The sequence below is a fragment of the Faecalibacterium longum genome, from assembly GCF_040094125.1.
Lineage (GTDB): Bacteria > Bacillota > Clostridia > Oscillospirales > Ruminococcaceae > Faecalibacterium > Faecalibacterium longum.
On the sequence record NZ_JBBNIH010000105.1, the window covers coordinates 1 to 52,507 of the forward strand.

At 58.4% G+C, this 52,507-nt stretch carries 70 protein-coding genes, 1 tRNA gene and 1 pseudogene (1 of these 72 cut by a window edge); 16 read left to right on the plus strand and 56 right to left on the minus strand.

Annotated elements, in window-relative coordinates; genetic code table 11:
• Positions 1–201 precede the first annotated feature (201 nt).
• The gene (locus AAAU26_RS03675) at positions 202–1,590 is read left to right on the plus strand and encodes an alanine/glycine:cation symporter family protein (RefSeq protein WP_227618820.1); all 1,389 of its coding nucleotides are present in this window, start codon (positions 202–204) and stop codon (positions 1,588–1,590) included.
• Between the two features lie 40 nt (positions 1,591–1,630).
• Here the strand turns inward: AAAU26_RS03675 and AAAU26_RS03680 are convergent, their stop codons facing one another.
• The 7 genes from AAAU26_RS03680 to AAAU26_RS03710 all read right to left on the minus strand — a co-directional run bounded on the left by AAAU26_RS03680 (position 1,631) and on the right by AAAU26_RS03710 (position 10,332).
• Positions 1,631–2,845, minus strand: a complete 1,215-nt coding sequence (locus AAAU26_RS03680; protein WP_227618819.1) for a carboxynorspermidine decarboxylase — start codon at positions 2,843–2,845, stop codon at positions 1,631–1,633.
• The gene (locus tag AAAU26_RS03685; RefSeq protein ID WP_227618818.1) at positions 2,845–4,104 is read right to left on the minus strand and encodes a saccharopine dehydrogenase family protein; all 1,260 of its coding nucleotides are present in this window, start codon (positions 4,102–4,104) and stop codon (positions 2,845–2,847) included. The genes AAAU26_RS03680 and AAAU26_RS03685 overlap by 1 nt, the downstream gene beginning before the upstream one ends.
• Before the next feature lie 33 nt (positions 4,105–4,137).
• The gene (speB, locus tag AAAU26_RS03690; protein ID WP_227618817.1) at positions 4,138–5,016 is read right to left on the minus strand and encodes an agmatinase; all 879 of its coding nucleotides are present in this window, start codon (positions 5,014–5,016) and stop codon (positions 4,138–4,140) included.
• Complete coding sequence (gene speE, locus AAAU26_RS03695) at positions 5,013–5,873, minus strand: polyamine aminopropyltransferase (protein WP_149794273.1); 861 nt, start codon at positions 5,871–5,873, stop codon at positions 5,013–5,015. The genes speB and speE overlap by 4 nt, the downstream gene beginning before the upstream one ends.
• Before the next feature lie 10 nt (positions 5,874–5,883).
• Positions 5,884–7,353 (minus strand): aminotransferase class I/II-fold pyridoxal phosphate-dependent enzyme, encoded by a 1,470-nt coding sequence (locus AAAU26_RS03700; protein ID WP_158396919.1) that lies wholly within the window; start codon positions 7,351–7,353, stop codon positions 5,884–5,886.
• A gap of 610 nt (positions 7,354–7,963) precedes the next feature.
• Positions 7,964–9,052 (minus strand): sugar kinase, encoded by a 1,089-nt coding sequence (locus tag AAAU26_RS03705; protein WP_158396921.1) that lies wholly within the window; start codon positions 9,050–9,052, stop codon positions 7,964–7,966.
• Between the two features lie 359 nt (positions 9,053–9,411).
• Positions 9,412–10,332, minus strand: coding sequence for a radical SAM protein (locus tag AAAU26_RS03710; protein ID WP_227618816.1), 921 nt, complete (start codon positions 10,330–10,332; stop codon positions 9,412–9,414).
• A 133-nt stretch (positions 10,333–10,465) separates the two neighbouring features.
• On the opposite strand from AAAU26_RS03710, the gene AAAU26_RS03715 reads away from it, so the two are divergent.
• From AAAU26_RS03715 to glpK, 4 genes are all read left to right on the plus strand, one after another.
• Positions 10,466–12,472 carry a fructose-1,6-bisphosphatase gene (locus tag AAAU26_RS03715; protein ID WP_227618815.1) on the plus strand — a complete coding sequence of 669 codons (2,007 nt, stop codon included), beginning with the start codon at positions 10,466–10,468 and terminating at the stop codon, positions 12,470–12,472.
• A gap of 252 nt (positions 12,473–12,724) precedes the next feature.
• Complete coding sequence (murA, locus tag AAAU26_RS03720; RefSeq protein ID WP_149794277.1) at positions 12,725–14,008, plus strand: UDP-N-acetylglucosamine 1-carboxyvinyltransferase; 1,284 nt, start codon at positions 12,725–12,727, stop codon at positions 14,006–14,008.
• A gap of 132 nt (positions 14,009–14,140) precedes the next feature.
• Complete coding sequence (locus AAAU26_RS03725) at positions 14,141–14,932, plus strand: MBL fold metallo-hydrolase (protein WP_158403609.1); 792 nt, start codon at positions 14,141–14,143, stop codon at positions 14,930–14,932.
• A 38-nt stretch (positions 14,933–14,970) separates the two neighbouring features.
• A complete protein-coding gene (gene glpK, locus AAAU26_RS03730) occupies positions 14,971–16,470 on the plus strand; it encodes a glycerol kinase GlpK (RefSeq protein WP_227618814.1) in 1,500 nt (499 codons plus the stop codon).
• A 293-nt stretch (positions 16,471–16,763) separates the two neighbouring features.
• On the opposite strand, the gene AAAU26_RS03735 is transcribed toward glpK, so the two are convergent.
• Entirely contained in the window at positions 16,764–17,003 is a 240-nt protein-coding gene (locus tag AAAU26_RS03735; RefSeq protein ID WP_227618813.1) for a helix-turn-helix domain-containing protein, read from the minus strand.
• Positions 17,004–17,178: 175 nt separating this feature from the next.
• On the opposite strand from AAAU26_RS03735, the gene AAAU26_RS03740 reads away from it, so the two are divergent.
• From AAAU26_RS03740 to AAAU26_RS03760, 5 genes are all read left to right on the plus strand, one after another.
• Positions 17,179–17,355, plus strand: coding sequence for a hypothetical protein (locus tag AAAU26_RS03740; RefSeq protein ID WP_227618812.1), 177 nt, complete (start codon positions 17,179–17,181; stop codon positions 17,353–17,355).
• A gap of 13 nt (positions 17,356–17,368) precedes the next feature.
• Positions 17,369–17,584 carry a hypothetical protein gene (locus AAAU26_RS03745; RefSeq protein WP_227618811.1) on the plus strand — a complete coding sequence of 72 codons (216 nt, stop codon included), beginning with the start codon at positions 17,369–17,371 and terminating at the stop codon, positions 17,582–17,584.
• A gap of 108 nt (positions 17,585–17,692) precedes the next feature.
• Entirely contained in the window at positions 17,693–17,929 is a 237-nt protein-coding gene (locus tag AAAU26_RS03750; protein WP_227618810.1) for a hypothetical protein, read from the plus strand.
• 15 nt (positions 17,930–17,944) lie between these two features.
• A complete protein-coding gene (locus AAAU26_RS03755) occupies positions 17,945–18,151 on the plus strand; it encodes a hypothetical protein (RefSeq protein WP_227618809.1) in 207 nt (68 codons plus the stop codon).
• Positions 18,148–18,348: a hypothetical protein gene (locus tag AAAU26_RS03760; RefSeq protein WP_227618808.1), complete on the plus strand. Its 201-nt coding sequence runs from the start codon at positions 18,148–18,150 to the stop codon at positions 18,346–18,348. Before AAAU26_RS03755 ends, AAAU26_RS03760 begins: the two co-directional genes overlap by 4 nt.
• A 228-nt stretch (positions 18,349–18,576) precedes the next feature.
• Here the strand turns inward: AAAU26_RS03760 and AAAU26_RS03765 are convergent, their stop codons facing one another.
• The 39 genes and pseudogenes from AAAU26_RS03765 to AAAU26_RS03950 all read right to left on the minus strand — a co-directional run bounded on the left by AAAU26_RS03765 (position 18,577) and on the right by AAAU26_RS03950 (position 43,802).
• A complete protein-coding gene (locus tag AAAU26_RS03765; protein WP_265104213.1) occupies positions 18,577–19,254 on the minus strand; it encodes a peptidoglycan DD-metalloendopeptidase family protein in 678 nt (225 codons plus the stop codon).
• Between the two features lie 3 nt (positions 19,255–19,257).
• A complete protein-coding gene (locus AAAU26_RS03770; RefSeq protein ID WP_227618807.1) occupies positions 19,258–19,575 on the minus strand; it encodes a hypothetical protein in 318 nt (105 codons plus the stop codon).
• Between the two features lie 15 nt (positions 19,576–19,590).
• Positions 19,591–19,869 carry a branched-chain amino acid ABC transporter permease gene (locus tag AAAU26_RS03775; protein ID WP_227618806.1) on the minus strand — a complete coding sequence of 93 codons (279 nt, stop codon included), beginning with the start codon at positions 19,867–19,869 and terminating at the stop codon, positions 19,591–19,593.
• Positions 19,859–20,050 carry a hypothetical protein gene (locus AAAU26_RS03780; RefSeq protein WP_227618805.1) on the minus strand — a complete coding sequence of 64 codons (192 nt, stop codon included), beginning with the start codon at positions 20,048–20,050 and terminating at the stop codon, positions 19,859–19,861. The genes AAAU26_RS03775 and AAAU26_RS03780 overlap by 11 nt, the downstream gene beginning before the upstream one ends.
• Before the next feature lie 17 nt (positions 20,051–20,067).
• Positions 20,068–20,217, minus strand: coding sequence for an XkdX family protein (locus tag AAAU26_RS03785; protein ID WP_227618804.1), 150 nt, complete (start codon positions 20,215–20,217; stop codon positions 20,068–20,070).
• Between the two features lie 2 nt (positions 20,218–20,219).
• Positions 20,220–20,549 carry a hypothetical protein gene (locus tag AAAU26_RS03790; RefSeq protein ID WP_227618803.1) on the minus strand — a complete coding sequence of 110 codons (330 nt, stop codon included), beginning with the start codon at positions 20,547–20,549 and terminating at the stop codon, positions 20,220–20,222.
• Complete coding sequence (locus tag AAAU26_RS03795; protein WP_227618802.1) at positions 20,480–21,718, minus strand: RNA-dependent RNA polymerase family protein; 1,239 nt, start codon at positions 21,716–21,718, stop codon at positions 20,480–20,482. The genes AAAU26_RS03790 and AAAU26_RS03795 overlap by 70 nt, the downstream gene beginning before the upstream one ends.
• 249 nt (positions 21,719–21,967) lie before the next feature.
• A complete protein-coding gene (locus AAAU26_RS03800) occupies positions 21,968–22,555 on the minus strand; it encodes a hypothetical protein (protein WP_227618801.1) in 588 nt (195 codons plus the stop codon).
• Positions 22,556–22,600: 45 nt separating this feature from the next.
• Positions 22,601–23,455: a hypothetical protein gene (locus AAAU26_RS03805; RefSeq protein ID WP_227618800.1), complete on the minus strand. Its 855-nt coding sequence runs from the start codon at positions 23,453–23,455 to the stop codon at positions 22,601–22,603.
• A 15-nt stretch (positions 23,456–23,470) separates the two neighbouring features.
• Complete coding sequence (locus tag AAAU26_RS03810; RefSeq protein WP_227618799.1) at positions 23,471–24,112, minus strand: phage tail-collar fiber domain-containing protein; 642 nt, start codon at positions 24,110–24,112, stop codon at positions 23,471–23,473.
• A gap of 17 nt (positions 24,113–24,129) precedes the next feature.
• The gene (locus tag AAAU26_RS03815) at positions 24,130–24,699 is read right to left on the minus strand and encodes a phage tail protein I (protein WP_227618798.1); all 570 of its coding nucleotides are present in this window, start codon (positions 24,697–24,699) and stop codon (positions 24,130–24,132) included.
• The gene (locus tag AAAU26_RS03820) at positions 24,692–25,846 is read right to left on the minus strand and encodes a baseplate J/gp47 family protein (RefSeq protein WP_227618797.1); all 1,155 of its coding nucleotides are present in this window, start codon (positions 25,844–25,846) and stop codon (positions 24,692–24,694) included. The genes AAAU26_RS03815 and AAAU26_RS03820 overlap by 8 nt, the downstream gene beginning before the upstream one ends.
• Entirely contained in the window at positions 25,839–26,126 is a 288-nt protein-coding gene (locus tag AAAU26_RS03825) for a hypothetical protein (protein ID WP_227618796.1), read from the minus strand. Before AAAU26_RS03825 ends, AAAU26_RS03820 begins: the two co-directional genes overlap by 8 nt.
• On the minus strand, positions 26,126–26,536 hold the full coding sequence (locus AAAU26_RS03830; protein ID WP_227618795.1) for a phage tail protein: 411 nt from the start codon (positions 26,534–26,536) through the stop codon (positions 26,126–26,128). Before AAAU26_RS03830 ends, AAAU26_RS03825 begins: the two co-directional genes overlap by 1 nt.
• 15 nt (positions 26,537–26,551) lie before the next feature.
• A complete protein-coding gene (locus AAAU26_RS03835; protein ID WP_227618794.1) occupies positions 26,552–27,070 on the minus strand; it encodes a phage baseplate protein in 519 nt (172 codons plus the stop codon).
• Between the two features lie 10 nt (positions 27,071–27,080).
• Positions 27,081–28,064, minus strand: coding sequence for a phage late control D family protein (locus tag AAAU26_RS03840; protein WP_227618793.1), 984 nt, complete (start codon positions 28,062–28,064; stop codon positions 27,081–27,083).
• Entirely contained in the window at positions 28,061–28,270 is a 210-nt protein-coding gene (locus tag AAAU26_RS03845) for a tail protein X (RefSeq protein ID WP_227618792.1), read from the minus strand. The genes AAAU26_RS03840 and AAAU26_RS03845 overlap by 4 nt, the downstream gene beginning before the upstream one ends.
• Before the next feature lie 12 nt (positions 28,271–28,282).
• On the minus strand, positions 28,283–30,541 hold the full coding sequence (locus AAAU26_RS03850; protein WP_227618791.1) for a phage tail tape measure protein: 2,259 nt from the start codon (positions 30,539–30,541) through the stop codon (positions 28,283–28,285).
• Positions 30,528–30,653: a hypothetical protein gene (locus AAAU26_RS03855; RefSeq protein ID WP_265104212.1), complete on the minus strand. Its 126-nt coding sequence runs from the start codon at positions 30,651–30,653 to the stop codon at positions 30,528–30,530. The genes AAAU26_RS03850 and AAAU26_RS03855 overlap by 14 nt, the downstream gene beginning before the upstream one ends.
• A gap of 32 nt (positions 30,654–30,685) precedes the next feature.
• Positions 30,686–31,054, minus strand: coding sequence for a phage tail assembly protein (locus AAAU26_RS03860; protein WP_227618790.1), 369 nt, complete (start codon positions 31,052–31,054; stop codon positions 30,686–30,688).
• The gene (locus tag AAAU26_RS03865; RefSeq protein ID WP_227618789.1) at positions 31,054–31,566 is read right to left on the minus strand and encodes a phage major tail tube protein; all 513 of its coding nucleotides are present in this window, start codon (positions 31,564–31,566) and stop codon (positions 31,054–31,056) included. Before AAAU26_RS03865 ends, AAAU26_RS03860 begins: the two co-directional genes overlap by 1 nt.
• A gap of 19 nt (positions 31,567–31,585) precedes the next feature.
• Positions 31,586–33,040 carry a phage tail sheath family protein gene (locus AAAU26_RS03870; RefSeq protein WP_227618788.1) on the minus strand — a complete coding sequence of 485 codons (1,455 nt, stop codon included), beginning with the start codon at positions 33,038–33,040 and terminating at the stop codon, positions 31,586–31,588.
• Entirely contained in the window at positions 33,041–33,304 is a 264-nt protein-coding gene (locus AAAU26_RS03875; RefSeq protein ID WP_227618787.1) for a hypothetical protein, read from the minus strand.
• A complete protein-coding gene (locus AAAU26_RS03880) occupies positions 33,304–33,789 on the minus strand; it encodes a hypothetical protein (protein WP_227618786.1) in 486 nt (161 codons plus the stop codon). The genes AAAU26_RS03875 and AAAU26_RS03880 overlap by 1 nt, the downstream gene beginning before the upstream one ends.
• 14 nt (positions 33,790–33,803) lie before the next feature.
• Positions 33,804–34,445, minus strand: a complete 642-nt coding sequence (locus AAAU26_RS03885) for a hypothetical protein (RefSeq protein WP_227618785.1) — start codon at positions 34,443–34,445, stop codon at positions 33,804–33,806.
• Positions 34,442–34,771 (minus strand): hypothetical protein, encoded by a 330-nt coding sequence (locus AAAU26_RS03890; RefSeq protein ID WP_227618784.1) that lies wholly within the window; start codon positions 34,769–34,771, stop codon positions 34,442–34,444. The genes AAAU26_RS03885 and AAAU26_RS03890 overlap by 4 nt, the downstream gene beginning before the upstream one ends.
• A 2-nt stretch (positions 34,772–34,773) precedes the next feature.
• The gene (locus tag AAAU26_RS03895; protein WP_227618783.1) at positions 34,774–35,118 is read right to left on the minus strand and encodes a Rho termination factor N-terminal domain-containing protein; all 345 of its coding nucleotides are present in this window, start codon (positions 35,116–35,118) and stop codon (positions 34,774–34,776) included.
• Between the two features lie 17 nt (positions 35,119–35,135).
• On the minus strand, positions 35,136–35,465 hold the full coding sequence (locus AAAU26_RS03900; RefSeq protein WP_227618782.1) for a DUF2190 family protein: 330 nt from the start codon (positions 35,463–35,465) through the stop codon (positions 35,136–35,138).
• Between the two features lie 19 nt (positions 35,466–35,484).
• Positions 35,485–36,990 (minus strand): phage major capsid protein, encoded by a 1,506-nt coding sequence (locus tag AAAU26_RS03905; RefSeq protein ID WP_227618781.1) that lies wholly within the window; start codon positions 36,988–36,990, stop codon positions 35,485–35,487.
• 17 nt (positions 36,991–37,007) lie between these two features.
• On the minus strand, positions 37,008–37,601 hold the full coding sequence (locus AAAU26_RS03910) for an HK97 family phage prohead protease (RefSeq protein ID WP_227618780.1): 594 nt from the start codon (positions 37,599–37,601) through the stop codon (positions 37,008–37,010).
• Positions 37,594–39,090 carry a phage portal protein gene (locus AAAU26_RS03915; RefSeq protein WP_227618779.1) on the minus strand — a complete coding sequence of 499 codons (1,497 nt, stop codon included), beginning with the start codon at positions 39,088–39,090 and terminating at the stop codon, positions 37,594–37,596. Before AAAU26_RS03915 ends, AAAU26_RS03910 begins: the two co-directional genes overlap by 8 nt.
• Positions 39,091–39,095: 5 nt before the next feature.
• Positions 39,096–39,332 carry a DUF6148 family protein gene (locus AAAU26_RS03920; protein ID WP_227618778.1) on the minus strand — a complete coding sequence of 79 codons (237 nt, stop codon included), beginning with the start codon at positions 39,330–39,332 and terminating at the stop codon, positions 39,096–39,098.
• A 15-nt stretch (positions 39,333–39,347) separates the two neighbouring features.
• On the minus strand, positions 39,348–41,219 hold the full coding sequence (locus tag AAAU26_RS03925; protein WP_227618777.1) for a terminase gpA endonuclease subunit: 1,872 nt from the start codon (positions 41,217–41,219) through the stop codon (positions 39,348–39,350).
• Complete coding sequence (locus AAAU26_RS03930) at positions 41,216–41,749, minus strand: hypothetical protein (protein WP_227618776.1); 534 nt, start codon at positions 41,747–41,749, stop codon at positions 41,216–41,218. Before AAAU26_RS03930 ends, AAAU26_RS03925 begins: the two co-directional genes overlap by 4 nt.
• 8 nt (positions 41,750–41,757) lie before the next feature.
• Positions 41,758–42,507, minus strand: a complete 750-nt coding sequence (locus AAAU26_RS03935) for a Mom family adenine methylcarbamoylation protein (protein ID WP_227618775.1) — start codon at positions 42,505–42,507, stop codon at positions 41,758–41,760.
• Entirely contained in the window at positions 42,474–43,109 is a 636-nt protein-coding gene (locus AAAU26_RS03940; protein WP_320443572.1) for a ParB N-terminal domain-containing protein, read from the minus strand. The genes AAAU26_RS03935 and AAAU26_RS03940 overlap by 34 nt, the downstream gene beginning before the upstream one ends.
• Entirely contained in the window at positions 43,064–43,456 is a 393-nt protein-coding gene (locus AAAU26_RS14600; protein ID WP_489705580.1) for a hypothetical protein, read from the minus strand. The genes AAAU26_RS03940 and AAAU26_RS14600 overlap by 46 nt, the downstream gene beginning before the upstream one ends.
• A pseudogene (locus AAAU26_RS14605) lies at positions 43,454–43,714 on the minus strand (ParB N-terminal domain-containing protein); the annotation flags it as partial. The gene AAAU26_RS14600 and the pseudogene AAAU26_RS14605, both read right to left, overlap by 3 nt.
• A 13-nt stretch (positions 43,715–43,727) precedes the next feature.
• A tRNA-Gly gene (locus tag AAAU26_RS03950) sits at positions 43,728–43,802 on the minus strand.
• An 870-nt stretch (positions 43,803–44,672) separates the two neighbouring features.
• Between AAAU26_RS03950 and AAAU26_RS03955 the strand changes: the two genes are divergently transcribed.
• The 6 genes from AAAU26_RS03955 to AAAU26_RS03980 all read left to right on the plus strand — a co-directional run bounded on the left by AAAU26_RS03955 (position 44,673) and on the right by AAAU26_RS03980 (position 46,589).
• Positions 44,673–44,825, plus strand: a complete 153-nt coding sequence (locus tag AAAU26_RS03955) for a hypothetical protein (protein ID WP_227618773.1) — start codon at positions 44,673–44,675, stop codon at positions 44,823–44,825.
• A gap of 14 nt (positions 44,826–44,839) precedes the next feature.
• Positions 44,840–45,076 (plus strand): hypothetical protein, encoded by a 237-nt coding sequence (locus AAAU26_RS03960; RefSeq protein WP_227618772.1) that lies wholly within the window; start codon positions 44,840–44,842, stop codon positions 45,074–45,076.
• Between the two features lie 142 nt (positions 45,077–45,218).
• Positions 45,219–45,383 carry a hypothetical protein gene (locus AAAU26_RS03965; RefSeq protein WP_227618771.1) on the plus strand — a complete coding sequence of 55 codons (165 nt, stop codon included), beginning with the start codon at positions 45,219–45,221 and terminating at the stop codon, positions 45,381–45,383.
• A 13-nt stretch (positions 45,384–45,396) separates the two neighbouring features.
• Positions 45,397–45,849: a hypothetical protein gene (locus tag AAAU26_RS03970; protein ID WP_227618770.1), complete on the plus strand. Its 453-nt coding sequence runs from the start codon at positions 45,397–45,399 to the stop codon at positions 45,847–45,849.
• A 96-nt stretch (positions 45,850–45,945) separates the two neighbouring features.
• The gene (locus AAAU26_RS03975; protein ID WP_227618769.1) at positions 45,946–46,218 is read left to right on the plus strand and encodes a hypothetical protein; all 273 of its coding nucleotides are present in this window, start codon (positions 45,946–45,948) and stop codon (positions 46,216–46,218) included.
• The gene (locus AAAU26_RS03980) at positions 46,218–46,589 is read left to right on the plus strand and encodes a hypothetical protein (RefSeq protein WP_227618768.1); all 372 of its coding nucleotides are present in this window, start codon (positions 46,218–46,220) and stop codon (positions 46,587–46,589) included. Before AAAU26_RS03975 ends, AAAU26_RS03980 begins: the two co-directional genes overlap by 1 nt.
• Before the next feature lie 43 nt (positions 46,590–46,632).
• Here AAAU26_RS03980 and AAAU26_RS03985 read toward each other — a convergent pair whose 3' ends face one another.
• The 9 genes from AAAU26_RS03985 to AAAU26_RS04025 form a co-directional block, all read right to left on the minus strand.
• A complete protein-coding gene (locus AAAU26_RS03985; protein ID WP_227618767.1) occupies positions 46,633–46,884 on the minus strand; it encodes a hypothetical protein in 252 nt (83 codons plus the stop codon).
• Positions 46,881–47,084, minus strand: coding sequence for a hypothetical protein (locus AAAU26_RS03990; RefSeq protein WP_227618766.1), 204 nt, complete (start codon positions 47,082–47,084; stop codon positions 46,881–46,883). Before AAAU26_RS03990 ends, AAAU26_RS03985 begins: the two co-directional genes overlap by 4 nt.
• Positions 47,081–47,392, minus strand: coding sequence for a hypothetical protein (locus tag AAAU26_RS03995; protein ID WP_227618765.1), 312 nt, complete (start codon positions 47,390–47,392; stop codon positions 47,081–47,083). The genes AAAU26_RS03990 and AAAU26_RS03995 overlap by 4 nt, the downstream gene beginning before the upstream one ends.
• Positions 47,393–47,405: 13 nt before the next feature.
• The gene (locus AAAU26_RS04000; protein ID WP_227618764.1) at positions 47,406–47,954 is read right to left on the minus strand and encodes a 3D domain-containing protein; all 549 of its coding nucleotides are present in this window, start codon (positions 47,952–47,954) and stop codon (positions 47,406–47,408) included.
• A 239-nt stretch (positions 47,955–48,193) separates the two neighbouring features.
• A complete protein-coding gene (locus AAAU26_RS04005; RefSeq protein ID WP_227618763.1) occupies positions 48,194–48,619 on the minus strand; it encodes a hypothetical protein in 426 nt (141 codons plus the stop codon).
• Entirely contained in the window at positions 48,609–48,923 is a 315-nt protein-coding gene (locus AAAU26_RS04010; protein WP_227618762.1) for a hypothetical protein, read from the minus strand. The genes AAAU26_RS04005 and AAAU26_RS04010 overlap by 11 nt, the downstream gene beginning before the upstream one ends.
• 3 nt (positions 48,924–48,926) lie before the next feature.
• Positions 48,927–49,355 (minus strand): VRR-NUC domain-containing protein, encoded by a 429-nt coding sequence (locus tag AAAU26_RS04015; RefSeq protein WP_227618761.1) that lies wholly within the window; start codon positions 49,353–49,355, stop codon positions 48,927–48,929.
• Positions 49,356–49,401: 46 nt separating this feature from the next.
• Positions 49,402–50,133, minus strand: coding sequence for a hypothetical protein (locus tag AAAU26_RS04020; protein WP_227618760.1), 732 nt, complete (start codon positions 50,131–50,133; stop codon positions 49,402–49,404).
• A 401-nt stretch (positions 50,134–50,534) separates the two neighbouring features.
• Positions 50,535–52,507: the 3' portion of a DUF927 domain-containing protein gene (locus AAAU26_RS04025; RefSeq protein WP_227618759.1), read on the minus strand. The gene runs 601 nt beyond the window's last position; the window shows 1,973 of its 2,574 coding nt (coding positions 602–2,574); its start codon lies off the right edge, out of view; its stop codon occupies positions 50,535–50,537.

Sequence of the window (52,507 nt, forward strand, 5' to 3'; positions counted from 1 at the left end):
CTTCGCTGCCGCTCGCATCCTGCTGGCCGCGGCCCCAACAGCTCCTCCCTGTTTCCGCCACTGGCGGCGGTCGTCGCTGTTGCTTTTTTCTCCTGAACTTCACTTTCCTGATTTACAAAACAGGCCGAATCGTCTATAATAAAGGACGGCGGCCTGTTTTTGTGCAAAAACGGCCAAATCCAAGCACTGGGAGGAAATGCTGTGCTCATTCAACTCATCGAGGGCGTCTACCGTCTGTTGTGGGGCGACCTGCTCACCCTGCATCTGGGAAACGTGACCCTCAGTCTTTCGTTTATGGTCATCCTGCTGCTGACGGCGGGGGTGTTCTTCACCCTGCGCACAAGGCTTCTGCCGGTGCGGCTGTTCCGGGATATGCTGGCGGCGGTCTGCGAGAAGAACGACAAGGGCAGCGGCCTCTCGTCCTTCCAGACGCTGGTGGTGTCCACGGCCACCCGGGTGGGCATGGGCAATCTGGTGGGCGTTGTGGCGGCGGTGTCTGTGGGCGGTGCAGGCGCGGTGTTCTGGATGTGGGTGACGGCTCTGCTGGGCGCATCCACCTCCTTTGTGGAGTCCACGCTGGCCCAGAAATACAAGCAGCCCGACCACCTTTACGGCGGCTGGCGGGGCGGCCCGGCCTACTATCTCCACACCCTCGCGGAGCGCAAACGGGGCAGGAAGCTCCGCTGCTCGGTGGCGGCCTGCCTGTTTGCCGTGTCGGGCCTCATCTGCTGGTGCGGCATCAGCCAGGTGGTCAGCAACTCGGTGAGCGAGGCGTTCCAGAATGCGTTCTCCATCCCGCCGCTGGTCACGACGCTGGTGCTGACGGCGCTTGCGGCGGTCATCGTCCTGCGGAAGGAGGCCACCGTCAAGAGCCTCGACGTCATCGTCCCTATCATGGCGGGCTGCTACTTCGTCATGACCCTCTGGATCATCCTCACCCATCTGCCCCAGCTGCCCGGTGTCTTCGTCTGCATTTTCTCGGAGGCGCTGGGCCTGCGTCAGGCTGTGGGCGGCGGCTTTGGCGCTGTGGTGATGAACGGCATCAAGCGGGGCCTTTTCTCCAACGAGGCCGGTTCCGGTTCGGCCCCCTGCGCCGCTGCTGCCGCCGAGTGCGACGACCCCGTGAAGATGGGCCTCGTGCAGGCGCTGGGCGTCCTCATCGACACCATCGTCATCTGCAGCTGCACGGCCTTCGTGATGCTGCTGGCTCCCGAGAGCGTGACGAGCGGCCTGCAGGGCATGAACCTTTTGCAGGCGGCGATGCAGTACCATCTGGGCAGCTTCGGCGTCGTCTTCATTGCAGTGACGCTGGCGCTGTTCAGCTTTTCTACTTTTATCGGCATCCTCTACTACGCCCGCTGCAACGTGGCCTATCTCTTCGGCGACAGCTGGTTCTGGCAGACGGCCTACAAGGTGCTGGCGCTGGTGATGCTGGTCGTCGGCGGGATGCAGGCCTACACCGTGGTGTGGGACCTCGGCGACGTGGGCATCGGCCTGATGACCATATTCAATATGCTGGCCCTCTACCCGCTGTCGGGCGAGGCGCTGACCGCCCTGCGGGAGTACGAAGCCAAAAAGAAACTCAAGTAAACAAAAAAGCCATCGGCCCAGACAGCCGATGGCTTTCGTTTTATGCGCGGTGACCCAGCCGCATCTTAAAGTCGTTGTAGCCGAAGCGGACCAGCTCCCGGCAGGTGCCGTCCTCAGCCAGTGCCCAGATGGGCGGCAGGGGCATCCCGTTGAAGGTGTTGTTCTTGCAGGTGGTGTAGATGGCCATGTCGCCGAAGATGAGCCGGTCTCCCTCGGCAAGCGGGGCGTCGAAGCTGTAATCTCCCACGACATCGCCCGCGAGGCAGGTCGGCCCGCCGAGGCGGATGGTGCAGGGCTTTTCGCCCGGCTCGCCCGCATCCAGCAGGGGAGGACGGTAGGGCATCTCGATGACGTCCGGGGTGTGGCAGGCCGCAGACATATCGAGGATGGCGAGGCTGGTGTCACCGTTCTGCAGAGTGTCCAGCACTGTGGTGACGAGATAGCCCGCGTTCAGCGCCCACGCCTCGCCCGGCTCCAGATAGACCTGTACGCCGTACTTCTCCTGCATCCGGGCGATGCAGGCTTCCAGCGTGGCAAGGTCATAGCCCGGGCGGGTGATGTGGTGTCCGCCGCCGAAATTGAGCCATTTCAGCCCCGTCAGCAGGTCGCCGAACTTCTCTTCCACGGCGTCCAGCGTCACGGCCAGCGCGTCGGCGTCCTGCTCACAGAGGGTATGGAAGTGCAGGCCGTCCAGCAGGGCGGCGAGGCCCGGCTGTTTTGCCAGAGCCGCGTCCCACTGGGCGCGGGTGGTGCCGAGACGGCTGCCCGGGGCGCAGGGGTCATAGATGGCATGGCCTTCCTGCGTGGAACGCTCCGGGTTGATGCGCAGACCGACGCTCTTGCCCGCTGCCTTGGCCGCAGGGCCGAACTTTGCCAGCTGGGCCGGGGAGTTGAACACGATGTGGTCGGCGTAATCCAGAAGCTCGTTGAACTCGTCCACCCGGTAGGCGGCGCAGAAGACGTGGTTCTCCTTCTCGGGCAGCTCTTCCTTGCCCAGACGGCTCTCGTAGAGGCCGCTGGCCTCAGTGCCTGCGAGGTAGGGTGCGAGAAGCGGGTAGAGGTCGAAGTTGGAGAAAGCTTTCTGCGCTAATAAAATCTTGCAGCCTGTCCGCTGCTGGACCCCCAGCAGAATTTCGCCGTTGCGGCGCAGCTGGGCTTCGTCCAGCAGATAGCAGGGGGTGGGCAGGGAAGCGAGTGCGCCCTCCGAGAGGTTTGCCAGCCCCGCGAAGGGCGGGCGTGTATCGACCAGCCGCATCAGTCCACCAGAGCCGGGCTGTGGCTCTCAGAGCGGGGCAGGCCGTACTTGTCCAGTGCGTCCAGATACGGGTCCGGGTCGAACTCTTCCACGGTGTGGACGCCCTTGGTGGTCCACTTGCCGGTCAGCAGCATCAGTGCGCCGCACATGGCCGGAACGCCGGTGGTATAGCTGATGGCCTGAGAGCCGACTTCCTTGTAGCACTCCTGGTGGTCGCAGACATTGTAAATGTAATAGGTCTTTTCCTTGCCGTCCTTTTTGCCCGTGAAGATGCAGCCGATGTTGGTCTTGCCCTTGGTGCGGGGGCCGAGGCTGGCGGGATCAGGCAGGAGGGCTTTCAGGAACTGGATGGGGACGATCTCCTGCCCGTTGAAGTTGATGGGGGTGGTGGAGAGCATCCCCACGTCCTCGAGGCAGCGCATGTGGTCGAGATAGCTCTGGCCGAAGGTCATGAAGAAGCGGATGCGCTTTGCCTCCGGGATGTTCTTTGCCAGAGACTCGATCTCCTCGTGGTGGAGCAGGTACATATCCTTCTGGCCCACCTTGTCGAAATCGTACTCCCGCTTGATGCTCATGGCCGGGATCTCGACCCAATGGCCGTTCTCCCAGTAGCTGCCGGGGGCGGAGACTTCGCGGAGGTTGATTTCGGGGTTGAAGTTGGTGGCGAAAGCATAGCCGTGGTCGCCGCCGTTGCAGTCGAGGATGTCGATGGTGTCGACGGTGTCGAACTCGTGCTTCTTGGCGTAGGCGCAGTAAGCCTGGGTCACGCCCGGGTCGAAGCCGCTGCCCAGCAGGGCGGTGAGGCCGGCTTCCTCAAACTTTTTGGCGTAGGCCCACTGCCAGCTGTAGTCGAAGTAGGCGGAGAAGCCTGCCTCCTTGCAGCGCTTTTCATAGATGGCACGCCACGCGGGGTCGTCGGTGTTCTCCGGCTCGTAGTTGGCGGTGTCCATGTAGTTGACGCCGCAGGCGAGGCAGGCGTCCATGATGGTCAGGTCCTGATAGGGCAGGGCGATGTTCATCACGAGGTCGGGCTGATAGCTCTTGATGAGGGCGATGACCTCGTCCACATGGTCGGCATCCACCTGTGCGGTGGTGATGTTGGTGGTGGTCTTGGGGGCAAGCTCTGCGGCCAGCTTGTCGCACTTGGACTTGGTGCGGCTGGCGATGCAGATGTCGGTGAACACTTCGGGGACCTGGCAGCACTTGTGGATGGCGACGGAGGCCACGCCGCCGCAGCCGATGATCAGAACTTTGCTCATGATGGTTTCTCCTTTATATCAAATTATTTTTTGTTAGACCTGAAACCCGGGCCAGCCCTTGTCGAGGGCGATCAGCAGCTCCCGCAGCACCTTGCAGGCCGTGGCCGTAGAGACGCCGGAGATGTCCAGCATGGGGGCCAGCTCATTGAGGTCGGCGCCCACGATGTTGGCTTTGGACACGGTGCGGATGGCGTCCAGCAGCTGCAAAAAGCTCACGCCGCCGGCCTCGGGGGTACCGGTGCCGGGGAAGCAGGAGGGGTCGAGGCAGTCGAGGTCGATGGTGAGGTAGACCGGCTCTTTGGTGGCGCAGAGCTGTTCGGTGAGCTCGGCAAGGCCGGTGAAGTCGAACTTGTGCATCTCGGTATGCTGGGCCGCAAACTCGAACTCGGCCCGCTCGCCGCTGCGGATGCAGAACTGGTGGATGTGGCCGTCGCCCACGATCTCGTGGCAGCGGCGCAGCACACAGGCGTGGCTCAGCTTCGCACCGAGGTAGTCGTCCCGCAGGTCGGCGTGGGCGTCGAAGTGGATGATGTGGAGGCCGGGGTGTTTCTCCGCCACGGCCCGCACCGCACCCAGCGTCACCAGATGCTCACCGCCCAGCAGGAGCGGAAGCTTGCCGTCGTGCAGGATCTCTGCCGCCCGGGCCTCGATGTCGGCAAGGGCGGCTTCGCTGGAGCCGAAGCAGAGCTCGAGGTCGCCGCTGTCGAAGATGTCGAAGTCGGTCAAATCAGCGTTCTGGTAGGGGCTGTAAGTCTCGAGGCCAAAGCTCTCGTGCCGGATGGCCGACGGGCCGAACCGTGCGCCGGGGCGGTAGCTGGTGGTGGAGTCGAAAGGTGCGCCGTAAAGCACGATGTCGGCGGCGCGGTAGCTGCTGTCGCAGCCGATAAAGGTTTCAACATTGGGTGAGATCATTTGGGTTCCTCCACTTCGCGCAGCATCTCCTCGAGGAATGCCGGCAGATAGAAAGCTCCGACGTGGAGCCGGGTGGTATAGTAGCGGGTGCGCAGATTGAGCGCCTTCCATGCGTCGGCGTCCAGATCGTCGATGGGGTGGTACTTCTTGCTGGCAAAGCCGAAGAGCCAGTAGCCGGCGGCGAAGGTCGGAATGTGTGCCTGATAGACCCGGCTGACGGGGAAGGTGGACGCGATGCGCTTGTGGCTGCGCTGCATGGCGCTGGCGTCCTCGGTGTAGAAGGGGCTGCCCTGCTGGTTGACCATGATGCCGTCCTCTTTCAGGGCGTTGAAGCAGCTGCCGTAGAACTCCCGGGTGAACAGGCCCTCGGAGGGGCCGAAGGGGTCGGAGGAGTCCACAATGATGAGGTCATATTCCTCCTCGCAGCGGCGGATGTATTTCAGAGCGTTCTCGAAGTAGATGTGGACCCGGCGGTCGTCCATCCGGCAGGCGTTGCCGGGCAGATAGGCGCGGCAGGCCTCCACGACCTGGGGGTCCATCTCCACGAGGTCGATGCGCTCGACCCGGTCGTAGCGGGTCAGCTCCCGCACCACGCCGCCGTCGCCTGCACCGATGACGAGGATGTCTTTTGCCTCCTTGTGGACGGCCATGGGAACGTGGACGATCATCTCGTCGTAGATGAACTCGTCCCGCTCGGTGAGCATCACGTTGCCGTCCAGCGTCAGCACCCGGCCAAATTCAGGCGTCTCAAAAATGTCGATGCGCTGATAGTCGCTCTGCTTGGAGTAGAGCTGCTTGTTCACCCGGATGCTGTGCTTGACGTCCGGGGTGTGAAATTCCGAAAACCAAAACTCCATCTGCTTCTCCTTATGCCAGAACATTCAGGTGCAGGATGTCCGGGTCTTCCGGGCCGGTCATGCTGCAGCCTTTGGCCTTGGCGTACTCGATATAGTTCAGTATCTCTTTGGTGATGCGCTCGCCGGGGGCGAGGATGGGGATGCCCGGCGGGTAGCACATGACGAACTCGCTGCACACCATGCCCTCGGTCTCCCGGAGGGGCAGGCTCTTTTTGGGGGCGTAGAACGCTTCCTGCGGGCTGGCGGCAACGACGGGGTCGATGTATTCCTGGCTCAGCAGGCCGGTGCCGTCGGTGTGGTAGCGGCGCTTGATCTCGGCCAGTGCGCTCACCAGACGCTCGATCTCCTGCGGGCGGTCGCCGATGGAGAGGTAGGCAAGGATGTTGCCGATGTCGCCGAACTCGATCTGGATGTCATACTCATCCCGCAGGATGTCGTAGACCTCGATGCCGGCGAGGCCGATGTCCAGCGTGTGGACGCTGAGCTTTGTGGTGTCGAAGTCGAAGACCGAGTTGCCGTTGCACAGCTCCTTGCCGAAGGCGTAGTAGCCGCCCACGGCGTTGATCTCTTCGCGGGCATACTCGGCCATGTCAGCCACCTGATGGAACACCTGCCGGCCCCGCAGCGCGAGGTTCCGCCGGGAGATGTCGAGGCTGGACATGAGCAGGTAGCTGCCGGAGGTAGTCTGGGTCAGGTTGATGATCTGGCGCACATAGCCGGGGTGGACGTTGGGGCCGATGAGCAGCAGGCTCGACTGCGTTAAGCTGCCGCCGCTCTTATGCATGGAGACGGACGCCATGTCCGCGCCTGCCGCCATGGCGGAGACGGGCAGACTGCCGCCGCCGAAGTAGAAGTGGGTGCCATGGGCCTCGTCGGCGAGGCAGAGCATCCCGGCGTCGTGGGCCATCTTGACGATGGCACGCAGATCAGAGCAGATGCCGTAGTAGGTGGGGTTGTTCACCAGCACGGCTACGGCGTTGGGGTGCTCCTTGATGGCTTTTGCCACCTGCTCCCGCTTCATGCCCAGCGAGATGCCGAGGCGCTTGTCCACTTCGGGATTGACATAGACCGGCACTGCGCCGCAGAGCACCAGTGCGTTCAGCACACTGCGGTGAACATTGCGGGGGAGAATGATCTCGTCGCCCCGCTTGCAGACGGTCAGCACCATGCTCTGCACCGAGCTGGTGGTGCCGCCCACCATCAGAAAAGCGTGTGCTGCGCCGAAGGCGTCGGCGGCCAGCTCCTCGGCCTCCCGGATGACCGATACCGGGTGGCAGAGATTGTCCAGCGGTTTCATGCTGTTGACGTCCACGCCCACGCACTGCTGGCCCAGAAAGGCCGTCAACTCCGGGTTGCCCCGGCCGCGCTTGTGGCCCGGCACATCGAAGGGGACCACCCGCATCTGTCGGAACTGCTCCAGAGCCTCGTAGATCGGTGCGCGGCGCTGGTCCAGCCGGAACCGTGTACGGTTCTCACTCATGTTTTTTCCTCCGTCCCTGACTCCTGCTGCAAACCATGCGGGCAAACAAAAAAGCACAAGCCCTGCACAGAAATGCAGGCTTGCGCTTTGAAAAAACCGTTTGAATGCGCGGACAAAGCCTCCGGGGCAAAGACGCCAGAGCCGTATCGCAGCATGATTCATCAGGATTCAAAAGGACGGGATGACGAGAGTCTATATAGCAATTACACTTTTACTACTCTTATTGACCGTTTCACAAGTCTGCGCACGCTCCGCGCAATTTCATGGTTGTAAAGGAACCAACTTATAAAATTTGAACTATGACGTTCAATCAATAATGGCAGCTTGCGCCGCCGGTCGGCAGTGGACCCGGCTGTCCGTATGGCCTTAGCCCCGATGGGCGGTCCAAGGTAAATTGCTTTGAAAAGACTTCGACACGCTTCGTCTCTCAAAATCGTGTGTGATTTTATCATGCAAAAAGCGGTTTGTCAATGATCTGACAGGAAAAAGCTCAAAAAATCTTTCAAGAGTCATACTTATCGTCATCCGGCAGGAAGTGCCGGCGCGGCATAACATAAAAAGAACGGCCTCGGTACACAGTCTGGACGTACCGAAGCCGTTTTGGTTTGCTTTAGCGCTTGATGTCGTAGTTCATGTTCATCAGGTTGCGGATGGAGCTGACATCGTCGGTGATGTTGGCATCGCCGTGGATGGTGTGCTTGATGGCGCTGCTTGCCACCGCAAAGTTTATCATGTCCATGGCCTTGTAGTTGTGGAGCATGGCGTAGATGAGGCCGCTGGCGAAGGCGTCGCCGCCGCCCACGCGGTCGAGGATGTTGAAGGTGAACAGCTTGCTCTCGAAGGTGTGGCCGTCATACCACATAAAAGCTTTCAGGCTGTTCTCGCTGCCGCTGTGGGCATAGCGGACGTGGCGGGCGATGCACTTCAGGCTGGGGTAGCGCTCGATGAAGTGCTGGAAAATTTCGTCCTGCTGCTCATAGCTGGGCTGCAGAGGCACGCCGTCCTTCCAGTCGCCCTTGGAGTGGTCGTTCTCGTCCTTCCACAGGTGGTAGGGCTCGATGCCCAGCAGCACGTCCACATAGGGCAGGCACTCGGTGCAGAAGTCGCGGGCCTCGTCCCAGGTCCAGAGGGTGGAGCGGAAGTTGCCGTCGAAGCTGACGGTCAGGCCCTTCTTCTTGGCCTCCTTGAGCATATCGATGATGAGGCCGCGGCAGTTGGGAGCCAGAGCCGGGGTAATGCCGCTCAGGTGCAGCCAGTCGAAGCCCTCCAGCAGCTCGTCCAGATCGACCTGAGAGAAATCGTACTCGGTGATGGCGCTGTGCTTGCGGTCATAGATGACCTTGGAGGGGCGGATGCCGTAGCCGGTCTCGAGGTAGTATGTACCCAGACGATTGGAGGGCGTCTCATCCGGCTCGGTGAGGATCATGGGGGTGCAGTGGACGTCGTTGGAGCGCAGCCAGCGCACGGCGCTTTTGCCGAGGCTGTTGTTCGGCACGACGCTGAAGAAGGTGCTGTCCACGCCGAGGTTTGCCAGTGCGAGGGCGATGTTGGCCTCGCTGCCGCCGTAGCTGGCCTCAAAGTTGGTGGCCATGCGGAGTTTTTCGTAGTTCGGCGGGGTCAGGCGCAGCATGATCTCGCCGCAGGTGATGAATTTCGGTCCGGTCGTCTCGTGGCCCAGAATGGGGTTGAAATGTTCCATAACGGTCCTCCTGTTGCTCTTCTCGGGCATTTGAGCCGCCGCCTCTCATATACCATTCTTGAGACGGGGCGTTTGGTGCTCAGCAGGGCAGCCAGACCCCACATGACGCACATCGTTGTATCCATTATAGTACTTTCGGAGAGGATTTGCAAGGAAAAGAAAAACACTGTGAGAGAAAATTTGGCAGGATTTTTGTGGATTGTGACGGAAAGCGTATCGGCAGGCCGTCCGGTAGTTTCCCCGCAAATGGGACCCGAAACCCACGGTTTCGCCCCAACGCTTCGCGCTGGGGCCCCACTTCTCTGGACATTTGCTTGGAAAACTCCCCTCCACCTGCCTCTGATAGGTTTACCGGCTGGTTAAATGCCCGTCAAATCAAAGCTGGGTGTATACTCCTCCCGGGCGCTGCTCTTCTGCTGCATATAGCCGGCGGTCAGCCCCAGATCCATGGCATAATTGACCACCCGGCGGTACTCGTAGGTGGTGATGCGCCGCCCGATGCCGTGCTCTGCGGCCTTGTAAAAGGGGGTGTACTGGCTCATGACACTGGGGATGAAGCAGCCGGGGTCGGCCTCGTTCCATGCGGCCATCCGGTCGAGGACGGCAAAACTGTCGTCGATGTGGCCGGGCAGGGCCAGATGCCGCAGGATGACTCCTTTCTGTAAGATGCCCTCGCTGTCGAACACCGGATGGCCCGCCTGCGCCATCATGGCCTCGATGGCGGGCCTGGCCTGGGCGAAGTAGTCCGGCGCAGAGGAAAGCTCGGCGGAGAGGGAAGAGGAGACGTACTTCAAATCGGGCAGCCAGATGTCGATATAGCCGCGCCACGCCTCCACGCTCTCCACCGTCTCATAGCCGCCGGTGTTGCAGACGATGGGCAGACGCAGCCCCTCAGCCCGGGCAATGTCCAGCGCCGCGATGATCCAGGGCCGCCACTGGCCGGGGGTGACGAGGTTGATGTTGTGGGCGCCCTGCTTCTGCAGATCGAGGAAAATTTCGGCCAGATGCTCTATCGTGATCTCTTTGCCCAGTCCCTCGGCGCTGATGGGGTAATTCTGGCAGAAACAACACTTGAGGGTGCAGCCCGAGAAAAACACGGTGCCGCTGCCCCGGGTGCCGCTGATGCAGGGCTCTTCCCAGAAGTGCAGGGCCGCACGGGCGGCTTTCAGGGTGCCGCCCGCCCCGCAGAAGCCCGTCTGCCCGGCGGCACGGTCTGCGCCGCAGCGGCGGGGGCAGAGGGTACAGGAGACAGGCGGCGTTGTGGAAATGTTTTTAGACATATTGTCCAACTCCTATGAGAAAGAATCATATTAAATTATCCGAGGCTATTATATCATTTTTGCCCCCGTAAGTGGTATACTAAGATTGAATATTGCATGTCATGCAAGAATACTACATGATCTGGAGGACACCATGCGTACAGAGACCGAAGAGATCCGGGACAACCTGAAATATCTGAGCCTTCTGGCCCGGGACTATCCCTCGCAGGCAGCGGCCGCCAGCGAGATCATCAGCACACAGGCACTGCTCAAGCTGCCCAAAGGCACCGAGCACTTCATGAGCGACCTGCACGGTGAGAACGAGGCGTTCGTACATATCCTGAACTCCGCTTCCGGCGTCATCCGCGAAAAGGTAGACATTGTGCTGGGGGATACCGTGCCGGAGGGGACGCGGGCCGAGCTGGCGACTCTGATCTATTATCCGAACGAGAAGCTGCCCCAGCTCAAGGAGCGCTGCGCCGACGAGGAAGCGCTGGAACAGTGGTACAGTGAGACGCTGCTGCGGCTCATCGACATCTGCCGCCTCGTCTCTTCCAAGCACACCCGGGAGCATGTCCGGGCCTGCCTGCCGTCCAGCTGCGGTTACATTCTGGATGAGCTGCTCCACGCCCACTTCGAGGACCACGACAAAGACCTCTACTACGGCCAGATCGTCGGCAGCATCATCGAGAATGGCCGCGCCGATAAGTTCATCGTCCGTCTCTGTGAGCTCATCAAGCGTCTGGCCGTGGACAAGCTCCACATCGTGGGCGACCTGTTCGACCGCGGCCCCCGCCCCGACGTCATCCTTGACCTGCTGATGCGCCACCACGATGTGGACATCCAGTGGGGCAACCACGACGTGGTCTGGATGGGCGCGGCGGCCGGCAGTCCCATCTGCATCTGCACGGTGCTGAAGACCACCCTCGCTTACCACAACCACGGCATGGTGGAGGACTGCTACGGCATCAACCTCCGCCACCTGCAGCGGATGGCCGAGCAGTTCTATGGCGACGACGACTTGACCATCTGGATGCCTCACACCGACACTGCCCGCGGCCCCTACACCCCCGGTATGCTCCATCGCTGCGCCGTCATGCATAAGGCCATCACTATCCTGATGCTCAAGCTCGAGTGTCAGGTCATCGACCGCAACCCGGATTTCAAGATGCAGGACCGCGACTTCCTGCGTCGCATCAACTGGGAGAAGGGGACCGTCATGGTGGGCGGCAGGGAGTACCCCATGCGGGATACGTCTTTCCCGACGATAGACCCCGCCGACCCCACCGCGCTGAACAGCGACGAGAAGGTGGTGCTGCAAAAGCTGGTGCAGTCCTTCCGCCAGAGTGAGAAATTACAGCAGCACGTCGAGTTTCTGTACGCCAAGGGCAGCGTCTACCACATCGAGAACGGCAACCTGCTCTACCACGGCGCTGTGCCGATGACTAAGAAAGGCACCTTCGCTGTGGAGCGGTTCGAGGGCCACGCCTACTCGGGCCGCGCCCTCATGGACTACTGTGACGAGCGCGCCCGCCGGGGCTACTTCGCCCCCGAGGGCAGCGCCGCCCGCCAGAGCGGACAGGATTTCCTGTGGTATCTGTGGTGCGGCAAGCTGTCGCCCCTGTATGGCCGCAGCGCCATGACCACCTTCGAGCGGCTGTATGTCGAAGACGCTTCCACTCACACCGAGGTAAAGGACCCCTATTATACATGGTATAATGAGGAAGCCGTCTGCCGCCGCATCCTCGCCGAGTTCGGCCTGCCCGGCACCAGCCACATCGTCAACGGCCATGTCCCCGTGCAGGAGAAGAAGGGCGAGAGCCCCATCAAGGGCGGTGGACGCCTCGTGGTCATCGACGGCGGTTTCTGCCGCGCCTACCACGAAAAGACCGGCATCGCGGGCTACACGCTGGTCTATTCCAGCCGCACCATGTCCCTGCGCACCCACCAGCCTTTCGAGAGCGCCGAAAAGGCTGTGAACGAGAATCTGGACATCCTCTCCCAGAAGAACATCCTCGAGACGGAGAACCACCGCATCCTCGTGGAGGAGACCGACGAGGGCGAGATCCTGCGGGAGAAGGTCCACGACCTCAAACAGCTGGTCCGGGCCTATCAGCTGGGCTGGATCAAGGAGACCCGCTGCGACGACAGTGTGTGGTAAGCAGTGGCAAATGTAAAATTTTCCTGAAAATAAGAGACAAAATCCGAGAATAATAGAAAAGAAACTGGGCAAAACAGAAAATAATCGACGAGCGTGCATTGGGGCTTTGCTTTTTGCTGGAAGTTGTGTATAATAAAGTAGCTGTAATTATGCCAACTGGTTGTGAGCTTTGTACAGCGAGAAGGAATAACGTACCTTGAACTGACCTTTTGGGCCTGCGGGGAGCGGGACTGTGACAAGGAGATCATAAAATTGGAAAAGTTTGTTATTACGGGCGGTAAGCCCCTGCACGGCGAAGTCATCATCTCCGGCGCGAAGAATGCGGCTGTGGGCATCCTGCCTGCTACCATTCTGGCAGCGGACGTCTGCGTCATCGAGAACCTGCCGGACATCAGCGATGTGGCGGTGAGCCTCAAGATCCTCAGCGTGCTGGGCGCTAAGGTCCGGATGCTGAACAAGAACACCTACGAGATCGACACCACCCATTTGACCGGCACCAACGTCCCCGACGACCTGTCCCGCCAGATGCGCGCCAGCTACTATTTCCTCGGCGCACTGCTGTCCCGCTTCGGCAAGGCCGAGGTGGCCATGCCCGGCGGCTGCAACCTCGGCCCCCGCCCCATCGACCAGCACCTGAAGGTGTTCAGCGCTCTGGGCGCAGAGGATAGTGTGGACTACGGCATGATCACCGTCCACGCCGACGAGCTGAACGGCGCTCATATCTTCTTTGATAAGGTGAGCGTGGGCGCTACCATGAACGGTATGCTCTCCGCTGTCATGGCCAAGGGTCAGACCATTCTGGAAAACTGTGCCAAGGAGCCCCATGTGGTCGATCTGGCCAACTTCCTGAATATGTGCGGCGCTGATGTGCGCGGCGCAGGCACCGATGTCATCAAGGTGCGCGGCGTCGAGCAGATGCACGGCTGCACTTACAGCATCATCCCCGACCAGATCGAGGCCGGCAGCTACATGGTGGCTGCAGCGGCCACCGGCGGCGATGTGCTGGTGAAGAACGTCACCCCCAAGCACCTCGAGCCTATCACCGCGAAGCTCCGCCGTGCGGGCATTGAGGTGGAGGAGTTTGACGATGCTGTGCGGGTTCGCCGCACCGGCGACATCCTGCCCCTCAAGATCAACACCATGCCCCACCCGGGCTTCCCCACCGATATGCAGCCCCTGATGGGCGTTCTGCTCAGCGTGGCAAAGGGGACTTCCACCGTCACCGAGAGCGTGTGGGATAATCGCTTCCGCTATGTGGATGAGCTGCGCAAGATGGGCGCGAATGTCCAGGTGGACGGTCAGGTGGCCGTGTTCGAGGGCGTGGAGAAGCTTTCTCCCGCTCCGCTCCGCGCTTCCGACCTGCGCGCCGGTGCAGCGATGGTCGTTGCAGCCCTGATGGCCGACGGCACCAGCGAGATCGAGGAGATCGGTCATATCGAGCGCGGCTACGAGAACATCGTGGAGAAGCTGCGCGGCCTCGGTGCTGACATCAGGAAGGTGGAGCGGATGCCCGCTGCACTGGAACAGGCTCTGTAATTAGAAAAACCTCTCCGTCACGCCTGCGGCGTGCCGCCTCCCCTGTCGAGGGGAGGCATTGGCAGTCCGTCAGGTCCCTGCGTTTTTATGACTGCGCAGCAGACGGAGGGGTTTTATTTGTTGAGGTTTATCATGTCTGAATTTATCTCTCTTTATTCCGGTTCCTCCGGCAACAGCAGCGTCGTGCGCTGTGGGGAGCGGTATCTCATCGTGGATATGGGCAAAGGCGTCCGTACCACCGGCGCAGCCCTCAAGGAGCTGGAGCTGAACATCTCCGACTGCGACGGCATTCTTGTCACCCATGAGCATAGCGACCATGTGAAGGGCCTTTCCACCTTCCTGAAAAAATATCCGCTGCCGGTGTACGGCGCAGAGGAAACACTGGAATTTCTGGACGCAAACGGCGTTGTTCCGGCCACTTGCGACATGACAGCTCTGACGCCGGGCAGGGAAGAGGACATCGGTGTCTTCGGGGTCAAAGCTTTTCCCACCAGCCACGACGTCCCCTGTGTAGGCTACCGCATCCACACCCCCGACGAGAAGACCATGACCATCGCCACCGACCTCGGTGTGCTGACTCCTGCTGTACATGAAGCCCTCTCCGGCTGCGACCTTGTGGCCCTCGAGAGCAACTACGACCTGCATATGCTCCGCAGCGGGCCGTACCCCTACTATCTGCGCGCCCGCATCGAGTCGGTCCGGGGCCACCTCTCCAACGACGAGTGCGCGGCAAAGCTGCTGGAACTCATCCAGGAGGGCTGCAAGAAGTTTGCCCTCTGTCACCTCTCGCAGGAGAACAACACCCCTATGCTGGCGCTGCAGACCGTCTTTTCCACCCTCGGTACGGCGGGCGTCGTGCCGGACAAGGATTGTATCGTCCAGACCCAGCGGCGGAATGAAGTGAGCCCCGCGCTGGCGTTCTGACACTATAAAACCAGAGCAGGAAAAGGAGAAAAGAGCCTATGTCGTACATCATGGCGCTGGACGCCGGAACCACCTCGAACCGCTGCATCCTGTTCAACAAAGCGGGTGAGATCTGCAGCGTCGCGCAGAAGGAATTTGCCCAGTATTACCCGAGACCCGGCTGGGTGGAGCACGACGCCAATGAGATCTGGGCCACCCAGCTGGGCGTGGCCCTCTCGGCCATGAACAAAGTCGGCGCCCGAGCCGAGGACATCGCCGCCATCGGCATCACCAACCAGCGGGAGACCACCATCGTCTGGGACAAGGAGACCGGGGAGCCCATCTGCCACGCCATCGTCTGGCAGTGCCGCCGCACCAGCGAATACTGCGACGAGCTGAAAGCCCGGGGCCTGACGGAGAAATTCCGGCAGAAGACCGGCCTCATCATCGACGCCTATTTCTCGGCCACTAAGCTCAAGTGGATACTGGATCATATCCCCGGCGCCCGCGAAAGGGCCGAGCGGGGAGAACTGCTCTTCGGCACCGTGGAGACCTGGCTCATCTGGAAGCTGACCTGCGGAAAACTGCACGTCACCGACTATACCAACGCCAGCCGCACCATGATGTTCAACATCCACACGCTGGAATGGGACGACGAGATCCTGCAGGAGCTGAACATCCCGAAATGTATGCTCCCGAAGCCGGTGCCGTCCAGCGGCTTTTATGAGTACGCTGACCCGATGCACTTCGGCGGCGAGATAAAAATTGCCGGTGCGGCAGGCGACCAGCAGGCGGCCCTCTTCGGCCAGACCTGCTTTGCCTCCGGCGAGGCGAAAAACACCTTCGGCACCGGCGGCTTTTTGCTCATGAACACCGGTGAGACGCCGGTCACTTCTCAGAATGGTCTTGTCACCACCATCGCCTGCGGCCCCGACGGCAAGGTGAATTATGCGCTGGAAGGCTCTATTTTCGTGGCCGGTGCGGCCATCCAGTGGCTCCGCGATGAGCTGCGCCTGCTGGAAGAGGCCCGCGACTCCGAGTATATGGCTCAGAAGGTCAAGGACACAAACGGCTGTTACGTCGTGCCGGCCTTCACAGGCCTCGGCGCGCCCCACTGGGACCAGTACGCCCGCGGCACCATCGTGGGCCTCACCCGGGGCTGCAACAAGTACCACATCATCCGCGCCACGCTGGACAGCATCTGCTATCAGGTCAACGACGTCCTCCGCGCCATGGCGGCGGACTCCGGCATCGCCATGAAGTCTCTCCGGGTGGACGGCGGCGCGTCGGCCAACAACTACCTCATGCAGACCATGGCCGACATCAGCGACCTCGAAGTCAAGCGCCCCCGCTGCGTGGAAACGACGGCGCTTGGCGCGGCCTATCTGGCCGGCCTCGCCGTAGGCTACTGGCAGTCCGCCGAGGACATCACCCGCAACTGGTCGGTGGACCGCGTGTTCTGCCCGGCCATCTCGGAAGAGGAACGCACCAAGCGCATCAAGGGCTGGAATAAGGCTGTCCGCTGCGCCTATCACTGGGCCAGGGACGAAGAGGAATAAAAAGAGAAAAAATGGTCGGAGTTGCCTGACGAGTAACTCCGACCGTTTTTTGTTATTGAGCAGCTTGAGCGAGGGAAAACCACCGGCTCGCAGAGAACATAATGCTCCAACGAGCTGTGCTTTGGGGTTAAATCATCTTAAAGTATTTCAGTGCATCCCTTTCAGGAGTCGATCTCACCCTTGGAAAGTGCAATGACACATTCGCAATGGAACGAGGGTTTTTGTTGTTATATCACTGGGGATTGTCACACCCGCCGTTCTGGCGGGTGTTTTTGTTTTGGTTCCAAGTTTTATTATTCGGTTTCCGAGGTGTCGTCTGCTATGCGCTCCGGGTCGAGTAAGTCCTCAATCTGGCAGCCCAGCACCCTCGCTACTCTCCAAAGTTGGTATACGTCCGGGCTTTTACGGTGTCCAGCGCACCAGCTTTCCACGGTGCGGTAGCTCAGTTTTGCCTGGCGGCAAAGTTCCCGGCGGCTTATGCCTGCGGCCTTGCAGCGTTCGTCTATGGGGTTATTGGTGTGTGATTCTCTCATGTGGCAGCCCTCCCTTTTAGTACAGTATACTGCGGACGCCGTAAAAATGGAAGTATAAAGTTTACCATATAAACGCAGTATTCTTTGGACTGTTTGACAGTGGAGTTTCCTGCGCTTATGTGGTAAGACACAGACACCGAAAGGGAAAACGAAACAAATGGAGGACATGAAAATTATGAAGCGTTATAAGGTGTACGTCTACAACACGGTCGATAAATTCTGGGACTGCTACGAGGTTCTTGCCGAGGACCCAGTAGATGCCCGGAACGTAACCGTGCAGCGGCTGGTGGATGAGACGGGGCACGGTCTGGATGTCTACGAAGTGACCGACGTGTGCGAGATCAAAGACTAAGGAGGACTGAACGATGAAGTATCAAACACTTGTGCAGATTTACGAAGCCCTTACAGACGACCTAAAGGCCGCGGAAAAATCGCTCGAACTTACTACTTCCGCGCTTAAAAAGGCAGATCCCGATGGGAAATTAACGTCTGGTGCGCTGGTGGATGTGAGGAAGAAGGCATTTGACAGAGTTTGCAGACTTCGTGATGCGCTGGATGATTTCAATTCGCAAGAGTGGTAAACTCCCCCGCCTGATGATGGCTCCGTGGTGGGAGCCGAAACCTACCGGCTGGCCGCCGGGATGGTCGTGGGAACCACAATCTAAGTTCAATCTTTGGGGGATTATGAAATGGAAGAGTTTAACTTGAAGCGTTCCGAGGTCAAGAAGGCCGAGCGGTTCGCCACCGATAAATCCAGCGAGCCTTGCTTCTTGGCTGCATGGAGCTACTCCGGGGCGGATGACCTGGGCTGGGCTGATGTGCTGTGTGAGATGGGCAACACAAATACAGGTGAGTACGTCAACACCGTTCACCTGTGCGTCTACATGAATGATCGTCGCCGGTCTTTCGTCCGGGACGCTCGCTGATGGGAGGTGCGGTGTATGACGATCTCAAAGCGAATGGCTGCGGCTCTGATGGCGGGCGGCCAGTACCGCACGAAAAAGTATCTGTACTCCCTGGGCGTGAATATGTACGGCCAGGAGATTGTGCAGCGGGTGGAACTTGACAGCGAGGGCCACCGGGTCGGGCTGCTCCGCTCCGTTGCTCTCTGGAATGCAAGCTATTATGAATGGAGGCTGGGTTTATGAAAATGTTCAATGAGGCCGGGCAGGCCGTCTACTTCAACCGGGTTATGAAGAACGGGCGGGAGCAATTTGTGGTGAAAGCTCTGGATGGTCAGCATATTATGGGGCGTGACCGCCAGAAGCATAGTTCCCGGACGTTTACCGAGCTGCACCAGGCGGAGGCGTTCCTCCGGCGGGCGGGGTATCGGTGCAAGGGCTGAAATATTCGGGTAGTCCCTGGGGGTTAGACCTCCGGGGATTTTTCTTTTGTCCTCTACTTTTTTCCAATGGAAAAAACTTTATTTGTGCGGCGTTTTGGTATTTAGACCTGGAACTTTACCGACTGCATATAAAAAGCACTGGCGGGCTTCCCTGTGGCCTGCGGAGTTACGCAAAGAAAAAGGACGCCGAGCGTCCCCGAGGTGGGAGTTTCGGTGTCCTTTTTGCGGTTACGGTGCGAAAAGCGCCGCTTTGGTTTTGGCTCCAACCTTGCCGTCAACGGTCAGGCTGCGGCTCAACTGGAACTGTTTCACGGCTGCGGTGGTCTTGGCTCCAAACAGACCGTCAGGATCCCCGGCGTCAAATCCGAGGGCGGAGAGCCTGGCCTGCAACGTAGCGTTGTGGATGGCTGCCGGGTAGCTGTTCCGTCCGGCGGCGAGGGTTGCGCTGCCGAGCAGTGAGCCGTCCCAGGCGGAAGCTCTTGCCGTCCTGCTGGCGGCGTTCGGAATGTCCGAGTACTGCGGCATATCCCTGTAAAGGTTGTGATTGTCGGATTCCCGGATTTCCCAGTGCAGGTGGCTGCCGGTGCTGTGGCCGGTGCTGCCCTCAATGCCGATTAGGTCGCCGGGCTTGACGGTCTGGCCTGCGGTGACGGCAATGCTGGAAAGGTGGCCGAAGTACATATAGAAACGGGTCTTGCCGATGCGCACGACCACCCGGCGGCCCCAGCCCTGCTTTGCGTTCTTGGGGTTCTCCCAGCCTGCCCGGACGACGGTGCCGTATACCGGGGAATAGAGGCGTTTGTCGGCAATGCCCACCAGGTCGAAGCCTTGGTGCAGGGTGCCGTTGCTGCGCAGGTTGTTCCAGGTCTGGGAAATGCGGAAGGTTCCTTTGTACGGTGCGATCATGGGTCAGGCCTCGTCAATTTTGGACAGCGCTTCCTGGGCGGCGTTATCCAAGTCGGTAAGTACTGCCTCAATGAACACCTCGGTCTTTTCGTCTACCTTGTAGCCCCAGCGGGTCAAAAGCTCAATGACCCATTCTTTCTTCTTTGCCTTGGGGATTGCGCCGGTCTTGCCCAGCTTCTCGGCGGCTTTGGCTGCCACCTTGACGATCCAGAAGAAGGACTGGTTCTTCAGCCAAGGAAGAACGACGGTGGAAAACAGGGCCAGGCAGCCCAGACTTGCGGCTTTTACCAACAAGGAAATGATTTCGTTCATGTACTCCATTTTTTTATCTCCTGTTTACAAATCGTTGTGGTGTGCTTCCTGGTTCAGATGCTTGTTGAGCTTTTCCAGGGCGTCCTTGCAAGGGCCGTTGCAGCCCTGTTCGATTAGGCCCTGCAGGGCGCCCCGCAGACCATAGCAAATCAGGGACTGTTCGTCCATCATCTCTTTGATGATCTCGCTCTGCTTCCTGTCCCGCTCGGACGCTTTATAAAGCGATACTGCTGCGCCGCCGAGGACGCCGAGCGCTGTTAAAAAGGCGGCGGCTTTGATGATGGCGTCTGCATCAATCCACATTGGCGTTGTCCACCTCCTTCCCGCCAGGGTATACGGCAGCGGAATAGGCGGCCTCCACCTCTTGAAGCTGTTCCTCTGCGGCTACGGCTCCAAGCTGTGCGAGGGCGCTGTTCTGCTGCTTTACGATACGAAGAAGTTTTTCCACGGTGTCAATGAGAAACTCGGTCAGTTGAATTTCCATTTTCCCTCCCGGCGGCTTTATGCGGTGTAGGATTCGCCGGTAATCTCTTCGTATTCGGCGGGAGTGATCCAGCCTTTCTTCACGACCTTTTTCACGGTAGTGCTGCGCCAGATGCCAAGGTCGTAGTAGCTCTTGATGTCAGGGAATTTCTTGCTGTGTTCGTTCATGGTCACATATCCTCCAGGTCGGTATCGGTAACGAGGGCCAGATAGTCCAGCTTCGCCTTGGTGGTGGCTCTAAAAAGTTCCTCGGGCGAAAGCTCCCGCAGGACAAACCACCAGCGGCTGTCCGGGTGCGTGATCTGCACCAGTTCCGCGTTGTTCCATTCCAAGGTGCTGTCGCCGTCTGTGGCGGTGATCTTGGAGAGTTTGCCGTCGAACATCTCCGGGGTCAGTTCGGTGTCCGAGATGAAGTTGTTGCCGCTGAGGGTCAGGCCGCCGATGGCAGTGCCATCATCCAGCGTAACCGTCCATGGCTGCTTCCGTGCGTTTTCTTCCATGTTGGTGCCTTTCCGAACAGGTCATAGAATAGCCTGCTCAATCCTAGAATTTGTTGGCGAGACATATACTTGTAGACGCTGGCAATCCAGGGCTTGAAGGATTCCTCAATTTTGGAATAGGCCATGCGCCCGGCATCCAGGAGGCGCTTGTAGGCTTTCAGCCTGCGACGTTCCCGGGTGACTGCTTTAGGGTTGATCTTGCGAATAAGCCGCCCGCTGGCGGTCAAGGAGTATTGAATTTGCAGGTGGCGGTAGGTGTCCGAGAGCTTGCAAATCCGGGTCTTGCGCTCGTTGATGATAAGGCCGAATTCTGCGGCGATTTTCTTTATTCCCTCGAAAGCCTGCAACAGCTTTTCCTTGCTGCGGTGGATGATATAGGAATCATCCGTATACCGTCCGAAGTGCCGGAAGCCGCAGACGATTTTGCAGAAGTTATCTATCCTGTATGGGTATAGAATCCCTATATCCTGCGACTGCTGGTTTCCAATGTCCACGCCTTTGCGGAGCCACTTTTCGCCTGTAAGCTGTGCTGCTGGCACTCCTGCATTGAGAAGCGGGTCTACTTTTCGGCGGTACATCTCGGCAACTTCCTTATCGCTGAACCTGGAAACGTCCATCTCAAAAGTCCGAAAGGTGGCAGCCATGATCTCTTTTGTGAGCTGGCGCTCCAGCGGGTCTATGGGTTCCCGGTCAAGAAAGGCGCCGACGGTAGCCAGGCACTTTTCGTGGGGAATGTTTGCGTAATAGCCGCTATAATCCCAAAGAAGAATATAACCCTCATTCGAGCCTGTTTCGTTGAAGTATTGGTGAAGGTGCGTTTCAAATCGCTGCCGGTGGAAGGATACACCTTTTCCTTTCTGGCTGGCACTATTGTCGTATTGGAGGTATTTGTGCAGGTACGGCGTCAAGACCTTATCGCAAACGATATGGTTCACGGTTTTGTCCTGCATGGTCGCACTGGAAATATACCGGGTTTTACCCCGCTCTTTTATGACAAATTTGCTGCCAACCGCCGGGCGGTATTTTCCTTCCATCAACGCCTTTTGGAGTTTGGCCGTTTCCAGAAGCTGGTTCATCTCAAAAAGCTGTGTGCTGTATTTCCAACGGCTTCCCTTGATGGACTTGGTTCCGGCCTCAAACAAGGCGTTTGCATCATAGTAATTATTCATGTAAAAAACCACGCGATAGGCTCATCGGTCGTAACCGGGGCCGTCATGATTCGTATTTGCTGCGGAGCGCCCGCAGGAGGACAGCCTTTCCTTTCGCATTGCCGCAGGCGGGCTGTACCCTTTATGTGCGGTTACGAAATCCGGGCGGACGCCATTGACATTCGAGGCGTTGTTGTAGTTGCAATTCCCGTTGTTGTTGACGTTGGCGAAGTTCGTCGCCGAGACCACATACAAAGGCTGCCCTATTTCTTATTCGGTTTTCTGCGCTTCCTCTGGCGGTGGAGCTTCCTGTGGAGGTTTCTGCGCGGGTTCCACCGCCAAATCGGAAAAGCGCTTTTCATCGGAGCGTCGAAGCTTCTTTATCAGGTTGGCTTCATGGTCGAGGTCAAGAACAATGCGGGTAAACTTGTTGTAATCGGATGGGAGGGTGGTTGCGGTGTATTGCAATTCATCTTGAAGCCGATAGCAGCAGGCGATTGCTTTGTCAAGATGCAGGCGGCGTTCCACATACTCGTCGTAAATTTTGGGGAGGATGGCATTTGCTTCCCGCAGGTGCGAGGGAATGTCGCAGGCCAGTTGGAACATACGGTCACGCTCTTTGACGATAAACCAGCCCTCGAAGTTTTCTTCCAGCTTGCGTATCGTTTCGGCGACTGCTTCTCTTTCCTCGGGGTTTTGGATGTAGCCGGTCATTGCCTTTATATGATCTTCATATTTCTTTTGGCTGTAACCAAACGTCACCATGATTTCCGTGGTGATCTGCCCGCGGATGTCGGACGCGAGCGTTTGAGCTTCCAGCTTGGAATGGTTGCGCCTGCCTTTAGGAACTTCTGACATTTTTAACTCCATATTATCCGGCGGCAGTTGCCGCCGGATGGTTGATTAGTAGATTGCAAAAGCCGGGCGGACGCCACCGACATACGAGGCGTTGGCGTAGGTGCAATTCCCGCCGCCGCTGACGTGGGCGAAGGACGCCGCCGAGACCACATCCCTCAACCAGCACCAATAGGCTCGCTGCGCGTGGATGAACCAGGGCGCATAGCGGAAAAGGGGCAACTGGCTTTTGTCAATGGTGTAGTTGTTCGGCACGGTGCTGCCGTCCGAAACTGCGGTGAAGTGGCGGGTGCCGTAGACCATGGCCTCGTTCATCAAATCGACGGTACTATCGTACCAGGTGCCACCGCTGGGCTTGCCGTTACTGACAGCGTTCTGGAAATGCTCGCGGTGGTTCAAAATGTGGTCGGAACCGAAAGCGGCGTTGACGATGGTCTTGGCCTCATCCAGACCAGTCTTGTACATCTGACTGCCAATGTATGCACCCTCCGTGGTATTGGTGGCGTTCATGGCTGCGGTGTACAGGTGAGCGTCCGGGACAATGAGGGCGTGGTGGGTGGTGCAGTCGGTGTCGCCGCAGCGATACCAGTAGTCCAGGGCACCAATGCGCCAGTTTCTGCCGTTAATTGTCCAGTAGTCGCCGATATAGAGGTCGGTGAACTTGCCGGAGCGGATGGCTGCGCTCTGTGCTGAGGTGAAGCTGCTGCCAAGGCACTTGCCACGATAAATCGCGTTATGGCTGGCAGCGCTGTCTCCGACCAGCAGGGAGAGCAGGGCAGGCGCCAGGATGCTGGCCTGGATGATCTTCGTGCCGTTGGCGGTCTGAATGAGCAGCTTGTCCGTGCCGAGGGCTTCCAGGGCCTCGGAAAGCTCCGAAATAGGTTTCTGAACAGGGGTTTCCATTGCATTACCTCCAAATCAAATAAGTTGCAGTTTGCGGTTGGCCAGCAGAACTATGCCGTCTGAGGTGCAGAGCCGTTCGCCTGCGCTGGTTCCGAGCGCCGTCCAAACTTCGCCGTTCACCAGCATCGAATAGACTTCGTTCAGGTTCGTTTGAATGAATGGATGGGCGTCTTCGTTCTCGTTGTGTTCCTGCAGGTCTTTCCAGGTGGCGTAAATGAGGGACTTGTCCAAGGTGCAGGTCACGTTGGTGGCATCGCCTACGATGATGGGGATGGTGACGCTCTTTTCCACCAGCTCCGTTGCTGCGGGGGCGATATAGTCTGCGGTGTCGTATGCGTTCTGATAGCAGTAAAGAATATCCTTGCTGCGGTCATTCGGGTTGTCCGGGTCTGCACAGAAGATGCCGACCTCCCGCCAGTAAAAGCCTGCGCTCAGGCCGGCATTGGAAAATTTGGCGTTTACCTCCACATAGTCCGTGCGCTGCTTTACCGCTGCATCAATCGAAACAACGGAATGAACGAGGCCGGTCAGGGTCGCAATGGGGGTGCTGAGCTGGCCGTCGCCGAGTTGCATGGTTGTGATCTTGAGTGCTTCGCCGCCGAGGTTGCGGTAGTAAAGGGCTTTGCCTGCGTTCGTGAGTTTAGGGGCTTCAAACATTTGTGCTTCCTCCTTTCTTACATGGTCGCCTTGTTGAGCGTTACGATGTCGCCGGTATGAACGAAAAATCCAACCTTGGGTTGGGCGGCGTCTGTGGAGAGGTCAAGCACTACTTCGTCGAGCCAACTGGAAAGCCGCTTCACGGAGTTCAAAACCTCTTTGAATTCCTGCACATTGGCTGCAGTGACGGCGGGGTTTGTGGTGTAGGCTTTGAAGTGGTGGGGCTGCAATCCGCATTCCCACCATTCCTTTATATAGCCCACACCAAATACCGCCTCAATGATGCGATTGACCGCAGCCGGGGTTCCCATTTGGTCGTAGAAAATGAGGCTTTCCTTTACCAGCGCCCGCTTGATGGCAACGCTGTATGTCTGCTTATAGACCGGGGTGCGAAGCTCCACAGCGAGAAGGTCGAGAACAGGTTCCGGGACGCTGTCAATCGCAATATAGATGCAGGCAGCGTCGGCGAAGCGGATGATCTGCTGCACCTGCCTGCTGACGGCATAAGCAAACGCCTGGGTTTCCGTGTCGTTCTTCAGGTCGCTCGGGAGCAGTTCCGTGAAGCGGCTGTCTTTAAGTTCAGTCATCCTCAAGGCCTCCGTATGTGATCGAGGCGGTGCCGTCAATGGCAGCGATACTGTCCGCCGGGATGGCGGTGAATATCGGGGCGGTGATCTGCGCCCTCTTTGCCCCGGCGCCCATCACGAGGGCCAGGAGCTTGGAGGGGTTAATGTCTCGCCCAATTTTCCGCTGCCAGGCGACGTAGCTGTCAACCGCTGCGGAGACTGCCTGCTGAATCGCCACAGCCCGGTTGTTGTCGCTTTGGTTGATGTAGTAGGTGAGGGAAACGGTATACTTTACCTCTGCGGGGGCGCGAACGGTCACAAGGTCGTTCATCGGGCGGAGGGTTTCTGCGCTCATGTGCTGGCTCATGGCGGAAATCATTTCGGCGCTCGGGAGGGAGCCGTCTGCCATGACAAAAACAATTTCAACGGTTCCGGCTGCCTGGTCGCTCGAAACGTGAACGCCGCCGATGGCAGAACTGTAATCCTGCACATGGTACTCGTAGCCGTTCCGACTGCCCGCGGTGGAGTATTTGCCGGGCGCAATGAAGATGCGGGCTGCAAAGCTCTCGTCGCTCTCCCTGTCGGCGCCGCCGCTGGAAGTCGAGGTGTTCTCTACGCTCTGAACGTAGGGAACCGGGTCAACCAGCGTTTTAAGCTCGCCGGGAGCCAGACCGTTGCCGGTTTCGCCTGCGGTCATGCACGTCGCGGGAATATCGGCAGTCAGGTCGCCCGCTGGGATCTCGGTATATACCGAGGTTGCAAAGAAAAGCTGTCCCGCTGCAATGCGGGTTCCTTGCGGGATGGCCGTGACGGACGCCCTTGCAGCTGAGAGGGTGAAGCGGATAGTCGTAACGGCTGCAGCGGCCTGGTTCCGGGTAGCTCCGCAGCGGAAAGCGCCGAGCAAATCCAGAAAATCACCGACGCTATATTTCACGGTGTCCATCTTTCCCTTGATGTCAACGTACTTCATAGCTTGGTAGATTTGGGCGGCTGCGGCGTAGAGCTTGAAGCGATCTCGGGAGACCCTGGGCAGCGTGTAGGGCTTCCCGGTGGCCTCTGTCATATACGCTTCGTAGTCTGCGACCATGTTCGCTTTCACATCGTCCACGGTTTTATACTCAATGAACGAAATGTCGGGCAGGTCTTTAACGGTGGAAATATCAGGCATTGGTAAGCACCACCTTTGCGGTCACCTTTCCGCCGTTGGCTGCTGCGGTGAAGTTCACGCTGTCAACGGAAAGGGTGGGAATGTAGCGGGGAATCTTTTCGGCGACCTCGGCAACGTACAAGCTCCGGGCGGCCTCTGTGGGCTTGTCGATGAAGCTGTCGTCTATGCCGAGACCGCGGTCTAATGGGATGGTTCCGGCAACGGTAGAAAGCAGCGTTTCGACCTGCTCATCTACTTCTTTCAGGGGTTCATCCCCGATGTAAACTGCGGTGGTTTCCATTATGTGGTGTCCTCCATCGGGTATTCTTCAAGGTCAAGGTTGACCGTGGCCTTTGCCAGCTCGCCATGTCGCAGTACGGTGTCCCAGGCCTCGCTTACTTTCGTGACCCGGAAGGGGTTCCTCCCGAAAGGTCGGAAGCCAATCACCAAATACTGAACTTCGCCAGTTTCGGCCATGCGGGCCAGCAGATCAAGAACTTTTCGGGGGCGTACTCCGAGGGCGGCAGAGAGGTGAATTTCCAGCGTTCCCTTTTTGAGGTCTGCGCCCAGAAACTCAGGGGTCGGTTTGCTGTTGAGCCCTTCGTGGGTCGTCCAGCGCCCGGAGCTTTCCCGTGTGGCATTCTGGAAAGTAAAAACGGCCAGGTCGCTGACCTGAAAGATGATCTTTCTTCCAAAGGTTCCGATGAACAAAAAATCACCTCCGGGTTAGTTTGTGGGAGAGGTCGGGCTGCCAGGTGCGGCGCTTGTGTGGGTATGGCTCTTGAGGCTTTTCCCGCCGCCGATGCAGTCGGTTGTGGCCGTCAAGGTCTGGCCCACATTGGCGTCTTTTTTCATAGTTGTGTTCTCGGTGATGGTCGTTTCGGCCTTTACCGTGAGTTCTTTTGCTTCCAGGACAACCTTGTTCATCTTGATGGTGAGGGTGCCGCCCTTGTAGCGGAGCATCCCTTTCCCGGCTTCCCGGTCAAGGTCTTTGCGCCAGAGACCCTGGCTGCCCTCGGGCGGCTTGTTTTCGTCGCCCCAAGGACGGCCAAGGACAACGCCTACTTCTGCGCCGTTTGAGAGGTGCAGAACGAGAACGGCATCGTCTACCTCGGGCATCATATACTCGGAACTAAGAAGCGGGATCTCGCTTGTGACACAGTCGTCCTTTTCGTGGTAGACGACCCGCACCGTTCCGGCTTCGTAGTTCACCGAGGAAATTTTACCAAAGCGAACAGTTTCCATTCTGCGCCTCCTACTCTATAAGTGAAAGTTCAAGGTCTGTCGTGTAGCCGCTGGAACCGAGGTTGTGGGTGGTGGTGTCGGTGAAGTATTTCCCGGAGAGCGCTCCAAGGGAAACTTCCACGTTCTGGCCGGAAACAAGGAGCTTGCCCTTGACGGTCAGACTGAGCTTCGTTGCTCCGTGGTTGGCTTCATCAATTCCCGCCTGCAACTTCTTTTGTGCATCGGCTTCATCGTCGGCCTTGCCGGTCATCTTGAGCAGCCGGTCTGCGGTGCCAAGGGTGACCTTTATTTCCTTGTTGGTCTTGGGCTGGGTATAGGTGTACTCACCGCCGGTATAGGTTCCAGCGAGGTTCTGGCTCCAGCTCCAAGAAAGGATTTGGTGCGGGTAGATAGTGCAAACGGCATCCTTTTTCTTGTACTCTGTCCGGCTGTAGACCACAATCTTGTTGGAGTAGACCTTCATGCTCAGGCCGTAGGTCTTGCAGAGGTTCATGTAAAACTCGCAGTCTGTGGTTTCGGACTGTTCAAGGGTCGTGATCTGCGGGTCGTCGCCCTCCACATCCCAGAGCAGTTCTATGCCTGCATTGGAGGCAATCTCCTGGCCGATTTTCTGCACGGTGGCCTTTTCCCACACCTTTGTGCGTTTGGTCTGCCGGAATCCAGTGTTAGCCGGAACAGATACCGCTTTCACGGTGCCTGTCCACGGCCAGCCTGAATATGAAACCTTGTCAACGATGAAGTCGCCGCAGTCGAGGGTGCGGTTGTCGCCCTGGGCTGCCCAGTTCGTGAGGGCGATGGTGGCGGAAAGCGGTTTGTTTACCTCCACCTTGCCACCGCTGACGGCGGAAGCGCTGCGCTCAAAGAACGTGATGTCGAGGCTGTCTGCTTCGCCGCTGGCAGGGTCAGTGTAAGTGAACGCCGTTTTGTTAAGATTGAGGACGGATGCGGCCTTGCCGTCGTAGGTAATAGAAACGCTGGACTGTCTGGCTTTCATCCTGTCCTCCATGTGGGCATATTCGGGGCGGCAGTTTCGCTCTCGGGAAGGTCTGGAATGATCAGCACCACGCCTGCCCCAAAAACAAAGATGGTGATCTTGTCGGGGTTGGCGTCCATGAGGAAGCCCATGTATTTTGAATCTCCGTAGACCTTATAAGCGATAGCGTCCCAAACGTCGCCCTGAATCGTGGTATAGGTACTCATTTAGCCTCCTGGTTAGGCCGGAGAAAAGGACTTGCGGCGACGTTCTTCTTCCAGCTGCTTGCTGAATCTCACAAACTTTTGGTATGTGAAATCCATCGCTTGATCTACTTCTTTCCGGGTCACGGAGCCGTTGCCCTTGAAGATGATGGTCGGGGAGAACACAAAGCCGCCTCCGCCGCCCTCTGCAGGCTGCGGCTGGGGCTTATCCTCGGGAGGCGGGTTCTGGCCGCCTGCGGTGGGCTGCGGCTGGGGTTTCGTCGGGTCGGGTTTCCCGAGGCTCAGCAGGAAGTCGTAGAGCTTGGACAGGGGGATAATTGCTTCCGGCTCTCCACCTTCGCCTGCTTCCAGCAGCGTTGGGGCGGTTACGATGCCGCCAGTTGCTAGTTGCGGAATCTGCGGGATTTTGAAGCTGAAAGTGTTGCCGCCAATGACCGGCACCCAGTCCGGGATTTTTACGTTCAGGGAGTTGATCTTGCCGAGAACGTAGTTGATGGCCGAAATTACGCCGTTCATCGGGGCCTTTGCCAGGTTGACAATAGCTCCGAAGATGTTGGCGAAAATGTTCACGATATTCTGCCACGCGGCTCCCCAGTTCCCAGAGAATACGTTCTCCACAAACTGGATGAGGTTGAAGAAAATCGCTTTTACATTTTCGGCGGCTGCGGATACGCTGCTCCACCAGCCAGAAAGGTAGGCGGAGAGCAGTGGAAAGTTGGTCTGGAATCCAGAAACCAGGGCAGCTACGGTGGTAAGCACCGCGGTTTGAATCGAAGTCCAAACCTCGGAGACCTTGATTCCCATGCGCTGCGCCCAGGCTGTTACCTTGTCCCAGTTTCGGTACATCCCAATACAGACGGCAACAACTGCGCCGATGATGGCGACCGCAACCAGGAGTTTAAGGTTCATTACTTCTGCGGCCTTGCCGAGAGTAGCACCGCCGTTGGAAGCCGCCTTGAAAACAGTAGCGAGATTTTTCGCAGCGCTGATGGCGGTCATGGCTGTTTTGAAGGTCTTGAAAGCCGTTACTGCGGTAAGGACACCGCTTGCAAGGGCGATGAACAGTTCTTTATGCTCCGCCGCAAATTGGACGGCTTTTTCTGCTTTAGGGAGAATATCGTCCAAAATAACGAGGCCTTTGTCCATGGCGTCCGTCAGGTATGGAATAGCCTTGTCGGCCAGCTTTTCCAGATACGGCAGCAGCTTCAAACCGGCCTTTGTCAGGAAATTCTGGAAGCGGTTGGTGAGCTTTTGAATCTTATAATCCAGGTTGCCCGTCTGGCGGGCGAATGCTTCATCCGCTGCGCCGGTGGCGTTGTACATCTCCGCCGTCTTTTCGGCGTAGGTGCTGGACTGCTCGCCGCAAAGGGCGAGGATTGCGGTCTGCGCCTCCACGCTGCTGAACAGCTTTGCCATGGCCTGGGTATCACCGCCAACGGTTCCCATCAACGCTTCAAGCGTTCCCTGGAAGCCCAGGCTCTTGATGGCTGCGTCTGCGGTGGAGTAGCCTATCTTACTAAGGGCGGCGTCCATGCTCTTGGAGGGCGACATAAGGCCAGAAAGGACGGACTTGTACTGCGTGGCGACCTCTGCGGTGCTGCCGGTTACGCCGGTCAAGGTTGCGAAGGTGCCATATAGTTCCTCTTGCTGCACGCCCAGGGCGGAGGCCAGGGGGACGACCTTGCCGATGGACGAGGCCAGTTCCGGGAAGCTGGTTTGTCCGAGGCGGACGGTAGCAAAGGACAGATCTGCTGCCTTTTGGACAGCCTCTGCGCTGATGTCGCCATAGCCCTTGGTGACGGCGGAAAGCAGGTTGACGCTGTCCGTTGTGGTGGCGTTACCTGCGGCGGCGGATTTAGCCGCTGTTTCCAGAATGGAGGAAGCATCGTCAACGTCGCCAAACGCAGAAATGACCTGGTACATACCATCGGTCAGGTTGCTGGTGGCAACGCCGGTCTTGTCCGAAATGCTCAGAACGTCTGAAGAAATGCTGGCGGTTCGGGCTGCAATTTCTTCGTCGGTGCCGGTGAGCAGGGTCTGGACGTTGGACAGTTCCTTTTGGTAGCCTGCGGCGGCGGTCACGGCTGCGGTAGAAAAGGCCACAGCCGCCGTGGTGGCGGCTGCAAACCCTGCGGCAGCGGCTTTGCCGACTGCCTTTGCCGATTTGCTGAGGGAGGCAAGGTCTTTGTCGGCTGCTGCGCAGGCCTTTCGGAGGGTGCCGTCTGATTTGGCACCGATCTTTATCATCAGGTCATACGTTTTACTTTTTGCCAATTTGCGCCTCCACCTCCCTTGCATAGTCCTGGATGGCGTCTGCCAAGTCGTTCAGTTCGTCTATGGACAGGCTCTGCAGGTAGTCAATGCCAACGTGCAGAGCCTGTGACATATAGACGGTGGTTTTTGTGATCGCCCGCGGGGTTAGTCCTCCCCATCCCCGCCGTAGAGAAAACCCACGACTGCGCCCTTGACGGATACCAGGTCAGGAGCGCGCAGGCCCCAAAAGAAGTCCGAGGGCAGGTTGGTGACGTGGTGCGCCATGTACACGGCATACTCCATCGTCATTTCCACGGTGGCGGGGTTGATGCCTTTGTTCAGTTTCTGAACCACGCGGCCTGCTTCCTTGAGGACTGCGCCGTTCACGTCCTCAAGGCCGGACAGGTCGATGCCGGTATAGGTCTTGTCGCCGAAGGTGTAGGGCTTGGCGAACTTGATGTAAAGCTCATTGGTGTCCTCTGCGGTTTCGGGCTCCTCGACCTCGGGGGCGAGGGTCAGTTTCTTGTCTTCCATTAGCACATTGCCTCCAAAGCTGCCAGCTGGTCTACGCCGTTCACGGCGTACTTACCACGGATTTTGTTCAGTTCGATCAGGGGTTCGCCGTCTACCTCAATCAGAATATATCTGATCGAAAGGGTGACGCTGGTTTCCATGGAGTTTGCGGCCTTGAGCTTGCCCGGCTCGCACTTCTTGGTGAGGCCGCGAACGACTACGCGGATAGGGGTGAACTCGATGTCACCGTCGTCCGTGTTGCCCTGAACACCGCCACGGATTGCCAGGTGGTGAGCCTTGAGCATATTTGCCAGGGATGCTGCTTCCTTGCTCATAACCCGGAAAGGAATGGGAAGCTCTTGTTCGTTGAAATAACCCGGAGTGGGATCTTCGTACTCGCCGAGAATACCTGCGCCAGAAACGGTGTTGGTGGGAGTCTCAAAGCTGGGCAGCGTCATTTCCTCGCCACGGCCAATGAGCTTGACGCCGTCTTTGTAGACCTCATACTTGGCGATCTTGGTAGGAATATTCACGTTTTATACCTCCAATCGGTCAGGAGAAGATGGTGGACAGGGCGTCGGTGTCGTACTCGCGGATGTTGTGGATGTACTCCGTGGGGACGAAAGGCGCCATGTAGGTATGGACGGTCAGATGGCCTGCCAGCAGCTCGGTGGTCGGATTTTCGTCCTCCAGGAACTTCATGTTGTACCCTGCGCAGTAGCCACGAGCAACGTAGCCGCTGCCGGTGATGTTCGTACTATCCACGATGTCCTGCACGAGGCGGCGGTTCTCGGGCTTGTCCACCTTCTGGAAGTAGGTCAGGATAAAGTTGTTGCCGTCCCAGTCGAAGAAACGGCGGACGCACCAAAAGCGATCTTTGGTGTCCGTAGTCGAGGGGTATGCGCAGGTATTGTTGCCCCAGAACTTGAGGCCGTTGACGTTGATGGCGGTACAGATACCGTTTGCGCCGAGAACGTCGTCCGCCTGCTGCTTGTCGAGAAGCACCTCGGTGCCGTCGTCCAAGCAAAGGCCGGTAATGCGCAGGCTCTTGTTAGAGGGGGATTCGTAGGGGACGCCGTCGTTGCTCGTGTCGAGCCAGACGGTGTGCGCTGCGGCCATGGCGGAGAAGTAGTATTTCTTCTCGCCGACCAAAACACGAGGCCAGAGGCAGATGCCGTGGTTCGTGGAGAATCCCTGCTTTTCTTTCGCCTGCTTGCAGTCGGTGTAAACCGTTGCGCCGTCGGAGTTGGCAGGAATATCCAGAATGGTGTTGAGGTCAAAGCAGCCGTTCAGCTGTTCAACCTTTGCCTGCAGCGCAGCAGCCACGGTTGCGTCCTGCGACCAGCCGGGTGCGATAATCAGGCCGGGCACCAGGCCGAACTTGGGATAGACCTGGCGGATGATTTCCAGGCCAGTTTCCTCGTTGGTGCTGCTGTTTACGCCGCCGACGACGTCGGTCTTGGTAACGCCGCTGGGCTTGATGCTCTTGCTGGTGATCTTCAGTGCGGTTGCTGCCTTTGCGGTGGTGGACAGCAGCACGATAGTCACGTTGCCGTCATCGTCGTGCACCGCGGTATAATCCACATCGGCGGCGAGCGGGGTAGCATCGTTCTTCACCACCAACGAGGGCAGCAGAACATACTGTTTGGTATAGGTTGCCATGCCGCCGGTAACGGTGACAGTTTCCTCCGCGTTCTCCGTGGTGTGCGCCGCCTTGTTCGGGTCAAGCACGTTCACCAGGACGATGGGGGAGTTATTATAAACACGGAAGTTTGCGTCCATGCTCTGGCAAAGGGTGAAGTTCTCGAAGTCGTCAGAGTAGCCGAGGGCTTCCTGGCACTCTGCAAAACTGTAACAGAGTTTCGGGGTGTTCGCTGCCTTGTAGGGGTCTTTTGCCAGGTGGATGGGGGCCGTGCCGAAAATGACCTGCAGGCCAGCGCTGGACGTGGTGGGGGTGGTTAAGCTGGTGGCAGCCTCGCTGTTACCTGCGCCATGAAGATAGCTCATTTATGCGCCCTCCTGAATCTTCTTTGCAACGATGTTGCAGATGGTAACGATACGGCCTGCGCCGCTCTGGCGTTCCTTGCGAGCCTCTGCAAAGGAATCCAGGGGAATAATCAGGCTCTCAATGGCGGGAATCGCCTTGATCTTTTCGGTCAAGTGTGCCGGAATGCCGCCGGTGAACACGGAATCCTGGCGAACAACGCCGGGAATGTTCGGGCCAATATAAACGACCTGCTCCGGGGCGGCAGGGGTGGTGTTTTTTGCCATTATGTTTCAGGCTCCTCTCTATAAATAGTAGGCCCTTCAAAATGAAGGCCGATTGCTGCGGAATAGTAGGGGTGTTTGTTGGGATCGAGGTCGTTATCCCACTTGATGGGGCGCACAAGCTCAAAAGCCCGCGCAATCTTCACTTTGCGCTCAAAGTACCCCAGGATCACGTTCAAAATGTGGGAGGCGTCCCGGTATCCCTGCCGGTTCGGGTCGGGGTCGTAGACCTCAACGGCAACGACCACGTCAACCTTGTTCGGCTTGTCAATTTCGGTCTGCTCGCCGTTGACAAGGGCCACCAGCACATACGGCTCCGGGAGGTCGTCGTCATTGGTGGTCTGAGCAGGCCTTGGAGCGCGGTACGGCTTGAACTGCGGGAATACCTTGACGCCTACCTCATGCCCTGCGGAATTTGTGAGGCGCAGCGGAGCAAGCTGTTCCTTCAATGCCTGGACAATAGCGTCCTGCAGGTCGGTAGCTGTCATGTGGGATGCCTCCTTTATTCGAGCGCTTTTTCGATTTGTTTCTCCATCTGCTTGTCGAGAAGCTCGGATGCTCGCTCAAGCGCCGGGTCTACGGTGTCGGGATTCCCGAACATCTGCGGGGCGGACGGAGAAAGCAATTTTTCAATGCGGGTCATGTCGGACTTTGCGCCCCATCTCTGCGCACGCTTGGAAGCGCCCGCCGAGGTGTAGGTTTCACCCGGCACCCGCTGGACAATGGCTTTGTGTCCGCTGCTGAACTGAACGAGGAAAGCCTTTAAGCCGTTATGCTCCAAGGACTTCATGCCGGAACTGCTGAGAACGTGCGCCGCTGCGGCGCTGCTGCCAGCGTTCGGCTTTGAATCGAAGTCCATGATCTCCTGCATGGAGCCGGAAGAATGGAGCGTGGCGGTCAGGTCGCCGCCGGTGGCGGCGTCCACCTTCAAGGCGCTGCTGGACGAGTAAACGGAATCGTTGGCCGTCGCATAACGCTCTTTGGTGTCCTTGACGATCTTGTTCTTTGTGCTGCGGGCTGCCGAGTTGATGGCCGCTGCCACCACTTTCGGCGTATCAACCATTTTTTGCAGGTTGTCCAGGCGCTGAACCATTTTTTCAATGGAGGCGTCGGCGTCAACCTGTAAGACCTCGTATTCTTTCAAGAGCGATTCGCCTCCATCTCAATGCAGAGAATCCCGGCCTCATCGGTGCAGTCGTTTACCTTATACCAGGCGCCGTCAAAATTGAGCAGGTCGTCCGGGGCGGGTTTGGCTCCGAGGTTGTCGGTGGCTACATAGATCAGCTTGCGCTCTTTGTAGATCCCGGTGATAGTGACGTTCATCAATTTGGACTTGTCGCGTTCCAGAATCTCGTTATCGTCAACCAGCACCGGCATTGGCTTGCCGTTTATGCTGTGCATGTCTGCAAATTCTTCCCGGTTGAGGAATACGTTCTTTGCATCCTGCACCAGCAAATCCTTGAAGCCCACGGTCAAACCTCGGCCTGAACCTCGGCAGCAGCAATGGCTTCAACCAGCTTTGCTTTGGTCAGGTCTTTGGTGTCCAGGCCCATATTTTCGGCGAGGGTCAGGAGCTGCGCCTTGGGCATCGCTTCCAGTTCCTCTTTGTTGAGGTGGCCGGTGGCAACGCCGTCCTCGGGCTCCTGCTGAACATCCACGGTCAGCGTTTCGCCGGGGGCATACTCGCCGGGCAGGGTCACGATGAAGCCAACGGCGAGCAGCTCCTTTGCAGCGCTGGCGTCATGAATGTCCACGGAATCGCCGGGGCGGTAGCTTTTGCCCTCCACCGTCACGGTGCTGTTTGCGGTATAGATCATACTGCGCCGCCTTTCCCTTAGCCGATGCAGACCTGCACGGTCGTATCGTTTTCAGCGGCTGCTGCAATAGCCCAGCCTGCGGGGATGTTGCTTGCAGCGGTCGTGGTGATGTTGTCGGCGGAGGCGTCGTAGTAGACGGCGGCGCCGATGGCGATAGCGGTAGAGGCCGCCTTGGGCATGGCAAAAACGCCCTTGACGTACAGGCTGCCGACGGCGCTTGCGGGGATGTCGGTGCCTGCAACGCCGATGCGGGTGGTCAGGCTCACGACCTGGCCTGCGGCGATAGCGGAGCTGGTGCCGTTGGGGTAGTCAATGGCAGAGCCGGGCTGCTTGTAGCTTGCGATCATGTACGTTTCCTCCTATCTCTTACAGGGTGGGCAGGGCAGCGCCGGGGTTCTTCACGAACGCGCGGTAGTCCATGACACTGATGCCCCAGTCCAGCCAAATGTCCCACACAAAGCCCAGCTGGCCGACGGTCTCGCTGCGGCGGAAGGTGGGGGTCTCCTGGCCGTTCAGGTAATCGACCTGGATGCCCGTGGTTTCCTCGCGGTTGGCGCCCAGGAACCAGGGGCATGCGCCGGAGCCTGCCAGGATGTTCAGGGTGGCGTCCTCGACGATCTCCATCGGGTAGCGGTAGTTATACAGCGGGTTTGCTGCCTGGGTGTTTTCGCTGGTCTGGATGGTGGGGCTGCCGAAGATGGACTGCATGGCGAAGCCGTAACCAACGGGCAGGATGATAGTGGAGGGGGCCAGGTTGATAGCCTCACCGAACGGGTCATCCTGCAGCTGCATCCGCTGGATCATGGCCTGAATGGCTGCGCCAGTCGGTGCGCTGCCGGAGGAAATCAGGTTCTTGTGATTGGCGTGGAACAGGGTCTTGCCGTCATAGATCTGGCCGTTGTTGTAGAGGATGGAGTAGACCATCTTGTTGATCTGCTTCTTGCTCTTTGCAGCGTACATGCCGGGAACCTCGGACAGGAAGCCGATGTCGTCGTTGATGAACGCCTGGCGGCTCATGCTGAACTGACGGCCGTAGGTATCCAGCTTGCGCTGCGGCAGCATTTCCTCTTTGTGGGTATCCGCCTTGAGTTCGCCGTTCTCAGGAACCAGCAGCAGGTCGCCAACGCCGCCGATCAGGTAGTTGTGGCCGTCGGTGCGCTTGAAGTCACGCAGAGTGCCCTTGCGGGTAAACTTCTCGAAGGTGGTCGGAGCGTGGTCGTAGGCGTGGACGATGCTCTTGTTGATGGCGGTGTCCATGATGGCAGGGAAGGATGCCGAGGGGTTGTGGAATGCACGGGCCAGCTCGGTGTACAGGTCATCTGCGCTCATACGCATGAAGTCGGAAGCGCTCTTGCCGGTCTCGCGGGTCAGGCACTCAATGCCGATGTCACGCAGGCTCATGCCTGCAAACTGGCGGGAGCCATCCGCAGGGGCTGCGGGGGTGTGGCCGCTGCGGGTCATAAGGCCGTCAGCTGCTGCTGCGCGGAACTTGTCGGTTTCATCGGCGGTCACCTTGACGCCGGTGCGGGCAGGAGTACCGTTCTGAATCATACCGTCCAGAATGGCGGTGCGCACCTGGTCTACGGTCTGGCCGCCGGTGATGTACTGGGAAGCATCGACGTTGAAGTTCCGGCACAGGGTGGTGATATCGGTGACACGCTGGCGCTCCGCGGTGCGGGCGGCTTCAATCTGAGCCTGGCGCTCTGCCTCCGCTTCAGCATCAGCCTCAGGGCGCAGGGTCTCGATGTCGTTCTGCAGGGAGTTAAATTCCCGGGTCTCGTCCTCGGTCATGTCGCGGCCTGCGGTGCGGGCGGCGGTCAGGATGGCCTGCTGGCGCTGCAGTTTCTGCCGCAGCTGCTCTCTCTTGTTCATGTGTGATTTACCTCCAGTTAGTAGTTACGATTTGCGGCGAGCTGGCTCTCGTAGAAAGCCAGACCCGGGGCGGTTTGTACTGCGGGCGGCTGTCCGTCCTCGGTCATATCTCTACCAACGCCGACGGTGGTGTCGGCGGGGACGGAAACAATGCTGATCTCGTAGGGCTGCCACTTCTTGGCGATGTAGCAGGGGCCGGTGAAGCGCCCGTCCAGGGATTTGGCGCCCTCTTTGACGCTCTCATAGTTGAAGACACGATAGCCGACGGAAACGCCCTTGAGGGTGCCGCTGGCGACCTTGGAGCGGACGGTTTCGCTGTCCTCGTCGTTGTCAAACTCAATCGTGGCCTTGCCACGGTTGTCCTCAACCCATGCCCGGGTGACCTTACCAATCACCCGGTTCCTGTCGTGGTTAAAAAGGACGATGCCCATGCTCTGCATTCGGCTCATATCCATGGCGTTGCTGGAATGGTCGAGGATCTCGGTTCCGAACCACATCTGAACAGGTTCCTCAGAACTAAAGCTCAGTTCAAAGGTGCGGCTGTTTTCGTCGTCGCTCACTGCCCGGATGCTGGCCGTGGAGAAATCGCGCTGCAGGGGCTGGTTATTCATCGGGGTTTTCTTTCGGGTCTGTTTGGGATTCGTTCTGGACACTCTTATAACCTCCAATCTGCACTCCCTTTTCCTTGGCGTATGCTACAACGTCGGCCATGTCGTCAATCTGTTCTTTCCAGTCACGGCCCTGTTCGGCGCTGATCTGCTTGAAGGACTTAACGCAAGATTCGAGTGCGATCTTGTTTGCGTTGGCTTCTTTCTGCGGGTCAATCCACTTTTTGGGGGAAGCGACCCATTCGTGCTCCATATATTTCTGCGGGTCGTCCCAAAAATCCGGGATGGTGAGCTTCCCGGCGAGGACTGCGGAAATCAAAAAGGTTTCGTAGACCTCGACCATAAGCTTACCCTGCAGCAGCTCTACTTCCTCGGTGTATGTGAGGTCGTCCTCAATCATGCCCTGGCGGGCGCTGCTGTAATTCGTTTCGGACATATCCCGGGAGGTGGATTCATAGCTCAAACCCTGGCCTGCGCCCACAAGGCGCTGCAGCAGCTTGAGGAAGCCGGTTGCTTCGCTGCTGCCGTTGCCGGGATTGATGGTGACTGCATCGTCACCGGCGTTCATTTCTGAAATGAGGCCGGGGGTCAGCATTTTGCCGGAGTAGGACGTGCGGTCTTTGTCGGTGTTGTTTCGGGAGCCGCCCTGGAAGCCGCCGGTGGGAACGGCTCTCTTGATGAGCAGGGCAAAGCAGGCGGCGATTCGCTCTTTCATCGAAACGGCAGCGATAAACTCGTTGGCGTCCCGGATGCGGCTCAAACTCGGGGCAAGGTCGCTAACCTCTCGAAGCTGAGAGGGGCGGCTCTTGCTGTAATAGAAAATAATATCTTTAGCGGGGTAGAAGACAGGCTGGTTGGTTTCCCAGCCGTCAATGTTGTACTGCTCTATCCAATACCCCACGGGCCTGTTGTACTCGTTGTACTCAATGCCGCCAATGACGCGATCTCCCTTGTACCTGGGCGAGGCCACAGAGCGGGATAGTTCGTCTACTTCCAGAGCCTGCAGCTTGAAAGGAAGTAGGCCGCCGGGGGTGTAGCACTTCTTGAAAAGAATGCCGCCGTCTGCCTTTTTCCGAACGACTGCCATGCGCAGAAGCTCGTTGAAACTCTGCTGCTGGGTGACGTCGCAATTTGTGCGTCGTGTCCAGCGCCGCCAGAGGGTTTCGATTTGGTCGTCGAGGTCGTCGTCGCCGGTCTTGGCCTGCAAGGTGAAGCCGTTGCCGACCACGTTCCTCTTGAAAGCCTTGAGGACGCCGTTTGCAATGTCCGAGTTCCGCTCAAGGTCGCGGGCGCGGGCGCGAAGGGTGTCCCGGCTGTAACGGTCTGTGATGTCGGCGGCCTCGTTGGTCGCCCGCCAGTTCTTATTCAGCCGGCCACCGTCTGCGGCGTCATAGCCTGAACCGCGGATAAGGCCGAGCTGCTGCCGCCAACCCTCGCGCATATAGGCTGCCCGGGGGGAGATTGCTTCAATGATTCTGTCGAGCCATGCCATGCGCTTTATCTCCCCTCAAAAAATGCGGCGAACGTATCACGGAAAAGGGAAGAGCCGCTCTGTTCCTCCACCTGGGCGGCGAGATCTGCCCGGAGGTTCCGCAGTTCGGTGAGGTTCGCTCGGGTCAGGGAGCGGGAGCCGATTTTGTAGCTCTGGCCTCCGACCATGACTGCGGCGATGGCTTTGTTTACTTCCGTCAGCAGGGCGGCGGGGTCGCCATAGTTGATGGTTTCGTCTGCCATGTCGTGTTTCCTTTCTTAAAACCAGCCGTCGTTCTGATGAATCCAGCTTTCCTCGGGGGTGGTGTCGGTACGCTGCTGCGGTGCGGGCTGCGCTTCCGGCTGGGCTGCGCTGCCCTTGTTTTGCAGGTGGAGGCTGCGTACTCCGAGCATTTCCGCTGCGGCGTAGGCGTAGACCTCGCAGTCGAGGAAGTGGTTATTTGGATGGCTGGTCTTAGGCACCCAGCGGGTGCGCTCTGTGCCGTTGGTGGCACGTTCGGTGATCTTGTGTTCAGCGGTGACCTGTTCGCAGTATTCCTGATCAACGCCCTTGTAGACCATCCAGCTGCCCTTGCCGTTCGGGCGGCGCATACGAGAAGCAATAGCGTCCTTGTACTTGCCGCCGTCTACGAGAACCAAGCGCATACCGTAGGCGGCGGAGCCTGCCTTGTTGATGGTCGAGATTTTATAGTTGCTGAGCATCGTGTCGGTGCCTTTTACTGGAAGCGCCCACTCCGAGTTCTGCATACAGAAGTCATAGACTTCCTCTGTTTGGTCGCCGGAATCGACGAGGGCGAGGTCTACCAGCATTTGCTGGCCGTCGTCCCGCTTGAATTCCAGGTTCATTATGTCTACGACCTCGCCGAAGCTGGCGGCTTGGCCGTGGGCTATATTTTGGGATGTGCTGTAATCGCCCCAGGCCCGGATAGTCCAATAGAGGCAGGTTTCCTGCACGTCCACGCCGCCGGTCAGGAGCTTCGTCCAGGGCGGAAGCTCGAACATTTCAAACTCCGTCTGGCGCTCCTGCACGAGGTCGGCGCTGGTTTTGAGCTTCGTGTCCTCCCAAGGCTCCGCGAGCCAGGAGTTGGCGAAGTTGTGCAGCTTGTCGGGGTCGTCCTTGGACTTCATAAATTCACGGGCAATTTCCGAGAATCGGGTGAAGGGGCTGTATAGGGTATTGAACCAAAAGGCAACGCTGCGGGCGGTGCGGGCGCTCTGGCGGACGTTCCGCCATTCTCCCTTTAGCAGCATGGCGGGCTTGTCGTGGTCTGTAATGACCCCGCTGCACTCCTGGCAGATGTACTGCGCCGCCTCCGCTCGGTCACCTTCGCTTAGACCCTCATCTTTGCCGGGCCAGCGGATTTGTGCAAATTTCAGCTCTATATACTTCCCGCAGTGCGGGCAAGGAACAAAGAAATGTTTTTCAATGTCGCAGGCTTCCTTTGCTTTCCAGATGTGGCCGGTCTTTAGTGTGGGGGTGCTGCAAATATAGATTTTGCGGTTAGAGAAGTAGCTCTTGGTTCGCTCAATGGACAGGCTTATAGGATCGGCTTCCTGGGTGGTCGCCGCCTTGAACTTGTCCACCTCGTCGAGGAAAAGATAGCGGATGGGCTTGCTGGAAAGGTCTGCCGCAGATCCTGCGCCGGTGAGGGCAATGTACATATCTGTGGTGAACTGCAGCTCCTTCTTGCTACTGGCATTTTTGAGAAAATGCCGCTTCAAGCGGGGGGATTCCAGCATACTCATAATGCGGTTTGCTGAGGTGCTTTCGGCGATTTCGTCGTTGGGGTAAACAATCAGGGTCGGAGCCGGGTCTTGGTCTATCAGGTAGCCGAGGGCGTTAAGCTCGGCCTCCGTGCCGCCCACCTGGGTAGGCTTTACCACGACAACGCGCTCCGTTTCCCAGTTGTTGAATTCGTCCATGATGCCGACGAGGTAGGGAGTGACGCTGTTTCGCCAGGCGCCCTGCAGGTTGGATTCCTTGCGGCTGAGTTGGCGGTATTGCTCGGCCCATTGGCTTACGGTTATATCATCCGGCGGTTTCAGGGCGTCCAGAGCATCTTTGATGTACTGAGGAACCTGGTACTTTCGGAACTTATAGAACCGGGGCTGCTGGGCTGTGGGTTTCATCCACCGTCACCGTCCTTGACGGTCGCTGCAAGGACGAAGGTGCGGAGAATGTCGTTGATCTCTTTATTCAAGTCTTTCTCCAATTCTCTGCTCTCCACGGGGGAGATTCGTGAGCCTATCATGCCAACGACCCGGCTCGGGAGGCCGGAGCAAAAGCGCTTGAGGACTGCAAAGAACTTCGTATAGTCCGCCTGCGCTTCCTCTATGCTGATATATTTGCCGTTTGCAATGGCGGTGCGGAGTTGGTGAAGCTCGGTCTGCGATTCCTTGAGGGCAATTTCCGCTTGCAGCTTCTTTTCCCTCAGTTCGGTTTCCGAGAGCTTCGCTTCCCGGCCATACGCCTTATCTGACAGGTATTTGATATATGCCTGAATCGTGGGAATGAGGTCGTATTTGTTCCGCTGGCCGGAGATGTGTACTGTTTCCAGGACGCCGTCTTGTGTGAGCTGCTGGATGCGGCGGACGGAAACGCCAAAAAGCTGGGCTATGACCTTGGATTCGTAAAGCTGCCCGCCGGTTTCTGCTGCCATGTGTCCTCCTACTGTTCAAAGTGGCTTTCGGCGTGTCGCTCCGCCTGGGATACCTGCTGGCCCTTGTACATACCGGCTCCGAGTTCGTCGATACGGCTGAACGGTATCTCGGGAACTTTGAGCCGTTTCCTGTATTCGGGATCTATGAAATAGATATAGCGCAGCTGGTAGCCTGGCAGGATGGTGCCGCCAACCTCTTTGACGTAAGCGTCCCAGTCGTACTTGCCGCCGGTCACCTCGTAGAAGGTACGGCCTCCAAGCTCCGGGCGGGGGGAGGTCGGGTTGCTGTGCAGGGTCATCTTGTGGATTTTGTCGCCGTTCGGCAGGAGGCAGAGGGCATCGTTCCGCTTGATGTCGGTCAAAACGAAATTGCAGGCCCGGTAAATGGTGCCGTCGCCGCAGGAGCAGCCGTCTGCAAAGCTGATAATCCACTTTACCTGCGGCGCCTGCTTCCTGATCAGACGGATGGTCTTGGCGATGCAGTAGCTTTCCGAGTTCCGGGGAAGGTAGTCGTCAAAGGCCATGCGGTTGAGTTCCAGAAAGCCGTCCCAGGCGGTTCCCTCTACCAGGCCGATGATCTTCTTCTTGTCCAAGCTGGGGCCATAGCTCAGGACACCGTGGAGGCGTCCGTCGAGGAAGGCTCCGAAGTGCAGGCAGGAGTTGTTTACAACCTTGCCGCTGTAATGGTGCGCCCGGATGAAGGGGTTTGCGATCTTGGAGGGTATCACCCGGATTTGGATTTCTTTTGCTCTACCCATTCTTTTACCACCATGTAAATTCTGTTCCCGGTCTTGTTGGTATTCCCGAAGGTTTCCATTTGGTCGGGCTTGTACTTTGCACCGATGATCTGCAAGGCCTGCTGCAGGTCGGCGTACTGCTCCAGGCTGAACGTGAAGGTCATTCTGTCGATGGGGCTTTCTTCGTGCTGCTTCTCCAGCATGACGTCCCCGAGGATGACGCTGAGTTCGTCGTCACTGTAGCCGGTGGCGTTTACGTCCACCGGGCTGAGGGTCAAGTCTTGTAGGGCGTCCCTCAGGAGGCTCATGTCCCACTGGCCGCCGATTTTGTTCAGGGCGATGTTGAGGGCTTTTTCGTCCTGCTTGCCGAGATCTACCACGATGCAGTCTGCCTCGGTGTAGCCAAGGGACTTCAAAACGGACGCTCTCTGATGGCCGCCGATAATTGTGCCGTCCTTGTTTATGATGATCGGGTCAACGTAGCCAAATTCTTTCAGGCTGCGCTGGATGTTCTGGAACTCGGGGTCTCCCGGCTTGAGCTCCTTGCGGGGGTTATAGTCTGCCGGGTGAATCGAGGTCAGAGGTCGTCGCTCTCGGACGAGCTTGTGTTCTGTTTGAGCCATTCCTGCACCACCTTGCTGAGGGCGTTTCCGTTCTTATCTGTGTTTCCGTAGGTTTCGCCGAGGCCCTCGTTTTCTGCCTGCGCAAGCGCCGCCCGGATGAGGGCGATTTGCTGCTTGTGCAGGGTGACGTTCATAGTGTGGGCGAGAACGTGCTGGCGGTTCGGGAGGGAGAAATCCTGGCCGAAGTCGTCAGGCGTCACGGTGACCTGGGCAAGGATGGACTTTAGTTCCGGCTCGGAGTAGCCGGTCTTGGTGAGGTCGTAGCCCTCAAGGTCAAGGCTGCCGATCAGGTCGGCCAGCTTTGCTTCGTCCCAGCTGCCGGTGATCTTGTTGAGGGCGATGTTCAAGGCTTTTTCCTTGTCGGGGTCAAGGTCTACCACAACGCAGTCTGCGGTTTCGGCTCCCATGTCCAGGAGCACCTGCGTCCGCTGGTGTCCTCCGATGATGGTGCCGTCCCGGTTTATGATAATCGGATCGCAGTATCCGAACTCTTCAATGCTGCGGGCGATTTTCTCATATTCCGGGTCACCCGGTTCCAGCTTTTTGCGGGGGTTGTAGTCTGCCGGTTTCAGGTCGGCAAGTCGCCGTGTTTCGATTTCCATGCGTTCGTCCTCTTGTTGGAGCGTGCAGCGGGTCTTGAACCAACGTCACCCGCCTGGAAGGTGGGCGCTCTACCTGTTGAGCTATGCACGCAAAATGAAAAAAATGGGGTTTGCTTTGGGGCTGCGGCGGGCATTTACTGCGCTTGACGTAGCGAAATGGTCGAAAAATTTTGGTTTTCGCGCGGGAACACTTCGGGCCTTCACTGCCCCGCTGCCAGTTCTTGCCAGGTAGTACCTACGCCGCCCAGCAGCGGGCCTGAACGCGCGGTGTGCGATCTGCGGCTGTGGTTTTCCCGCATAAATCCAAGGTTTCCGGGTGCTTCGCTCCCTGCTGGTCGGGCTGGAAGCTCGGCACCCGGTTGCCCTGGCTGTACGTTAGCGGGACGCAGGTGAAAGGAGGAATAAAGCCCTGCGCCCTTGTGAATGTCCTCTGCATACTCCCAGTGTAGCATAGAAAAAGACCAAAAAAGTCCGCTCTTTTCTCAAAATCGCAACTTTTTTGAAAATAGGGCTTGACAAATCCATTTTGTACAGTTTTGCCATACACACGCAGTATTTATTGGACTATGTGCGCATTGATTTACTGCGGTTGTGTGGTATCATACACACAGAAAAGGCGCCCAGCTGTTGCGAGCCAGGCGCCTATGAAAGGGGGTGCATACCATGTTGGACACGGGTTACGGCTTTATCGGTGAAGATGGCGTTGAACGTGTCAGCCCAGAGGAAGTCTGGGAGGCCGAAGCCGAAGATGAAGGCTAAGGCCTGATGCACCCCGGTATGCAGCCCTCGCAGGGTCGGACTCCTGCGGGGGCTGTGCTTTATATGATAGCGGTTTTGTGCCGGGCGGTCAAGGAGCAAAGAGTACAAATTCACCGTCCGAAGATTGGACGCTGTGCCGATTGAGTTCCCGGCGGTTGTGTGGTAAGACACAGGCACAACAAAGAAACGGAGGAAAACAAAAATGATGATGAAAGATTACAAGGGCTATGAGATTGAGCGGGTCACCCGCAACACCTACGTTATCCGCAAGGGTGGCGAGGTGGTCGCAATGCCCGGTTGCTATCCGAAGACATACAAGGCCGCAAAGGTCATCATTGACGATCTGGCAAAGTGAAAGGAGTTTGTGTTATGTTCAAGTTTGAAGTTGGTTCCGTCTACTACGCCCGCAGCGCATGCAACCACGATTGCGTGTTCCTGATGAAGGTGCTGTCCCGCACGGAGAAGTCGGTCAAGGCCGAGTTTTCCGGGGAGGGGGTCAAGCGGGCGATGATCCGGGTGTCTGACAGCGGCGAGTGGGTCATGCCCTGGCACTACTCTATGGCGCCAGTGTTCCGGGCGGAGCGGCTCTATTCTGACGGGGTTTGACCCCGTCTTTTTTGTTGTCCGATGCGGAGCAAAAGAGACAAACTGCGCCTTGAATCATTGGACCGTTTGCCAGTGGAGTTTACCGCGTTTATGTGGTAAGACACAGACACCGAAAGGAACACATCGAACGGAGGACAAGGTTATGAAGCGGAACGAACTCATGAACAAGTACATCGAAAAGGGCGAGCTTCCTTTGGACGTCGCGGGTCAGATTGCTATGCTGGGCGACAAGGCCATTATCCGGGCCATGGAAAAGGGCGAGATTTCTCGCGACCTGGCTGGCCTGCTGATTTCTATGAATGACTAAGGGGGAAAGAGCGATGGTTGACAAGAACGGCGTGGAAATGAAAACGGGGGACATCGTCCGGGTGTCCGGGGCTTACTTCAAGAATGACAACGGGCTGTGGTTCATCGAAAGGTCGCCCGGCGACCCGAGCTGGTGCGGCGGCTCCTACAGCTTGATGAAGCTCAAGCGGAACGGCCAGCCCAGCACGGCGAAGTACAACCTTTGCTCCTGGCCGATTGCGATCTTCACCAATAGCTGGGTAACGCGAAACGAAGCTCACCGTTGGAACGAAGAGCACGCAGAAATTGAGGTCGTCACCGACATGGACACGTCCGCGCTGGCGGAGCACTTCATGGGGCTGGCAAAGGAGCTTGACCCCTACATCGAGCGGGAGGCCTGGGATTGGGGCGAAAATCACCCGGACGTCTTGCGCCACAAAGAAGCCCGCAAGTTCTGGGCATCTGTGGCGGAGCGGCTCAAGAAATAACTCACCTGACGATGGCTGCATGGCAGCAGCCGAAACCATTTTGCCGAGGCCGGCAAGATGGTCGTGGGAGCCAACCACAGAAAGGACGTTTTTAGTATGAAAAAATCTGATTTTCGCATTGCTCTCCGGGGGATGGCTGAAAAGCTCGACTTGCAGTGGGCCTACGCTCAGCGGATTGCTGCAGAGCAGCAGGCCGCTGGCACCCTGGCCTATGACGACAACGGCGAGCCAGTGCCGAATATGTACCAAGTCGCCTATGCTGGTATGACATCCGCCTTTGAGGCTATGGGCGGCGAGTGGCAGCGGGACGAGACCGGGCGTCACTGGGTCTACCAGCTGGGCGAATCCGCAGCAGCGGGGCGTCGCTGATGGAGGGGCTGAATGCAAAGGTCGTGGCGACCAACGGCAGAGACCGCTTTCGCTATGTGCGCCATGTCCGGCTCATCGGGGAGCAGACCGGCGTTTCCGAGGACGTGTACCGCATCCAAGAGACCGGGCGGGTATGCGTCCGGCAACAGCTCTGCGACGATCTTGTGCGGTGGTGTACTGCTACGAAGTGGAGCGGCGGCTATGAAGCGGACACGCCGTTCAAGGATGGCTTGATGCTGATTTTGGTAGATGCTGCTGGCGCCGAGATCGGGATGGAGGTTACTTACCAGACCAAGTGGAACGGCCAAGGACTGGCCGACAAAGAATTTCCGTTCTCGTGGGAGGCCGTTCCTGAATATCCGAGAGCATAGAAACCGCCTGCGGTGGGTGTTGTACCTGCCGCAGGCGGTTTTGTTATTTGTGCCGTGGTTTTGGTTTCAGGATCCCGGCGGTATAGTGTCCATCGGTATACCGCAGCACCTTGCAGCCTTTGGCCGGGCCTCTCCGAAGCACCCGCCCATACTCAAGGCTTTGGTATATGGCGAAGACCTTGTGGCCGCTCCAAGCTGCAAGCTCTTTGACGGTGTCAAAGGCACCGAGGGTTAGTTCGTATTCGTCCGCCGTCACCGCTATGAATTGCGGCGGATGAACCTTGGGGCGGCTCATCTGTGCCGCCTCCGTCGCCGCTGCGGGTTGCCGTGCCAGAATTCCTCGTCGAAGTCGTTCTTGTGGATGGTGCAGGCGTCATTCCTTTGGCGCTTGTCCGCCACCTCTGCGGCGTGAAATTCCTGCCAGGCCTTGTACCGTTCGCAGGTATCGTGGCAGACCGGGTGGCGATCTGTGCAGTGGAAGCAGGGGTTAGTCATTGCAGTAGTTCCTCCGCCTTGAGTCCGCAAAACGGGCAATACTTGACATCTTCTGGATTGTCATAATCTCCGAGCTTTATATCTCCAAGGCAACTCAGGCATGTTACAGTGCGGTCTAAAGCGTTATACTTCATGCGCGTCTTTGGACGCAGGCTTTCCGGGTCAATGGTCGGGGCGCTGCTTACCATGTCCGCACAGCTTTCGGCGGTGCTTTCGCACTCGTTCGTGGTTTCGCGGCCAATGTACTGAGCGTATTCCATCATCTCTTTTTCGAGCGGCGTTGCGTCGATCGGCCTTACTTTGTCCATGCTGCACCTCCTATTATTCGGCCTCAAGCAGCCAGACCCTGTGCGTTCCGTATCCAGGCCAGGAGAGCGCCTCGCTGTGGGTTTCCACCGCCACGTCCAGGGCTTTACCCTTCACGGCGCTGCCAGTGTCTTGGACGTACCGCAGACCGATGCCCTCAATGTATACCGCAGAGCCGAGGGGCAAAACGTCCGGGTCTGCTGCTACGGTCACGCCTGCCTGCACAGGTGCGCCGCTGGCGGTGATGCCGTCCCCGGTGCCGCAGATATGCTCGTACTGCTCCGAGCAGTAGGCGGTGCAGTTAAACTCCCCGAGGTATGCTGCTTCAAGCCCGGCGGGGCCAGCCTGCGCCGCTTCCAGGGCGGCTTTGAGATCTGCGACTTGCGCCTCCGCTTCTTTCGCCTCGGTCTGCCAGTTGAGGGCGTCCCGCTCCCAGTTGGCGGAGCGGCTTTGGTAGATGTCCCGCTGCTGTGCCAGGTCTTTGACCCGGGCGTTCAGCGAACCTTCCACAAAGACCGCTGCTGCCAGTGCGCCAACCAGCGCGAGTCGTTCAAGGTTCTTCATTCTGCGCCACCTCCTACCGGGTCGAGAGCTTCGCCCTCTGCTTCCAGCGGGTGGTCTGCGGGGTTCCATCCATCGGGCGATCCAGGAAACTCGCAGCGGCTCCAATCCATCCGCAACACGCCACCCAAGCGCGGAGTTCTGGTTACAACTACAACCGTTTCCTTGCGGCAAGGCGTAAGAACCAAGCCAGAAATACAGCCCGCAATGCAGCCGGTCAAAAATCCACAAATCCAGTCCATTTATTTTTTATCCTCCCTGTTGAGCCATTCCAGCGCCGCCGGAAGGCTTGTAAAATCCTCCGTCCAGGCGTCGCCGGTGGTATTGTCCACGGCCACCAGCGACGGGCAGTTGTCCAAGGTGTGCGACAGGCACAAGAAGCGCTCTCGGGGCGACGTCTTTGTTTTCCATTCGCTGCGCCCGATGTCATTGAAAATCTCTTTGATTTCGTACTCGGGTACAAGGTAGACCTTGGTGCTGTCCGGGGCGGTGCCGCTCCGTGCTTCGTGGTGGGCGCTGCGGACAGCTCCCACCAACAGTGTGCAGGCTTCGTTGATGGCCTCAATGCAGGCCTTTTTACCGTTGAAGCCGTTGTAATATTCGATCTTCGCCAGTTCCTCTGCCGTCGTGTTCGGGTCGAGCAGACGGCAGGCTTCTTCAAGCGTCACGGTGCGTTTCCTCCCATTTTGTTATTGCGTCTTGAACCTCTGGAATCTGGAGCAGGTCGTCTATGGCCCGGGTTTCCAGTTCAAAGGCCCTGCTGTGGCAGTAGTAGGTTCGCAGCTCCGTTGCCCGCCAGCTGCGGCAGTCTATGTACCGCAGGCGCATGATCGGGGCGGCGGGGTGCATCGGGTCGAGGTGGAGCAGGGTGTCTTGCACGGCCTGGCGGTGCGCCGGTGTCCGCTCCAAGCGGTACTGCTTGAGGTATCGCCGCAGCAGGTGCCGCTGTTCTCGGAGGCTCATGTATGGCAAGGATCACCACTCCTTTTCGCCCTGCGGCGGGGTGAGCACCCGGCGTACATCTTCCACGCTGGTTACGACGTAGGCGGTGCCACCTGCTGCATTGATGGCGGTCAGGGTGTTGCGCTGGATGGCGCTCAATTCGCCCACCAAGGGGCGCTTGACCTCGAATGCGTAAAAATGCCCATCGTGGCAGCCTACAATGTCCGGGATACCCTGGCGCTGATACGGCCCGGCGGCATCCTTCCACCAGAAGCCGCCCACCTCTTTGCGGAGGTACGCGAGGATCTCTTTCTGGATTTTCGCCTCCGAGGGCACCAGCCTGCGGGCCAGCTTCCTGGCCTCGGTAATGTTGTGGGCTGCGCCTGCATCAACCAGGGCGTGGAGGTATGCGCCCAGCTTTTCGTAGTCGTAGGGGGAAGGAAGCGGTTTTTTGTAGTTCATGCGTTTCTCCAATCTGTCCGCACCTTCCCGGTGCGGGCGTTTTATTTTAGCCGTGGAATTTTCGGGTTGCGGGGTGCCAAATCATTTCCGGGGCGGTTGCTGTGCAGACGCAGTGCAGAGCGCCTGCCTCAATGGTCGCCGCTTCGATGTTCGTCCATCCGTAGGAAAGCTTGCCGCACTGCTTGCAGGTGAACTCGAAGCGGGCGACGTTGTCCACCGGCACCTCTGTGCCGCAGAAGCACTTGACCTTGTCGGTGTTCTCCCGGGCGAAGTGCTTGAAGGTGTGGTGGCAGCCCGGGCAGGTGAGCAGCATCAAGCCTTTTGCACCCCGGGCGCCCGGCTTAGAGGGGGGGGCGAAGCTGGGGCGAGGCTCGGTCACCGTGCTGATCTTCGGGGTGTCCACGTCCAGGGCGGGGTTGCGCTTGGGCTGCTGGGCGTCGTCCTCGGGAGGCTCCTGGCGCAGGATGTCCTCCAACGTGGCGGCGCCGTGCTGCGCCTTTTCGCTGTCGGCCCGCAGCTCGTCGGTGCTGCGGTCGATGATCTCCTGCAGGCCGTTGAGCTGCCCGCCGTACACGGTGGAGGTCACCACGTCCAGGATGGTTGCCAGGGCGTGGTCGAATGTCTCCGGGGTTGTCCCGGAGAAGCTCAGGTTAGAATCGGGGTTCGAGCCGCCCTTGTCGCGGGGCGTGTGCAGGTCGAGGCTCAAGCGGAACCAGGTGTCGTGGGTGGCGTTCTCATTCTCGGTGCTGCAGGCTTCGTTTGTAGCGTTGATTTCCATGTTTTTGTCCTTTCTGTCAGTGGAGGTGTTACTGGTGTTACGACTTTTTTGCGTTCTATCGTGAAAAAGTCAAAGGTAGCAGGTAGCACCTATTTTTTACAGCTGGTATATACGGAAAGCGGAGGCGGTTTGTCTCTCCGCTTCGTCACGAATGTATTTTGTTTTTTGGTGTTACTGGTGTTACTCTTTTGTAAAAAGAGCGGATTTTCGCTTGTTTTTTGGTAACACCTGGGCAATCTCGAACATGTTACCGTGGTGTTTCGTTGGTGTTTCCTGTCCACATGAACCACGCCCTTGTTTTTTCCACTGGAAAAATTTGCGTCGTGGATGCTGCAAAAATTTCAGCCTGGAAAGTTTGCTGCCGCAAGCGTTGCGGCTCTCTGTGGGCTTGCGCACCTGGCTTAGAAGGGCAAGTCGTCTTTGTCCGTGATTTCCCTGAATCCTGCCGGGTCGGGCGGGTTTTGCAGGGCTTCGGTGTCTATGGCGACCATGCGGCAGTTTCTGCCTCCAAACTTTTTCTGTATCTGATACTTTCCGTGCGGGTCAATCTGTATGACGTCGTTCTCTGCAAGCCAGTTCATGGTTTTTCGGTAGGAGAAACCGCCTTTTTCCAGAGCTTCCCGCAGGATGGTGGGCAGGATGAACGCCGTGCCGTCCTCAATGCTGCCGTACCTCTGGCCGATGGCGTTGGTATCGGTGAAGCTGTTGGCATTGGCACTGATCCAGTCGCTGATGTACTGAGCGGCCTGCTCGTTCACGTCCGGCTGTTCCTGTTCCTGGATTCCCGCTGTGATGCAGTTGGCCATGTGCTGGGCTTCCATGAGGGCGGTGTCTGCATCCTCGTGGAAGATGCACCTGGAAAGCATCTGATCTGCAAGGGTCACGGTGGCAACCGCTGCGGTGTGGCTACCGTTCCGGGTTCCCATGAGCACCCGGATGCGTTCCAGCACCTCGCTGTATTCGTCTATTATGGCGCTGTCGCCCATGTCCAGGATGTACTGGATGAACGCCGGGCCTGCCCAGCCGCAGTTTAGCGCTGCCTGTTGGTGCATATCGCTGGCGCTGGTTTCGTCCTCAAAGGGAGCGCCTACCACTTCCAGCACTCGGGTACTCACGCCGGTCTGACTGTTCGCCTTGCCGATTGGTTCCTCGCCTGTCGCCAGAATCACGCTGCGCCAGGTGCGCAGTTCTTGGAGGCCGCCGTCCTTGCTGCCCCGGCTGCGCCCGGTGCCGTTGGCCAGCATATACACGATCTTTTCCAGGCCCTCTTGCTTGTTGCCTGCAAGCTGGCGCTCGTCTATACCGAGCGGGAGGTCGCAGTAAAAGCCGGCCATTCTCTCAAGCGCCACCTGGGTTGCGTTGAAGTTTGCCATAAGCCGCTCCGGGTCGCCCCAGGCGGACAGGGCTGCTTTCAGGGCTGCGGTCTTACCGCCCCGGCTGCCACCCCAGTTGTACACGAAGAAGATTCGCTGCTTGATGATCGCCAGCAGGGGGGCGGCGAAGCTGGCGGCCAGTATGAAGCGGAACCGTGGGCGGCTGCGGTGCGGAGCCATGCTTGCCACCCAGTCTTCCAGGGTGCCGTTTTTGCAGTAGGCGGTAGCCCAGCGGGTCATGCTGGGTTCGATGTCCAGCACCATGTCCGGGGCGTGGCCGGGAAGGAAGCGGTGGTTTGACTGCCAGCCGAAGGTGGAGGTACTTTCCTGCAGGCCGAGGGCGTCGATGTTCTCTTGCTCCAAAGCGCCAAGGAAACGCACCACCTGCTTTGCGTTCTCGCTGGTTACGGTGCAGCCTTTGTCTGCCAGCACCGTAATGCTGCGGCTCTGGAAAATCATGGAGCGGGGGAAAATCGCGTCATGCCACCTGCCGTCCCGCTTCCAGGCGACCTCTATCTTTTCTTCGCCGGTGTCGGTCTTTTTGAGGCGCTTGGTCAGGATGATCGGCGTCCGGCAGACGCAGACCAGCTGTTCTGTCTTTTCGTCGATGCGGCTGATTCCGAACTCGCCGTACTGCCAGCCGGGCGGCTGCCGCAGGTTCTTGGGTGCGCCCTCAATCGCCACCGGGAGGGCGTCGTCGAGGTGTTCCAAGTCCAGGGGTTGCGCCGCTGCCAGCAGTTCTTCCAGCTTGTCCTGGGCGGCTTCCTTGCCCAGGTCGAGGTACAAGGCGGAGGGGTCTTTCTGCCCGCCGTCTGCGCAGGAGAAGGTTTTCACCCCTCCATCAAAGCCGGCATCTTTCAGGGCGTGAGCCACCTTGTCCAGGAAGGTTTGACCGCCCTGGTCGGGTTCCTTATGGATGTAGAGCGTTTCTATCCCCTTGAGGCTCTTCGCCCATTCCGGCTTGAACGTGGAAGCGCCCGGAATGCCCAGGGCGGGGTAGC

Coding starts and splice junctions, on each gene's coding strand:
- AAAU26_RS03825 (WP_227618796.1), bottom strand. CDS start 26,126: ATGGAAACCACCGCAGTTTACATCGGGGATGAACCCCTGAAAGAAGTA.
- AAAU26_RS03920 (WP_227618778.1), bottom strand. CDS start 39,332: ATGGCAGACGAAACCATCAACTATGGCGACCCCGCCGCCCTGCTGACG.
- AAAU26_RS03710 (WP_227618816.1), bottom strand. CDS start 10,332: ATGTCTAAAAACATTTCCACAACGCCGCCTGTCTCCTGTACCCTCTGC.
- AAAU26_RS03870 (WP_227618788.1), bottom strand. CDS start 33,040: ATGAGCTATCTTCATGGCGCAGGTAACAGCGAGGCTGCCACCAGCTTA.
- AAAU26_RS03765 (WP_265104213.1), bottom strand. CDS start 19,254: ATGATCGCACCGTACAAAGGAACCTTCCGCATTTCCCAGACCTGGAAC.
- AAAU26_RS03880 (WP_227618786.1), bottom strand. CDS start 33,789: ATGACAGCTACCGACCTGCAGGACGCTATTGTCCAGGCATTGAAGGAA.
- AAAU26_RS03930 (WP_227618776.1), bottom strand. CDS start 41,749: ATGGCAGCAGAAACCGGCGGGCAGCTTTACGAATCCAAGGTCATAGCC.
- AAAU26_RS03970 (WP_227618770.1), top strand. CDS start 45,397: ATGGTTGACAAGAACGGCGTGGAAATGAAAACGGGGGACATCGTCCGG.
- AAAU26_RS04000 (WP_227618764.1), bottom strand. CDS start 47,954: ATGAAGAACCTTGAACGACTCGCGCTGGTTGGCGCACTGGCAGCAGCG.
- AAAU26_RS03910 (WP_227618780.1), bottom strand. CDS start 37,601: ATGAATAACCAGCCCCTGCAGCGCGATTTCTCCACGGCCAGCATCCGG.
- AAAU26_RS03985 (WP_227618767.1), bottom strand. CDS start 46,884: ATGAGCCGCCCCAAGGTTCATCCGCCGCAATTCATAGCGGTGACGGCG.
- AAAU26_RS03990 (WP_227618766.1), bottom strand. CDS start 47,084: ATGACTAACCCCTGCTTCCACTGCACAGATCGCCACCCGGTCTGCCAC.
- AAAU26_RS03780 (WP_227618805.1), bottom strand. CDS start 20,050: ATGGAAATTCAACTGACCGAGTTTCTCATTGACACCGTGGAAAAACTT.
- AAAU26_RS03900 (WP_227618782.1), bottom strand. CDS start 35,465: ATGATCGCAAGCTACAAGCAGCCCGGCTCTGCCATTGACTACCCCAAC.
- AAAU26_RS03975 (WP_227618769.1), top strand. CDS start 45,946: ATGAAAAAATCTGATTTTCGCATTGCTCTCCGGGGGATGGCTGAAAAG.
- AAAU26_RS03995 (WP_227618765.1), bottom strand. CDS start 47,392: ATGGACAAAGTAAGGCCGATCGACGCAACGCCGCTCGAAAAAGAGATG.
- AAAU26_RS03905 (WP_227618781.1), bottom strand. CDS start 36,990: ATGAACAAGAGAGAGCAGCTGCGGCAGAAACTGCAGCGCCAGCAGGCC.
- AAAU26_RS03715 (WP_227618815.1), top strand. CDS start 10,466: ATGCGTACAGAGACCGAAGAGATCCGGGACAACCTGAAATATCTGAGC.
- AAAU26_RS03785 (WP_227618804.1), bottom strand. CDS start 20,217: ATGAACGAACACAGCAAGAAATTCCCTGACATCAAGAGCTACTACGAC.
- AAAU26_RS03760 (WP_227618808.1), top strand. CDS start 18,148: ATGAAAATGTTCAATGAGGCCGGGCAGGCCGTCTACTTCAACCGGGTT.
- AAAU26_RS03800 (WP_227618801.1), bottom strand. CDS start 22,555: ATGTCAGAAGTTCCTAAAGGCAGGCGCAACCATTCCAAGCTGGAAGCT.
- AAAU26_RS03745 (WP_227618811.1), top strand. CDS start 17,369: ATGAAGTATCAAACACTTGTGCAGATTTACGAAGCCCTTACAGACGAC.
- AAAU26_RS03705 (WP_158396921.1), bottom strand. CDS start 9,052: ATGGAACATTTCAACCCCATTCTGGGCCACGAGACGACCGGACCGAAA.
- AAAU26_RS03810 (WP_227618799.1), bottom strand. CDS start 24,112: ATGTTTGAAGCCCCTAAACTCACGAACGCAGGCAAAGCCCTTTACTAC.
- AAAU26_RS03735 (WP_227618813.1), bottom strand. CDS start 17,003: ATGAGAGAATCACACACCAATAACCCCATAGACGAACGCTGCAAGGCC.
- AAAU26_RS03845 (WP_227618792.1), bottom strand. CDS start 28,270: ATGAGTACCTATACCACGATTCAGGGCGACGTTTGGGACGCTATCGCT.
- AAAU26_RS03935 (WP_227618775.1), bottom strand. CDS start 42,507: ATGGGTAGAGCAAAAGAAATCCAAATCCGGGTGATACCCTCCAAGATC.
- AAAU26_RS03775 (WP_227618806.1), bottom strand. CDS start 19,869: ATGTGGATTGATGCAGACGCCATCATCAAAGCCGCCGCCTTTTTAACA.
- AAAU26_RS03875 (WP_227618787.1), bottom strand. CDS start 33,304: ATGGCAAAAAACACCACCCCTGCCGCCCCGGAGCAGGTCGTTTATATT.
- AAAU26_RS03680 (WP_227618819.1), bottom strand. CDS start 2,845: ATGCGGCTGGTCGATACACGCCCGCCCTTCGCGGGGCTGGCAAACCTC.
- AAAU26_RS03840 (WP_227618793.1), bottom strand. CDS start 28,064: ATGAAAGCCAGACAGTCCAGCGTTTCTATTACCTACGACGGCAAGGCC.
- AAAU26_RS03835 (WP_227618794.1), bottom strand. CDS start 27,070: ATGGAAACTGTTCGCTTTGGTAAAATTTCCTCGGTGAACTACGAAGCC.
- AAAU26_RS03795 (WP_227618802.1), bottom strand. CDS start 21,718: ATGAATAATTACTATGATGCAAACGCCTTGTTTGAGGCCGGAACCAAG.
- AAAU26_RS04015 (WP_227618761.1), bottom strand. CDS start 49,355: ATGAACTACAAAAAACCGCTTCCTTCCCCCTACGACTACGAAAAGCTG.
- AAAU26_RS03860 (WP_227618790.1), bottom strand. CDS start 31,054: ATGGAAGACAAGAAACTGACCCTCGCCCCCGAGGTCGAGGAGCCCGAA.
- AAAU26_RS03770 (WP_227618807.1), bottom strand. CDS start 19,575: ATGGAGTACATGAACGAAATCATTTCCTTGTTGGTAAAAGCCGCAAGT.
- AAAU26_RS03815 (WP_227618798.1), bottom strand. CDS start 24,699: ATGACTGAACTTAAAGACAGCCGCTTCACGGAACTGCTCCCGAGCGAC.
- AAAU26_RS03915 (WP_227618779.1), bottom strand. CDS start 39,090: ATGGCATGGCTCGACAGAATCATTGAAGCAATCTCCCCCCGGGCAGCC.
- AAAU26_RS03685 (WP_227618818.1), bottom strand. CDS start 4,104: ATGAGCAAAGTTCTGATCATCGGCTGCGGCGGCGTGGCCTCCGTCGCC.
- AAAU26_RS03925 (WP_227618777.1), bottom strand. CDS start 41,219: ATGAAACCCACAGCCCAGCAGCCCCGGTTCTATAAGTTCCGAAAGTAC.
- AAAU26_RS03820 (WP_227618797.1), bottom strand. CDS start 25,846: ATGCCTGATATTTCCACCGTTAAAGACCTGCCCGACATTTCGTTCATT.
- AAAU26_RS03940 (WP_320443572.1), bottom strand. CDS start 43,109: ATGGCTCAAACAGAACACAAGCTCGTCCGAGAGCGACGACCTCTGACC.
- AAAU26_RS03805 (WP_227618800.1), bottom strand. CDS start 23,455: ATGGAAACCCCTGTTCAGAAACCTATTTCGGAGCTTTCCGAGGCCCTG.
- AAAU26_RS03750 (WP_227618810.1), top strand. CDS start 17,693: ATGGAAGAGTTTAACTTGAAGCGTTCCGAGGTCAAGAAGGCCGAGCGG.
- AAAU26_RS03855 (WP_265104212.1), bottom strand. CDS start 30,653: ATGTCACAGGCTCTGCACGTTGGCATTGACTACCTGCAGAGCCTGTCC.
- AAAU26_RS03965 (WP_227618771.1), top strand. CDS start 45,219: ATGAAGCGGAACGAACTCATGAACAAGTACATCGAAAAGGGCGAGCTT.
- glpK (WP_227618814.1), top strand. CDS start 14,971: ATGTCGTACATCATGGCGCTGGACGCCGGAACCACCTCGAACCGCTGC.
- AAAU26_RS03980 (WP_227618768.1), top strand. CDS start 46,218: ATGGAGGGGCTGAATGCAAAGGTCGTGGCGACCAACGGCAGAGACCGC.
- AAAU26_RS03955 (WP_227618773.1), top strand. CDS start 44,673: ATGATGATGAAAGATTACAAGGGCTATGAGATTGAGCGGGTCACCCGC.
- AAAU26_RS03700 (WP_158396919.1), bottom strand. CDS start 7,353: ATGAGTGAGAACCGTACACGGTTCCGGCTGGACCAGCGCCGCGCACCG.
- speB (WP_227618817.1), bottom strand. CDS start 5,016: ATGATCTCACCCAATGTTGAAACCTTTATCGGCTGCGACAGCAGCTAC.
- AAAU26_RS03740 (WP_227618812.1), top strand. CDS start 17,179: ATGAAGCGTTATAAGGTGTACGTCTACAACACGGTCGATAAATTCTGG.
- AAAU26_RS03725 (WP_158403609.1), top strand. CDS start 14,141: ATGTCTGAATTTATCTCTCTTTATTCCGGTTCCTCCGGCAACAGCAGC.
- AAAU26_RS04020 (WP_227618760.1), bottom strand. CDS start 50,133: ATGGAAATCAACGCTACAAACGAAGCCTGCAGCACCGAGAATGAGAAC.
- AAAU26_RS03755 (WP_227618809.1), top strand. CDS start 17,945: ATGACGATCTCAAAGCGAATGGCTGCGGCTCTGATGGCGGGCGGCCAG.
- AAAU26_RS03790 (WP_227618803.1), bottom strand. CDS start 20,549: ATGGAAGAAAACGCACGGAAGCAGCCATGGACGGTTACGCTGGATGAT.
- AAAU26_RS03960 (WP_227618772.1), top strand. CDS start 44,840: ATGTTCAAGTTTGAAGTTGGTTCCGTCTACTACGCCCGCAGCGCATGC.
- AAAU26_RS03895 (WP_227618783.1), bottom strand. CDS start 35,118: ATGATCTATACCGCAAACAGCACCGTGACGGTGGAGGGCAAAAGCTAC.
- speE (WP_149794273.1), bottom strand. CDS start 5,873: ATGGAGTTTTGGTTTTCGGAATTTCACACCCCGGACGTCAAGCACAGC.